Annotated in this window: 62 protein-coding genes and 1 tRNA gene (2 of these 63 cut by a window edge); 33 read left to right on the forward strand and 30 right to left on the reverse strand. The window is 71.5% G+C overall.

Annotated elements, in window-relative coordinates; translation table 11 throughout:
• The 4 genes from ACIBG4_RS22045 to ACIBG4_RS22060 all read left to right on the forward strand — a co-directional run.
• Positions 1–1976: the 3' portion of a hypothetical protein gene (locus ACIBG4_RS22045; protein WP_397203373.1), read on the forward strand. The gene continues 46 nt to the left of window position 1, outside the view; only the last 1976 of its 2022 coding nucleotides appear in the window; the start codon falls outside the window, past its left edge; the stop codon is at positions 1974–1976.
• A 70-nt stretch (positions 1977–2046) separates the two neighbouring features.
• Positions 2047–5169 carry an ATP-binding protein gene (locus ACIBG4_RS22050; RefSeq protein ID WP_397203374.1) on the forward strand — a complete coding sequence of 1041 codons (3123 nt, stop codon included), beginning with the start codon at positions 2047–2049 and terminating at the stop codon, positions 5167–5169.
• 114 nt (positions 5170–5283) lie between these two features.
• Positions 5284–6513 (forward strand): MurT ligase domain-containing protein, encoded by a 1230-nt coding sequence (locus ACIBG4_RS22055; protein WP_397203375.1) that lies wholly within the window; start codon positions 5284–5286, stop codon positions 6511–6513.
• Positions 6503–7222, forward strand: coding sequence for a type 1 glutamine amidotransferase (locus tag ACIBG4_RS22060; RefSeq protein WP_397203376.1), 720 nt, complete (start codon positions 6503–6505; stop codon positions 7220–7222). Before ACIBG4_RS22055 ends, ACIBG4_RS22060 begins: the two co-directional genes overlap by 11 nt.
• Before the next feature lie 41 nt (positions 7223–7263).
• Here ACIBG4_RS22060 and ACIBG4_RS22065 read toward each other — a convergent pair whose 3' ends face one another.
• Positions 7264–7626: a DsrE family protein gene (locus ACIBG4_RS22065; RefSeq protein ID WP_310706914.1), complete on the reverse strand. Its 363-nt coding sequence runs from the start codon at positions 7624–7626 to the stop codon at positions 7264–7266.
• 53 nt (positions 7627–7679) lie between these two features.
• Here ACIBG4_RS22065 and ACIBG4_RS22070 point away from each other — a divergent pair, with 53 nt between their 5' ends.
• The 4 genes from ACIBG4_RS22070 to ACIBG4_RS22085 all read left to right on the forward strand — a co-directional run bounded on the left by ACIBG4_RS22070 (position 7680) and on the right by ACIBG4_RS22085 (position 10146).
• Positions 7680–8168 carry an FABP family protein gene (locus ACIBG4_RS22070; protein WP_310706913.1) on the forward strand — a complete coding sequence of 163 codons (489 nt, stop codon included), beginning with the start codon at positions 7680–7682 and terminating at the stop codon, positions 8166–8168.
• Positions 8165–8464, forward strand: coding sequence for a DUF2470 domain-containing protein (locus tag ACIBG4_RS22075; protein WP_310706912.1), 300 nt, complete (start codon positions 8165–8167; stop codon positions 8462–8464). Before ACIBG4_RS22070 ends, ACIBG4_RS22075 begins: the two co-directional genes overlap by 4 nt.
• A gap of 300 nt (positions 8465–8764) precedes the next feature.
• A complete protein-coding gene (locus ACIBG4_RS22080) occupies positions 8765–9178 on the forward strand; it encodes a Fur family transcriptional regulator (RefSeq protein ID WP_355435184.1) in 414 nt (137 codons plus the stop codon).
• Between the two features lie 29 nt (positions 9179–9207).
• Positions 9208–10146 (forward strand): YgfZ/GcvT domain-containing protein, encoded by a 939-nt coding sequence (locus ACIBG4_RS22085; RefSeq protein WP_397203378.1) that lies wholly within the window; start codon positions 9208–9210, stop codon positions 10144–10146.
• Positions 10147–10489: 343 nt separating this feature from the next.
• Here ACIBG4_RS22085 and ACIBG4_RS22090 read toward each other — a convergent pair whose 3' ends face one another.
• The gene (locus ACIBG4_RS22090; protein ID WP_397203461.1) at positions 10490–11155 is read right to left on the reverse strand and encodes a DUF4097 family beta strand repeat-containing protein; all 666 of its coding nucleotides are present in this window, start codon (positions 11153–11155) and stop codon (positions 10490–10492) included.
• A 194-nt stretch (positions 11156–11349) separates the two neighbouring features.
• Positions 11350–11775 (reverse strand): D-aminoacyl-tRNA deacylase, encoded by a 426-nt coding sequence (gene dtd / locus ACIBG4_RS22095; protein ID WP_397203379.1) that lies wholly within the window; start codon positions 11773–11775, stop codon positions 11350–11352.
• A 61-nt stretch (positions 11776–11836) separates the two neighbouring features.
• Here dtd and ACIBG4_RS22100 point away from each other — a divergent pair, with 61 nt between their 5' ends.
• Positions 11837–12751 carry an asparaginase gene (locus tag ACIBG4_RS22100; protein ID WP_397203380.1) on the forward strand — a complete coding sequence of 305 codons (915 nt, stop codon included), beginning with the start codon at positions 11837–11839 and terminating at the stop codon, positions 12749–12751.
• 32 nt (positions 12752–12783) lie between these two features.
• On the opposite strand, the gene ACIBG4_RS22105 is transcribed toward ACIBG4_RS22100, so the two are convergent.
• A complete protein-coding gene (locus tag ACIBG4_RS22105) occupies positions 12784–13197 on the reverse strand; it encodes an ester cyclase (RefSeq protein WP_310706906.1) in 414 nt (137 codons plus the stop codon).
• A 44-nt stretch (positions 13198–13241) separates the two neighbouring features.
• On the opposite strand from ACIBG4_RS22105, the gene ACIBG4_RS22110 reads away from it, so the two are divergent.
• Positions 13242–13853 (forward strand): TetR/AcrR family transcriptional regulator C-terminal domain-containing protein, encoded by a 612-nt coding sequence (locus tag ACIBG4_RS22110; protein ID WP_397203381.1) that lies wholly within the window; start codon positions 13242–13244, stop codon positions 13851–13853.
• 22 nt (positions 13854–13875) lie between these two features.
• On the opposite strand, the gene ACIBG4_RS22115 is transcribed toward ACIBG4_RS22110, so the two are convergent.
• From ACIBG4_RS22115 to ACIBG4_RS22125, 3 genes are all read right to left on the reverse strand, one after another.
• On the reverse strand, positions 13876–14475 hold the full coding sequence (locus tag ACIBG4_RS22115; RefSeq protein WP_397203382.1) for an ankyrin repeat domain-containing protein: 600 nt from the start codon (positions 14473–14475) through the stop codon (positions 13876–13878).
• Between the two features lie 161 nt (positions 14476–14636).
• Complete coding sequence (locus tag ACIBG4_RS22120) at positions 14637–16289, reverse strand: DUF2207 domain-containing protein (protein ID WP_397203383.1); 1653 nt, start codon at positions 16287–16289, stop codon at positions 14637–14639.
• A 58-nt stretch (positions 16290–16347) separates the two neighbouring features.
• Positions 16348–17445: an FAD-dependent monooxygenase gene (locus tag ACIBG4_RS22125; protein ID WP_397203384.1), complete on the reverse strand. Its 1098-nt coding sequence runs from the start codon at positions 17443–17445 to the stop codon at positions 16348–16350.
• 117 nt (positions 17446–17562) lie between these two features.
• On the opposite strand from ACIBG4_RS22125, the gene ACIBG4_RS22130 reads away from it, so the two are divergent.
• On the forward strand, positions 17563–18498 hold the full coding sequence (locus ACIBG4_RS22130) for a TetR/AcrR family transcriptional regulator C-terminal domain-containing protein (RefSeq protein WP_397203386.1): 936 nt from the start codon (positions 17563–17565) through the stop codon (positions 18496–18498).
• A gap of 15 nt (positions 18499–18513) precedes the next feature.
• Here the strand turns inward: ACIBG4_RS22130 and ACIBG4_RS22135 are convergent, their stop codons facing one another.
• A complete protein-coding gene (locus ACIBG4_RS22135; RefSeq protein ID WP_397203387.1) occupies positions 18514–19275 on the reverse strand; it encodes an alanyl-tRNA editing protein in 762 nt (253 codons plus the stop codon).
• Between the two features lie 278 nt (positions 19276–19553).
• Between ACIBG4_RS22135 and ACIBG4_RS22140 the strand changes: the two genes are divergently transcribed.
• Entirely contained in the window at positions 19554–20099 is a 546-nt protein-coding gene (locus ACIBG4_RS22140; protein WP_397203462.1) for an SGNH/GDSL hydrolase family protein, read from the forward strand.
• Positions 20100–20124: 25 nt separating this feature from the next.
• Here the strand turns inward: ACIBG4_RS22140 and ACIBG4_RS22145 are convergent, their stop codons facing one another.
• The 7 genes from ACIBG4_RS22145 to ACIBG4_RS22175 form a co-directional block, all read right to left on the reverse strand.
• Positions 20125–20493, reverse strand: a complete 369-nt coding sequence (locus ACIBG4_RS22145) for a DUF2516 family protein (protein WP_310706898.1) — start codon at positions 20491–20493, stop codon at positions 20125–20127.
• A gap of 158 nt (positions 20494–20651) precedes the next feature.
• A complete protein-coding gene (locus ACIBG4_RS22150; RefSeq protein WP_310706897.1) occupies positions 20652–21071 on the reverse strand; it encodes a hypothetical protein in 420 nt (139 codons plus the stop codon).
• 3 nt (positions 21072–21074) lie between these two features.
• Positions 21075–21569: a helix-turn-helix transcriptional regulator gene (locus ACIBG4_RS22155; protein WP_310706896.1), complete on the reverse strand. Its 495-nt coding sequence runs from the start codon at positions 21567–21569 to the stop codon at positions 21075–21077.
• Between the two features lie 60 nt (positions 21570–21629).
• On the reverse strand, positions 21630–22535 hold the full coding sequence (locus ACIBG4_RS22160) for a M56 family metallopeptidase (RefSeq protein ID WP_355435223.1): 906 nt from the start codon (positions 22533–22535) through the stop codon (positions 21630–21632).
• Positions 22532–22888, reverse strand: coding sequence for a BlaI/MecI/CopY family transcriptional regulator (locus ACIBG4_RS22165; protein ID WP_310706894.1), 357 nt, complete (start codon positions 22886–22888; stop codon positions 22532–22534). Before ACIBG4_RS22165 ends, ACIBG4_RS22160 begins: the two co-directional genes overlap by 4 nt.
• Positions 22889–22998: 110 nt before the next feature.
• Positions 22999–23844: a class I SAM-dependent methyltransferase gene (locus ACIBG4_RS22170; RefSeq protein WP_397203388.1), complete on the reverse strand. Its 846-nt coding sequence runs from the start codon at positions 23842–23844 to the stop codon at positions 22999–23001.
• Positions 23837–24580, reverse strand: a complete 744-nt coding sequence (locus ACIBG4_RS22175; RefSeq protein ID WP_310706892.1) for an SDR family NAD(P)-dependent oxidoreductase — start codon at positions 24578–24580, stop codon at positions 23837–23839. The genes ACIBG4_RS22170 and ACIBG4_RS22175 overlap by 8 nt, the downstream gene beginning before the upstream one ends.
• Positions 24581–24683: 103 nt before the next feature.
• On the opposite strand from ACIBG4_RS22175, the gene mshA reads away from it, so the two are divergent.
• The 3 genes from mshA to ACIBG4_RS22190 are packed head-to-tail and all read left to right on the forward strand — an operon-like array spanning position 24684 to position 27242.
• A complete protein-coding gene (gene mshA, locus ACIBG4_RS22180) occupies positions 24684–25961 on the forward strand; it encodes a D-inositol-3-phosphate glycosyltransferase (protein ID WP_397203390.1) in 1278 nt (425 codons plus the stop codon).
• A 10-nt stretch (positions 25962–25971) separates the two neighbouring features.
• Positions 25972–26460 carry a YbjN domain-containing protein gene (locus tag ACIBG4_RS22185; RefSeq protein ID WP_397203391.1) on the forward strand — a complete coding sequence of 163 codons (489 nt, stop codon included), beginning with the start codon at positions 25972–25974 and terminating at the stop codon, positions 26458–26460.
• A 38-nt stretch (positions 26461–26498) separates the two neighbouring features.
• Positions 26499–27242, forward strand: coding sequence for a phosphoglyceromutase (locus ACIBG4_RS22190; protein ID WP_397203393.1), 744 nt, complete (start codon positions 26499–26501; stop codon positions 27240–27242).
• A gap of 97 nt (positions 27243–27339) precedes the next feature.
• On the opposite strand, the gene phoU is transcribed toward ACIBG4_RS22190, so the two are convergent.
• Complete coding sequence (gene phoU / locus ACIBG4_RS22195; protein ID WP_397203394.1) at positions 27340–27984, reverse strand: phosphate signaling complex protein PhoU; 645 nt, start codon at positions 27982–27984, stop codon at positions 27340–27342.
• A 132-nt stretch (positions 27985–28116) separates the two neighbouring features.
• Here phoU and ACIBG4_RS22200 point away from each other — a divergent pair, with 132 nt between their 5' ends.
• A complete protein-coding gene (locus tag ACIBG4_RS22200; RefSeq protein WP_310707513.1) occupies positions 28117–29286 on the forward strand; it encodes an ATP-binding protein in 1170 nt (389 codons plus the stop codon).
• Complete coding sequence (locus ACIBG4_RS22205; RefSeq protein ID WP_310706888.1) at positions 29283–29975, forward strand: response regulator transcription factor; 693 nt, start codon at positions 29283–29285, stop codon at positions 29973–29975. Before ACIBG4_RS22200 ends, ACIBG4_RS22205 begins: the two co-directional genes overlap by 4 nt.
• Positions 29976–30161: 186 nt before the next feature.
• On the opposite strand, the gene ACIBG4_RS22210 is transcribed toward ACIBG4_RS22205, so the two are convergent.
• Complete coding sequence (locus tag ACIBG4_RS22210) at positions 30162–30743, reverse strand: copper chaperone PCu(A)C (RefSeq protein WP_397203395.1); 582 nt, start codon at positions 30741–30743, stop codon at positions 30162–30164.
• Between the two features lie 239 nt (positions 30744–30982).
• On the opposite strand from ACIBG4_RS22210, the gene ACIBG4_RS22215 reads away from it, so the two are divergent.
• The 4 genes from ACIBG4_RS22215 (at position 30983) to ACIBG4_RS22230 (ending at position 32802) form a co-directional block, all read left to right on the forward strand.
• On the forward strand, positions 30983–31465 hold the full coding sequence (locus ACIBG4_RS22215; protein WP_043624891.1) for a CarD family transcriptional regulator: 483 nt from the start codon (positions 30983–30985) through the stop codon (positions 31463–31465).
• 17 nt (positions 31466–31482) lie between these two features.
• Positions 31483–31962: a 2-C-methyl-D-erythritol 2,4-cyclodiphosphate synthase gene (ispF, locus tag ACIBG4_RS22220; RefSeq protein ID WP_310706886.1), complete on the forward strand. Its 480-nt coding sequence runs from the start codon at positions 31483–31485 to the stop codon at positions 31960–31962.
• 174 nt (positions 31963–32136) lie between these two features.
• Positions 32137–32424 carry a GlsB/YeaQ/YmgE family stress response membrane protein gene (locus ACIBG4_RS22225; RefSeq protein ID WP_310706885.1) on the forward strand — a complete coding sequence of 96 codons (288 nt, stop codon included), beginning with the start codon at positions 32137–32139 and terminating at the stop codon, positions 32422–32424.
• A 99-nt stretch (positions 32425–32523) separates the two neighbouring features.
• Positions 32524–32802: a GlsB/YeaQ/YmgE family stress response membrane protein gene (locus tag ACIBG4_RS22230; RefSeq protein WP_310706884.1), complete on the forward strand. Its 279-nt coding sequence runs from the start codon at positions 32524–32526 to the stop codon at positions 32800–32802.
• 130 nt (positions 32803–32932) lie between these two features.
• Here the strand turns inward: ACIBG4_RS22230 and ACIBG4_RS22235 are convergent, their stop codons facing one another.
• A complete protein-coding gene (locus ACIBG4_RS22235; RefSeq protein ID WP_397203397.1) occupies positions 32933–34411 on the reverse strand; it encodes a DUF2637 domain-containing protein in 1479 nt (492 codons plus the stop codon).
• A gap of 53 nt (positions 34412–34464) precedes the next feature.
• Here ACIBG4_RS22235 and ACIBG4_RS22240 point away from each other — a divergent pair, with 53 nt between their 5' ends.
• Both ACIBG4_RS22240 and cysS read left to right on the forward strand, forming a co-directional pair.
• Positions 34465–34851, forward strand: a complete 387-nt coding sequence (locus tag ACIBG4_RS22240) for a PPOX class F420-dependent oxidoreductase (protein ID WP_310706882.1) — start codon at positions 34465–34467, stop codon at positions 34849–34851.
• Between the two features lie 43 nt (positions 34852–34894).
• Positions 34895–36286: a cysteine--tRNA ligase gene (gene cysS / locus ACIBG4_RS22245; RefSeq protein ID WP_397203398.1), complete on the forward strand. Its 1392-nt coding sequence runs from the start codon at positions 34895–34897 to the stop codon at positions 36284–36286.
• A 30-nt stretch (positions 36287–36316) separates the two neighbouring features.
• Here cysS and ACIBG4_RS22250 read toward each other — a convergent pair whose 3' ends face one another.
• Together ACIBG4_RS22250 and ACIBG4_RS22255 are read right to left on the reverse strand one after the other, a co-directional pair.
• Positions 36317–37225 carry a hypothetical protein gene (locus ACIBG4_RS22250; RefSeq protein ID WP_397203399.1) on the reverse strand — a complete coding sequence of 303 codons (909 nt, stop codon included), beginning with the start codon at positions 37223–37225 and terminating at the stop codon, positions 36317–36319.
• Positions 37226–37943: 718 nt separating this feature from the next.
• Positions 37944–38186, reverse strand: coding sequence for a hypothetical protein (locus tag ACIBG4_RS22255; RefSeq protein WP_397203400.1), 243 nt, complete (start codon positions 38184–38186; stop codon positions 37944–37946).
• Positions 38187–38513: 327 nt separating this feature from the next.
• Here ACIBG4_RS22255 and ACIBG4_RS22260 point away from each other — a divergent pair, with 327 nt between their 5' ends.
• The 5 genes from ACIBG4_RS22260 to ACIBG4_RS22280 all read left to right on the forward strand — a co-directional run bounded on the left by ACIBG4_RS22260 (position 38514) and on the right by ACIBG4_RS22280 (position 42240).
• Positions 38514–39650, forward strand: coding sequence for an LLM class flavin-dependent oxidoreductase (locus ACIBG4_RS22260; protein ID WP_397203401.1), 1137 nt, complete (start codon positions 38514–38516; stop codon positions 39648–39650).
• Positions 39647–40324 (forward strand): alpha/beta fold hydrolase, encoded by a 678-nt coding sequence (locus ACIBG4_RS22265; protein ID WP_397203402.1) that lies wholly within the window; start codon positions 39647–39649, stop codon positions 40322–40324. The genes ACIBG4_RS22260 and ACIBG4_RS22265 overlap by 4 nt, the downstream gene beginning before the upstream one ends.
• A gap of 16 nt (positions 40325–40340) precedes the next feature.
• Positions 40341–41024, forward strand: a complete 684-nt coding sequence (locus ACIBG4_RS22270; protein ID WP_397203403.1) for a winged helix-turn-helix transcriptional regulator — start codon at positions 40341–40343, stop codon at positions 41022–41024.
• Positions 41025–41181: 157 nt separating this feature from the next.
• On the forward strand, positions 41182–42147 hold the full coding sequence (rlmB, locus tag ACIBG4_RS22275; protein ID WP_310706875.1) for a 23S rRNA (guanosine(2251)-2'-O)-methyltransferase RlmB: 966 nt from the start codon (positions 41182–41184) through the stop codon (positions 42145–42147).
• Between the two features lie 20 nt (positions 42148–42167).
• Positions 42168–42240, forward strand: a tRNA-Thr gene (locus ACIBG4_RS22280).
• Between the two features lie 891 nt (positions 42241–43131).
• Here the strand turns inward: ACIBG4_RS22280 and ACIBG4_RS22285 are convergent.
• From ACIBG4_RS22285 to ACIBG4_RS22310, 6 genes are all read right to left on the reverse strand, one after another.
• Entirely contained in the window at positions 43132–43692 is a 561-nt protein-coding gene (locus tag ACIBG4_RS22285) for a GNAT family N-acetyltransferase (RefSeq protein ID WP_397203404.1), read from the reverse strand.
• A gap of 219 nt (positions 43693–43911) precedes the next feature.
• On the reverse strand, positions 43912–44505 hold the full coding sequence (locus ACIBG4_RS22290; protein WP_397203405.1) for a TetR/AcrR family transcriptional regulator: 594 nt from the start codon (positions 44503–44505) through the stop codon (positions 43912–43914).
• A gap of 58 nt (positions 44506–44563) precedes the next feature.
• Positions 44564–44923, reverse strand: coding sequence for a DoxX family protein (locus tag ACIBG4_RS22295; RefSeq protein ID WP_397203406.1), 360 nt, complete (start codon positions 44921–44923; stop codon positions 44564–44566).
• Positions 44924–45051: 128 nt separating this feature from the next.
• Positions 45052–46041 (reverse strand): NADPH:quinone reductase, encoded by a 990-nt coding sequence (locus ACIBG4_RS22300; RefSeq protein WP_397203407.1) that lies wholly within the window; start codon positions 46039–46041, stop codon positions 45052–45054.
• Complete coding sequence (locus ACIBG4_RS22305) at positions 46038–46508, reverse strand: pyridoxamine 5'-phosphate oxidase family protein (protein WP_397203408.1); 471 nt, start codon at positions 46506–46508, stop codon at positions 46038–46040. Before ACIBG4_RS22305 ends, ACIBG4_RS22300 begins: the two co-directional genes overlap by 4 nt.
• 193 nt (positions 46509–46701) lie before the next feature.
• Entirely contained in the window at positions 46702–47145 is a 444-nt protein-coding gene (locus ACIBG4_RS22310) for an SRPBCC family protein (RefSeq protein ID WP_397203409.1), read from the reverse strand.
• Positions 47146–47301: 156 nt separating this feature from the next.
• Between ACIBG4_RS22310 and ACIBG4_RS22315 the strand changes: the two genes are divergently transcribed.
• The 3 genes from ACIBG4_RS22315 (at position 47302) to ACIBG4_RS22325 (ending at position 50148) form a co-directional block, all read left to right on the forward strand.
• The gene (locus ACIBG4_RS22315; RefSeq protein WP_397203410.1) at positions 47302–48288 is read left to right on the forward strand and encodes a DUF1838 family protein; all 987 of its coding nucleotides are present in this window, start codon (positions 47302–47304) and stop codon (positions 48286–48288) included.
• Between the two features lie 10 nt (positions 48289–48298).
• Positions 48299–49159, forward strand: coding sequence for a hypothetical protein (locus ACIBG4_RS22320; RefSeq protein WP_397203411.1), 861 nt, complete (start codon positions 48299–48301; stop codon positions 49157–49159).
• 71 nt (positions 49160–49230) lie between these two features.
• Positions 49231–50148, forward strand: coding sequence for a DMT family transporter (locus tag ACIBG4_RS22325; RefSeq protein WP_397203412.1), 918 nt, complete (start codon positions 49231–49233; stop codon positions 50146–50148).
• Positions 50149–50184: 36 nt separating this feature from the next.
• Here ACIBG4_RS22325 and ACIBG4_RS22330 read toward each other — a convergent pair whose 3' ends face one another.
• Positions 50185–50940: a class I SAM-dependent methyltransferase gene (locus ACIBG4_RS22330; protein ID WP_397203413.1), complete on the reverse strand. Its 756-nt coding sequence runs from the start codon at positions 50938–50940 to the stop codon at positions 50185–50187.
• Positions 50941–51054: 114 nt separating this feature from the next.
• Between ACIBG4_RS22330 and ACIBG4_RS22335 the strand changes: the two genes are divergently transcribed.
• Positions 51055–51597: a CGNR zinc finger domain-containing protein gene (locus ACIBG4_RS22335; protein WP_397203414.1), complete on the forward strand. Its 543-nt coding sequence runs from the start codon at positions 51055–51057 to the stop codon at positions 51595–51597.
• A gap of 61 nt (positions 51598–51658) precedes the next feature.
• On the opposite strand, the gene ACIBG4_RS22340 is transcribed toward ACIBG4_RS22335, so the two are convergent.
• From ACIBG4_RS22340 to ACIBG4_RS22350, 3 genes are all read right to left on the reverse strand, one after another.
• Positions 51659–51796, reverse strand: a complete 138-nt coding sequence (locus ACIBG4_RS22340) for a hypothetical protein (protein ID WP_397203415.1) — start codon at positions 51794–51796, stop codon at positions 51659–51661.
• A 104-nt stretch (positions 51797–51900) separates the two neighbouring features.
• On the reverse strand, positions 51901–52260 hold the full coding sequence (locus ACIBG4_RS22345) for a ClpX C4-type zinc finger protein (protein WP_397203416.1): 360 nt from the start codon (positions 52258–52260) through the stop codon (positions 51901–51903).
• A gap of 9 nt (positions 52261–52269) precedes the next feature.
• On the reverse strand, positions 52270–52620 hold the full coding sequence (locus ACIBG4_RS22350; RefSeq protein ID WP_397203418.1) for a hypothetical protein: 351 nt from the start codon (positions 52618–52620) through the stop codon (positions 52270–52272).
• Positions 52621–52957: 337 nt separating this feature from the next.
• Here ACIBG4_RS22350 and ACIBG4_RS22355 point away from each other — a divergent pair, with 337 nt between their 5' ends.
• Positions 52958–52970, forward strand: the start of a protein-coding gene (locus ACIBG4_RS22355; protein WP_397203419.1) for a glycosyltransferase family 2 protein. The gene runs 1811 nt beyond the window's last position; the window shows 13 of its 1824 coding nt (coding positions 1–13); it begins with the start codon at positions 52958–52960; the stop codon falls past the right edge of the window.

Below are 52970 nucleotides of genomic sequence, written 5' to 3' on the forward strand. Positions count from 1 at the left end.
GCTGGCAGTACATCCTGCTGCACCCGGACCCCGGTCCGCCACCGAAACGCCCCTCGCCGGTCGAGGAGCCGCCGCCCGCGCGCCCCGACCCCGACGTGGCCCGCCGCAAGCGCATGCAGGAGGACATGCTCAACCGGCCGGTACGGGTCTTCCGGCTGTTCATGGTCGTGCTGACGCTGCTCATCCTCGCGCTGGCCGTGGCCGGCCTCCTCCAGTGGAAGTTCGCGTTGCTCGGCCTGGTCGCGGCCTGCGGCGTGGCGATCATCTGCAGCTACGCGCTCGTCCAGGGCGACCGCGCCGTCCGCTACCGGATCAGCGAGCAGCAGGCCCGCGATGACCGCCGGCGACAGGAACGTGACAAAGAGCTGTTCCGCGCCCAGGAGGAGCACGCCCAGCGCTACCGCGAGTGGCAGCGGCTCAAGGAGCGCCACGACCGCCAGCTGAGCTGGTACGCCGTCGCCGTGCCCGACGAGATCGACCGCATCGACGTCGCCGGTGGCACGCTGCCCGGCTGGTCGGCGCTGGTCACCCTGCTCGGCGCCACCCGCCTCTACAGCGGCGGCCACCTGACCGTGCTCGACCTGTCCGAGGGCGCCATCGCCAAGGACCTCGTCGAGCTGGCCCGCCGGGGCGGCGACGACCCCCTGGTCTGGGTGCTGCCCGTGGACCTGCCCCGCCTCGACCTGGGGGCCACCCTCAAGCCTGAGGCGTTCGCGGACGTGCTCGCCCACGTCGTCAGCGTCAGCGAGGAGCACCGCACCACCCGCGACCTCAGCTTCGACAACGCCATCCTGGAGCGCGTCCTGGAGGTCCTGGGCGAGAACGCCACGATCAGCCAGGTCACCGCCGCGCTGCGGGCCCTGGCCCAGGTCGGCGACCCGCGCGACGACCTCAGGTACGGGCTGATCACCGCGACCCAGCTCGAACGCATCGGCACGCTGTTCGGGCGCGGCGTCAGCGACCGCGTCGTCATCGAGCGGGCCTGGGCGCTGGAGTCACAGCTGCGCAAGCTGGAGACGCTGGGCACGGAGGCCGTGCGGCTGCCGCCCGCCCGGCTGCGGGTGGTCAGCATGGACCGGCAGGCCGGCGTTTTCGGCAACCGGGTGCTCGGCACGTACGTGGCGACCGCGCTCACCCACATCCTGCGGCAGTCGCCCGCCTCCGACCGTCCCTGGTACCACACGATCATCGTCGCGGGGGCCGACAAGCTCCGCGGCGACGTGCTCGACCGGCTCATGGACGCCTGCGAGACCTCCCGTACGGGGCTCGTGCTGACGTACCGGTCGCTGACCCCGCCCGTGCGGGAGCGGCTGGGGCGCGGCCACGCCGCGGTCGCGTTCATGCGTCTCGGCAACGCCGAGGACGCCCGGGTGGCGAGCGAGCACGTCGGCACCGAGCACCGGCTGGAGCTGGCCCAGCTCACCGAGACGATCAGCGAGTCGCTGCCCGGGGTGGACGGCGGCTACACCTCCACGATCGCCGAGGTCGAGGGCCGGCACGAGGAGCACGGCGACAGCGCCACCGACCTGGCCGAGGACATCACCGAGTCCACCGAGTGGGGCCGCACGACCGGCAAGATCGGCGAGAAGGAGCGGGTGCTCCAGCGCTCCCGCGAGTTCCTCGTCGAGCCGCACCAGCTCCAGCAACTCCCCACCACCTCCGTCATCGTCACCGACGCCACCGCGCAGGGCCGGCGGGTCCGCCTCGCCGACGCCAACCCGGCCATCCTGACCTTCCCCAAGACGACGCTCGGCGAGCTGGACGACGTACGCGACGCCGTGCTGGCCCTCGACGGCGAGCACGGGACCGAGGAGGGGCCTCAGGAGGCCGGGCAGGAAGGCCGGCAGGGGACGCCGCAGCGCGGCGCCGGGCGGCCGAGCGAGCACGCGGGGACGCCCGGACGCGACGGCTCCGAACCGCCGCCGAACCTCGGTCCGCCCCCGCCACGCCTCGACTGGCGCAAGGGCAGGCAATGAGATGGTCAATGTCAAGGCGACGGGCTGACGGTCGGCCGATTTTACTAAGAGCCGTCTGTGGGGGGATGCAATGCAGCCGAGTGTTTCGCTGAGCGGGCCGTGGTACCGGATCCAGTCCATCGCCGCACCCTCACGAAGCTCGTCGGCGGAGTGGGACTTCGTCACCGTGCTTCCCGCCGTGCTGTCCGCCGCCCAGCGGGACCGGCCGTTCGCCATCGGATGGCTCTCCCGCGGCTCCGGCGCGCCCCTGGAGCTCATCACGAACGCGGGCCCGCTGTCGCCGCCCCGGCAGCCGCGCCGCGCCACCGACGCCCCGGAGGCGCCGACAGGGCCGCAGCCGCTGCTGTTCCCCGGCGGGGCACGCGGGGTCCAGCTCGGCGAGGAGTACCTGGCCGACCTCGCCGACCTGGTGTGGACGCCGTGTCCGGGCCGGCAGGCGCCGCCGCTCGGCGGACGCCGGGAGTTCGACCCCGACGAGCTGAAGCGGCCAACGCTGTTCGAGTCGACGCTGATCACGCTCATGTCGCGGCCGTTCGCCTGGCTGGTCGTGGCGGAGCCGACCGGCCTGCTCGACGCCGAGGTGGCCCACCTGCGCACCCAGCTCAACGTGCTGCGCCAGTACGGCGACGCCTCCGAGCGCTCCCGCTTCGACGCCGAGCGGGCCGAGCGGCGCATGCAGGAGCTGGACGCGTTCCGCGAGGCCGGGCTGTGGAACGTCCGGGTGCTGGCCGGCGGCGCGACGGCCGAGGAGCTGCGGCAGATCGCGCCCGTCCTCGTCGGCTCCGTCGAGATGAGCCACCACCCCTACCGGCTGCGCAGCGCCCAGGGGGCCGTCCACACGCTGGCCGAGGCGCTGGCCATCACCATGCAGGACCCCGCCGACGGGGCCGCCGCGCCGTTCGCCGCCACGGCCGGGGCACTCGCCGCGCTGGCCGGGCTGCCCAGGCGCGAGGTGCCCGGCGTGCGGGTGCTCGACTCGGGCTTCTTCGACGTGACGTCCGAGGCCGACGGCGGGGAGCTGGAGCTGGGCGAGATCCTCGACGGGCAGGACCGGGGGGTCGGCTCGTTCCGGGTGCCGCTGGCCACGCTGAACCGGCACGCGTTCGTCACCGGCGCCACCGGCTCGGGCAAGTCGCAGACCGTCCGGCACCTGCTGGAGCAGCTCAGCGGGGCCCGCATCCCCTGGCTCGCGATCGAGCCCGCCAAGTCGGAGTACGCCGCCATGGCCGGCCGCGTCGAGCAGTTCGGGCCCGTCACCGTGATCAACCCGTCGGCGCCCGCCGGCGTGCCGTTCAGCATCAACCCCCTCGAACCCGAGCCCGGCTACCCCGTCCAGGCGCACATCGACATGGTCAGGGCGCTGTTCATGGCCGCCTTCGACGCCGAGGAGCCGTTCCCGCAGATCATGTCGCTGGCGTTGCAGCGCGTCTACGAGGCCACCGGCTGGGACGTCGTGACCGGCGGCGCCGTGCCCGGCTCCAAGGTGCCGCCCAGCGTGCCGACCCTGGAGCTGCTCCAGCAGCACGCGATGGACGTGATCAAGGAGATCGGCTACGGCCGCGAGGTCCAGGCCGACGTCGAGGGCTTCATCTCGCTGCGGCTGCGCTCGCTGCGCGTCGGCTCGGCCGGGCGCTTCTTCGAGGGCGGCCACCCGGCCGACATCGGCGGCCTGCTCCAGCGCAACGTGGTGCTCGCCATCGAGGACGTGGCCAACGACGAGGACAAGGCGTTCCTCATGGGCACGCTCATCATCCGCATCGTGGAGCACCTGCGGATGCGCGCCCGGCAGGAGAAGTCCACCGGGCTGCGGCACGTCATCGTCATCGAGGAGGCCCACCGGCTGCTGCGCGACCGCGGCGCCGGCCGGGCCGCCACGCATGCCGTGGAGCTGCTGGCCGGCATGCTGGCCGAGATCAGGGCGTACGGCGAGGGCATCGTCGTGGCCGAGCAGATCCCCACCAAGCTCGTCGCCGACGTGGTCAAGAACACCGCGCTCAAGGTCGTCCACCGGCTCCCGGCCGAGGACGACAGGCAGCTCGTCGGCGCCGCCATGAACCTCAGCGAGGAGCAGTCCCGCCAGGTCGTCTCGCTGCAGCCGGGCTCCGCGGCCGTGTTCGCCGACGGCATGGACCGGCCGCTGCGCGTGCGGGTGCCGCTCGGCGAGTCGCGCGAGCGGCTGATCGCGAGCCCGCCCCCGCCGATACGGGGACGCCGGTCGGCCGCCTGCGGCAGCCAGTGCCGTACCGGGCAGGCGTGCACGCTCGTCGAGCTGCGCGAGGCCGACGTGCTGGCCGACGCGCCCGACTGGGCGTGGCTGCGCGTGTGGTGCGACACGGTCGTGCTCGCGTTCGTGACGAACCGCCCGATGCCCGGCGTGCCGCGCGCGCTCGCCGCCGCCTGGTCGGAGCTGCCGGTACGGCGCGGCGAGTGCCTGCTCGCCACGCTGGTCGAGCGGTCGGTGCGGCGGCGCGCCTGGTCGCTGCGGAGCTGGCTCGACCCGGCCCTGCTCACGGAGAAGGCCGCGGAGCGCGCCACGCGGCTGCTCGCCGCGCTGGACCGGGGCGGCGAGCGTCCCGGCACGGCGTGGGTGATCCCGCAGGTGCGCTGGCTGCACGAGGTGGACCGCCTCTTCCCGTACGGCCGGCCCGCGCCGGACCTGCGCAGCCCGGCGCCGCCCATGGAGTACGCCCTGTTCGGCGACACGCCCGGCGGCACGTCCCGTGACACATTCCCCGGGACACCTGCCGGGACGCCTGCCGGGGCGCCCAACGGGACGCCTGCCGGCACGCCCAGGGACACGCCCGGCGGAGTCGCCGGGAACCCCGCCGCGAGCGCCTCGGCGGTGGCCACCGCGGTGGCCGGGGCGGTGGCCGCCGCCCCGGGCGCCGCCGCCCCGCACGGCGAGCTGCTGGGCCACCGCGCCAAGGCGCTGCGCCACCACCCGCTGTCCATGGCCATCGAGCACAACAGGGCCCTGGCCTGGCGGGTCATCCTCGGCGACGACGAGAACGAGGGTTTCCAGCGCGACATCATGAACGTCGCGATCGGCATGGAGCCCGCCGCCCGGCTGCGGCACGTGGGCCAGACCATGGGAGCCGGGTGGCTGGAAGGCGTGCTGTCCTGGCCGGGCCGCTTCGTGCTGCCGTTCGACCACGGAGGCGTGCCCGAGCTGCCCTTCGCCGGCACGCCCTAGCCGTGGCTCGCCGGACACGCCTCGCGCTCGCGGCTCTCCGGCTCCGGCCGCGCCGGGCCGCGTTTTCGCGTGCGTATCCAGAACAACGGCCGACGCGGACTAGGATTCTGTGCCATGACCCAGCTTCCACTGCGGGCCCAGCTCGCGAGCGCCCTGGGCCGCAGCGCCGCCACGCTGTCCAGGATGACCGGGCGCGGTGACGGCTCGGTGATCGGCGGCCGGGTGGGCCTCATGCTCGAGCCCGACCTTCTCCGCAAGCTGGCCCGCGACCGCAAGCTCGCCCTGGTCAGCGCCACCAACGGCAAGACGACCACCACCCGGCTGATCACCTCCGCGCTGCTGGAGATGGGCGAGGTCGCCACCAACGTGTACGGCGCCAACATGCCGGCCGGCCACGTCTCGGCGCTGTCGCAGCACAAGGACGCTCCCTACGGCGTGCTGGAGGTGGACGAGAAGTACCTCCCCGAGGTCCTCGACACCACGGGCGCCAGCGTGGTCTGCCTGATGAACCTCAGCCGCGACCAGATGGACCGCGCGGCCGAGATCTGGCTGCTGGCCCAGAAGTGGCGGCGGGCGCTGTCCGGCAAGCCCACCCACGTCATCGCCAACTGCGACGACCCCCTCGTCACCTGGGGCGCCTCCACGGCCGCCAAGGTCACCTGGGTCGCGGGCGGACAGCGGTGGAAGGAGGACTCGTGGTGCTGCCCCGAGTGCGGCGGCCCCCTGGACCGCAAGGACGCCGACTGGGCCTGCCGCGAGTGCACCTTCCACCGGCCGGAGCCGCAGTGGATCCTCGACGACGACGCGGTCATCGACCCGCGCGGGCAGCGGTGGCTGCTCGACATCCAGCTTCCCGGCCTGGCCAACCGCTCCAACGCGGTCATGGCGCTGGCGGTGGCCGAGGCGTTCGACCTGCCGGTCGAGCGGGCGCTGCCCCGGCTGCGCGAGGTCACCTCGGTCGCCGGCCGCTACACCACGGTCGAGCGTGAGGGCCGCCAGGCGCGGCTGTTGCTGGCCAAGAACCCGGCGGGCTGGCTGGAGGCGTTCGACGTCGCCGACCCGCAGCTGCCGATCATCCTGTCGGTCAACGCGCAGGGCCCCGACGGGCGTGACACGTCCTGGCTGTGGGACGTCGACTACCGCGTGCTGCGCGGCCGTCCGGTGTTCGTCACCGGTGAGCGCCGCCTCGACCTGGCGCTCCGGCTGGACGTGGCGGACGTGCCGTTCGCGGTGTGCGAGACGTTCTCCGAGGCGCTCGCCATGCAGCCGCCCGGCCGCGTCGACGTGATCGCCAACTACACCGCCTTCCAGCAGATCCGATCGGAGTTCGGCCGTGCCGTCTGACAGCGCCCTGCGCATCGTCTGGATCTACCCCGACCTGCTGAGCACGTACGGCGACCAGGGCAACGTGCTGGTCCTGGAGCAGCGCGCGCAGCGGCGCGGCATCGAGACCGAGACCGTGCACGTGCGCTCGGCCGACCCGGTGCCGGAGACGGGCGACATCTACCTCATCGGCGGCGGCGAGGACCGCCCGCAGATCCTCGCGGCCGCGCGCCTGCGCCGCGACGGCGGCCTGCACCGCGCCGTCAACCGGGGCGCCGCGCTGCTGGCGGTGTGCGCCGGCTACCAGATCATGGGCAGCACGTTCGGCGGCGAGGAGGGGCAGCCGGTCGACGGGCTCGGCATCCTCGACATCGCCAGCGTCCGCGGCCCGGCCCGCGCCGTGGGCGAGCTGGTGGCCGAGGTCGACGCCGGGCTCGGCCTGCCGACGCTGACGGGCTTCGAGAACCACATGGGCGTCACCCGGCTCGGCCCCGGCGTCAAGCCGCTGTCGCGCACGGTCAAGGGCGTCGGCAACGGCGACGGCTTCGAGGGCTGCTACGCGGGCCACGTCGTCGGCACCTACCTGCACGGCCCGGCACTGGCCCGCAACCCGGCGCTGGCCGACCTGCTGCTCTCCTGGCGGGTCGGCGGCCAGCTCGCCCCGCTCGACGACACCCGCTACGAACAGCTCCGCCAGGAGCGGCTCAACACGGTCCTCGCCGCCGGCTGACCCGCCCAGCGCGGGCCGCCGGAAGGAGTCCTGGAACCGGGCTAGTACACCAGCGCCTGGGCGCCCTCGGCGACGGCTTCCTCCACGAAGGTGGGCGCGCCCGCGATGCGGACACCCTCGATGAGGTCGTCGGCCGTGATGTCGCGCCGGGCCGCGCACTGCGTGCAGACCGTGACCCGCCCGCCCGCGAGGACGGCGTCCAGCAGGTCCGTCAACGGAGCCGCGTGGGGCAGGCCGAACTCCTTGGCCCGCCCCGGGAGTGCGAACCAGGAGGACTCGCCGGTCAGCCACAGGGAGACCGGAACTCCGCTCGCCAGCGCGGCGGCCGCGACCGTGAACGCCTGGTTGCAGCGCTCGGGCGCGTCGGCCCCGGCGGTCACCTTGATCACCAGTGATCGTGCCATGCCCGCCACACTAACGCCCGCGCCCGCACGCGCGGCCACTAGGGTTGGGGGACATGGAAGAACCTGAGATGCATCCCGATCTGGAGCCGATCGCCTTTCTCATCGGCAGGTGGGAAGGCGCGGGTGTCGGGGGCTATCCGACGATCGACAGCTTCAACTTCGGCCAGGAGATCGAGTTCGGCCACAACGGCAAGCCGTTCCTGTCGTACGTGAGCCGGACCTGGCTGCTCGACCAGGACGGCAACCGGGTCAGGCCGCTCGCCACCGAGTCCGGATACTGGCGCCCGCAACCGAACCGGCAGGTCGAGGTGGTGCTCGCCCACCCCACCGGAGTGGTGGAGATCTACGTCGGCGAGGTCGTCTTCCACAAGATCGAGCTGCAGACCGACGTGGTGGCGCGCACCGTGACGGCCAAGGAGTACACCGCGGGGCGGCGTCTGTACGGGCTGGTCAAGGGCAACCTGATGTGGGCCTACGACATGGCGGCGATGGGGCACCCGCTCACGTCGCACATGTCGGCCGAGCTGAAGAAGGTGGCATGAGCGGCGGTCCGTTCACCGCGGAGGCGGTCGAGGCGATCAAGCGCCACATGAACGACGACCACGGCGACGACGCGCTGCTCATCGTGCGCGCGCTCGGCGGCCGGCCGGAGGCGAGCCGCGCGGTGACGAGCGGTGTCGACGGCGAGGCGATCGAGTTCACGGTCGACGGCGGCGAGCGGGTGCGCGTGCCGTGGCGCGAGCCGCTGACCGAGCGGGCGCAGGTGCGCACGGCCGTGGTGGAGCTCTACCGGCGGGCGTGCGAGGAGCTGGGCGCGGAGCCGCGCGGCGAGCACTGAACCCAGCCGGGAGGGACATGAAAAAGGGCCCCCGGGCGTGCTCCGCTCCATATCGAGCGGGCTGGATGGACCATGGACGGGATGGGATTCCCGCCCTCCAGCCGCCGGGGGCCCCGGTGGTTGCCTCGTATTCGCCGAACGGCGCGAGACGGGGCGTCCGCGTCGTCAGCGGACAACCACCTCGCTAGCCCAACTATGAATCACCATTGTTTGGACCACCTCCTTTCCGCGTACTCACGAAGTTATGCGGTCCTCCTCGAGGAGGGCAAGCGATTAAAGCTCCGGCCGTAGACTCGGGGCATGACCGAGACGCAGTGGCACGAGGAGCTCCGCGCCAAGGGTTACCGGGTGACTCCTCAGCGGCAGCTGGTGCTGGAGGCGGTCAAGTCGCTGGAGCACGCCACTCCGGAGGAGATCTGCGCCAAGGTCCGGGAGACGGCGCGCGGCGTCAACATCTCCACCGTCTACCGCACGCTTGAGCTCCTGGAGGAGCTGGGCATGGTGACGCACACCCATCTCGGGCACGGCGCGCCGACCTACCACCTGGCGGCCGAGGCGGACCACGTCCACCTGGTGTGCCGGGGCTGCGGTGAGGTGATCGAGGTGCGGCCGGAGCTGGCGGAGGGGCTCGTGCGGGGGCTCGACGAGGAGCTGGGGTTCGCCGCGGACGTTCACCACCTGACGGTGTTCGGACGCTGCCGCCGCTGCCGCTGACGGTTCGGCCAGCGGATAATCTGGACGGCATGCGTAGCCCTCTGCTGGACCTTCACGGAGCCGTCGCCGCCGAGGCCCCGGACTCCGACGTCGCCGCCCACTACGGTGACCTGTTCGCCGAGCAGCGCGCGCTGGTGCGGGGCGAGGCCGTGGTCGACCGCAGCAACCGCGAGGTGGTGCGGATCTCCGGCGCCGACCGGCTGAAGTGGCTCAACGACCTGACCTCGCAGAAACTCGACACCCTGGTGCCCGGTCAGTGGACCCGGACGCTCGACCTCGACCTGCAGGGCCACATCCTGCACCACCTGACGCTGGTCGACGACGGCGAGAGCGTGCTGGCGCACGTCGAGCCGGGCACCGCCGACAGCCTGGTGGGCTACCTCGACCGGATGCGGTTCATGCTGCGGGTGGAGGTGTCACGGGCCGACGAGCTCGCGGTGCTGTCCACGGCCACCGAGGACTTCCTGGTGCCCCGCAGCGAGCTGCCGGAGCACCTGGGCCGGCCGCTGGCGGGGCTGTGGGCGTACGAGGCGCTGCGGATCGAGCGGTTCGAGCCGCGGCTGGGCTTCGAGACGGACCACAGGACGATCCCGCACGAGATCGGCCTCATCGGCACCGCCGTGCAGCTCGGCAAGGGCTGCTACCGCGGTCAGGAGACGGTGGCCCGGGTCCACAACCTCGGGCACCCGCCGCGGCGGCTGGTGTTCCTGCACCTGGACGGCAGCGTCGACACGCTGCCGCCGCACGGGGCGCCGGTGATCTTCGAGAGTCAGGAGGTGGGCACGGTCGGCTCGTCCGCGCGCCACCACGAGCTCGGGCCGATCGCGCTGGCGGTGGTCAAGCGCACGGTGCCGGTGGACGCGCCGCTGCTCGCGGGCGGCGTCGCCGCGTCACAGGAGGTCGTCGTCCCCCCGGACGCGGGCCGCAACGTGCAGATCGATCCGGCGCTCAGGCGTCGCGTTCGATAGACCCTCTTCTGTCACGGCACAGCTTTGTGTCCCGGCGCAGCTTTCTGTCGGGGCAGAGCTGTCTGTTACGGCACAGCCAAGGAAGGCGCCACCCGCCGCACGGGGCTGAGGGCCTCCAGGGGAACGGCCGCTGACCGGGTGACGGCGGGCCGCCGTCACGTGCGCATTCTGGGCCGTCGCAGCCGATCATGGCTTGGTCACGTCCACGTGCCTGCTTGAGGCGGCCGGTGCAGGGGTCAGCGGGTCGCGTCGGGCATGCGGACCGTCACCCAGGGACGCGGCTGCTCCAGCCACCCGCCGCCGCTCCTGCTCACCGACGTCTCCGGCCGGTGGAGGGTGCGGGTCACAGGCTGCGGGCGGTGATGTCGCCGTTGGAGGTGGTGGCGTGGATGTCGAGTTCGGCGGTGCCGTCGTTCTTGAGGGCGTTGCTGACGCGGCCGTAGGAGGTGCCTGCGTCCAGGGCGGCCGAGACGCCGGTGGCGGCGTTGATCGTGATGTCGCCGGACTGGGTGCGGAGCACGACCTTGCCGCCGGTGGCCTCGGCGATCCGGATGTCGCCTCTTGCGGTGCTGATCTCGGCGGGGCCGCCCAGGCGGCCGACCTCGACGTCGCCGTCGGTCGCGGTGAGGCGGAGGCTCGCGGCCTCGTCGATGTTGATCTGGTGGTAGGCGCCTTCGAAGGCGACGTCGCCGAGGCGGCCGACGGTCCGGAGCTCGGCGCTGGCCGTCTTCGCGTCGACCTGGGAGCCGGCGGGCAGTTTGATCGTCACCTCGATGGCTCCGGTGGGGCCGAGGTACTGGTTCTTCGCCGCGGCGGTCTCGATCCGCAGGACGCCGTCGGCGTACTCGACCGTGGTGTGCTCGGCCGCCTTCACGTCGCGGGCCTTGGAGGTGCTGGCGGGCAGGACCTCGACGGTGGTGTCGGCCCGGTCGGCGGCGATGAGCTGGACGCGTCCGGCGGGGATGTGGAGGACGGCGGTGATCGGGGCGGCGGTGTCGAACTTCTGCATCATGTGCTCCTTGTGCTGTGTGCTTTCGATGTCCACCATCGCCGACCGCTCTGATACCGGGCCGTCGCCGTCCTGACACGGCCGCTGACATACGGCGGGATGCAGCACCGGCCCGCGCCAGTGGTGCGGGCCGCAGTCACGTGCGCGTCCTGGGCCGTCACCGGGGTGACGACCGGGACCCGGGCCGTCAGGCGTCAGACGTCGACGATCAGCGTGATGGGGCCGTCGTTGACCAGGGAGACCTTCATGTCGGCACCGAAGCTGCCCGTCTCCACGTGGGCTCCGAGTGCCCTCAGCTCCTCCACCACGGCCTCCACCAGCGGCTCGGCCACGGGCCCCGGGGCGGCGGCCTGCCAGGTGGGTCGCCGGCCCTTGCGCGCGTCGCCGTACAGGGTGAACTGGCTGATGACCAGGAGCGGCGCTGACACGTCGGAGCAGGACTTCTCGCCGTGCAGGACGCGCAGCCCCCACAGCTTGGCGGCGAGCCTGCGGGCCTCGGCGGTCGTGTCGGTGTGCGTGACGCCGACCAGCACCATGAGGCCGGGCTCGTCGATGGCCCCGATCGTCCGACCGTCCACCGCCACGGAAGCCGACGTCACCCGCTGCACCACTGCTCGCATGGGATCCCATTCTGGCGTAGGACGGGCGCTTCGTAGACTCATGGCCGGAAAGGGGCGTGAAATGTCGCTGGTGGTGGAGGTTGTCCGGTCTGGGTTCGTGGAGTCGAGGCATCAGGCGCGGATGCTGACCGTCGGCCCGGACGGCGGCCCGGTGGAGGCACACGGCGCGGTGCACGTGCCGGCGTCGCCGCGCTCGTCGATGAAGCCCCTCCAGGTGCTCGGCATGCTGCGCGGCGGGCTCGACCTGGCGGGCGAGCTGCTGGCGCTGGCCTGCGCCTCGCACGCCGGCGAGCCGTTCCACGTGGAGGGGGTACGGAAGATCCTCGCCGGGGCGGGCCTGGACGAGTCGGCGCTGCGGTGCCCGGAGGATCATCCCGAGGACCGGACGGTGTCCGAGCGGGCCCGCGTCTTCATGAACTGCTCGGGCAAGCACGCCGCCATGCTGGCCACCTGCGTGGCGAACGGCTGGCCGCTCGACACGTACCTGGAGGTCACCCACCCGCTCCAGCGGGCGATCCGCGCCACGGTGGAGGAGCTGACGGGGGAGCGGACGGCGGCCTCCGGCGTGGACGGTTGCGGCGCGCCGCTGTACTTCGTGTCGATGCTGGGGATGACGCGGGCCTTCCGGGCGTTCCCGCTGGGGGAGGCGGGGTCGTACGAGCGGCGGATCTTCGAGGCCGTGACCGCGTACCCGGAGTGGACGTCGGGCACCAGCCGGGTGGAGGTCTCGCTCATGCGCGCCGTGCCGGGGCTGATGCTGAAGTCGGGGGCGGAGGGGTTCGAGGTCTTCGTGTTCGAGGACGGCCGGGCGGGGGCGGTCAAGGTGGAGGACGGGGCGCAGCGGGCCCGCACGCCGGTGACGGTGGCGGCGCTGCGCTCGCTGGGCCTGGACGCGCCGAGCCTGCCCTCCTCGACGCCCGTGCTGGGCGGCGGCCGGGTCGTCGGCGAGCTGCGCCTGGCCTCCTCGCCGGCCTGACGACTCGCAGCCGGTCCCGCGCCGGACGGCTCTCAGTCGGTCTCGGGCCAGTCCCAGGCGAGCTGGAGGAACAGGCCCAGGCGGTCGCTGACCGCGCGGATCTCGCTGATCCTCCCGTCGCGCACCGTGAAGATGAAGATCGCCTCGACGGCGAAGCTCTTGCCGGTGGGCTTCGGCATGCGCGGGTGGTGGCCGGTGTGCGTGCCCGTCATGAGCAGCCGCGCCACGACCCGGTCGCCCTCCTCGACGAGCTCCTCGACCGAGAGGTGGAAGGGGTCGAACGCGTCGAGCTGCATCTTGATGCCGTCGAACGCGGCGCCGGGGACGTCGGGCTCGCCGAAGATCATCTTGTTGTGGTCGACGACGTCGGCGGCCATGAAGGCGGGCAGGTCGTCCAGGCGCCGCCCGTTGACGGCGGTGATGAAGTCGCGGACCAGAGTTCTCACGGTGACCTCGCTCTCTTACGGTGTAAGGCTTTATCTTACGGTGTATGAAACGAGCGGGACTGTCAAGGGAGAAGATTCTGGACGCGGCCCTCGACCTGGTGGACCGGGAGGGCATCGCCGCGCTGTCCATGCGCAGACTGGGCAAGGAGCTGGGCGTCGAGGCGATGACCCTCTACTACTACCTGCCGAACAAGGACGCGGTCCTCGACGGCCTCGTGGACCGCACGCTGGCCGGTGTCGCCGTGCGGCCGGAGGGGCCGTGGCGGGAGTGGGGGCGGGCGTTCGCGCTCTCGCTGCGGGCGGCGCTGCTCGCCCATCCCGCCCTGCTGCCGCTCGTCGCCACCCGCCCCGTCTCGACGCCCGGCGGCCTGGACACCGTCGAACGGGTCGCGCGGGCCCTGGTCGCCGAGCGTTTCAGCCCCACCGACGCGCTCCACGTAATCACCACGCTGGCCACGTTCGTCATCGGGCAGGTGCTCGCGGAGGCCGGCCGGACGCCGGGACACGACGGGCCCGACCCCGAGCCGCGGTTCGACCCTGCGCGCCACCCCGTCGTCGGACAGGCGCTGGCGGCCGGGCTGGGCACCGCGCGGGACCACGAGGACCGCTTCACCTACGCCCTCGACGCGCTCCTGTCGGGGCTGGCCCCGCGATAGCGCACGGAGGGTTTCCGCCGGCTCACAGGCGGGGGTGCGTGGCGTCGCGCAGGACGGCGGCGATCTCCAGGTGTCCCTTGGCGACCGCGTGCTCGAACGCCGAGACCCCGTCCCGGTCGGTCCGGCGCGGGTCCGCCCCGGCCGCGAGCAGCAGCCGGACGATCTCCTGGTAGCCCTCCGAGCCGTCGCCCGCGATGACCGCCTTCAGCAGCGCCGTCCGGCCCAGGTCGTCGGTGTGGTCCACGTCGGCGCCCGTCTCCAGCACCGCGCGCACGTAGCCGGTGTGGCCGCGCTCGCAGGCCGTGATGAGCGCTGTGGCTCCGTTGCGGTCGGTGCTGTTCACCTCGGGCCCGGCGCGCAGCAGCACGCGCAGCATGGCCACACTGCCCGTCACCCCGCTGACCAGCCATGGGGTGTCGCCCTGGAGGTCGGCCGCGCCGGGGTCGGCCCGCGCGGACACGAGGAGCTGCGCCACCTCGACGTGGTCGGCGGCGGCCGCCAGCAGCAGCGGGGTGCGGCCCCGGGCGTCGCGGGCCTCCAGATCGGCGCCCTCGGTCACGGCCTCGCGCACGGCGACGGGGTCGCCACTGGCCGCGGCTGTCAGCAGTTCCTCGTCGCGCACGCCTGATCCTTTCACGCTGGCGTCCGCCGGCCGCGGCAGGCCCGCCCGGAGCCGTCGGCGCGCCGTCCGTTCCCGCCGTCCACCGGGTCGCCTACCCTCCGGTACGCCCTCCGCACCCCGCTGACCAGGCGAATCGGAGGGAGAAGGCCGGCGGCGACCGGTCAGAGGGTGCGGAACTGGCGGGTCGCCGAGATGGCGCCCGAGGTGGTGGTCGTGAACGTGCGCATCGAGCCCGCGAACTTCGACAGGTCCCACTCCGCCGGCCCGTGGTACCAGTACAGGTTGTCGGCCTCCCGCCCGTTGCCCGTGACCGAGGCGACGATCCGCGACCAGTGCTCCACCCCGTCGAAGATCACCGCGTACGGGAGGTAGCGGGAGAACAGCTCCACCCGGTGCTGCTCCGGCACCTCGCCCAGGTCGCCCGAGAACAGGTACTCCCGGAACGCCAGCGTGTGCGCCAGCGCCGCCGACCCGCGGGCCGTCTTGGCCGGCATGTACTGCCCGCCCACGGCCAGCGCCCCACCCGCGATGACCAGGGCCAGACCCAGCAGGCCGTACGTCGTGAGCCAGGCGAGCGCCACGGTGGCGAGCAGGCCCACGCCGATGAGCACCACGCCGGTCAGCGTCCACCGGGTGCGCTCGGTGTCGGGGCGGCGGGCGAACCAGCCCTGCCTGACCACGTCGGCGTACAGGGCGTCGCGCACCTCGCCGAGGTGGCTGGCGAACGAGCCGGACAGCTGTGACAGCAGGACCGCGTCGCGCCCGTCGAAGATCGCGTCGTAGAGCGCCCGCTCGTACGGCAGCAGCGCGGCGGGGTGCCCCGACGGCACCCTGACCAGCATCCAGTCGGGCGCGTCGTAGGTCTGCCGGGGCTGCTCGTCGATCCGCAGGAACCCGCGCACGGCCAGGTCCACGATGGTCGCCGTCACGTCCACCACGTCGGCCTGCTCGTCCACGAGCGTGCCGATCTGGCCGGGCCGCACCCCGTCGGGCGGCGAGAAGTGCCCGTTCTGCACCGGCACGGCCGCGCCCTGGTCGTGCTCCTTGCCGTGGGCCACCACCCTGGCGTCGCGCCCGCGCGTCCAGTACAGCAGCCCCAGGCCGCCGAGCAGCAGCACGAGGAGGGCGGCGAGCGCGCCGCCGGTGACGGTGTTCAGGGCGAACGCCGAGGTCAGCGAGAAGCGCCGGTCGAGGATCGGTGCCCCGGCGGCGGAGTCCTCGGGGTAGGCGACGACGACGGTGAGCGCCTGGCCGGGCGCCAGGTTCGCCTGCTCGAAGTCGGCCTCGGTGCCGGTGTGGTTCATGGACGCCGAGGTGCAGCCGACGGCCGAGGTGAGCTCGCCGGCGAAGCACGACAGGCTCTGCACCAGGCCGGGCCCGGCGACCTTGACCGTGGCCTTGGCGACGGGGGCGTTCCAGCCGTTCACCGCGAACCAGCGCAGCTCCCGCACGCCGCCGGCGGGCGTCACCGTGCCCTTGACGTCGTACTCCACCGTGGCGGGCGCGGTGACCGCCAGGACGTCGCCGGACAGCTTGCCGCCCTTGACGTTCGAGATCTGGTACAGCCGGTCGTCGGCGTCGTCGTGGCGGGTCCTGGTGAGGAACGTCCGCTGGAGCGCCCCGGTGACGCCGGAGATCTTCTCGGAGACGTGCAGGGTGCCGTCCTTGCGGAGGGTCATCGTGATCTGGTCGGTGATCCCCGCGCGGGCGGCCTGGGCCGGGGCCGGGGTGGTCGCGAGCAGCGCCGCCCCCAGGGCAGCTGATGCCAGAACGGCGGCGCTCGTGGCGGCCGGCGCACGCCTGAATCCCGTCATGGCCGGACATCGTAGCGGCAACCGGCGCGCCGCCTTCGCGGTGATCAGGGGGACCGGGTCAGCGGTCGAGGGAGATGGCCGTGGCCGCCCGCCGCACGCTCTCGTCGGAGGCGGGGCCGCCGGGGTTCTCCGTGGCCAGCTCCTGGTTGAGCCGGACGAACGGCCGCATCCGCTCCTCGTACCGGTCGAACGCCCCGTCCCGGTCCGCGCCCAGCTCCTCCGCCAGCACGTACGCCCCCACCATGGCCAGGCTGGTGCCCTGCCCCGAGAGCGGCGAGGCGCAGTAGCCCGCGTCGCCCAGCAGCGTCACCCGCCCCGTGGACCAGCGGTCCATGTGGATCTGGGCCATGGCGTCGAAGTAGAAGTCGTCCGCCTCCCACATGGCCTTCATCAGCCGCGGCGTCTCCCAGCGCAGCGCCGAGCAGTGCTCCTCGACCAGCCGCTTCTGCGCGTCGACGTCGCGGTGGTCGTACGCGATGGGCCCGGCGCCGAAGCCGGCGTTCACCCGGATCGTGGCGTTGCCGGGGGCGCTGTGGACGCCGTAGCCGGCGTCCCCCTCGCGGTGCCAGACCTGCCAGCGGTCGAGGTCGAGGAAGTTCGGCGCGCTGTAGATGGAGACGTACATGCCGAGGTGGGCGACGAACTGCGACTCGTCGCCGAACGCCAGCGCGCGCACGTTGGAGTGCAGCCCGTCGGCCCCGATGACATAGCTGAACCGCCGCCGCCCGCCGCTCTCGAACGTCACGTCCACACCGTCGCCGTCCTGCTCCAGCGCGGTGATCGAGTCGCCGTAGATCGTCTCGGCGTCGCGGGCGGCTCCGGTGACGACGGCGACGAGGTCGTCGCGCATGATCTCGATGTCGTCCCCGTCCAGCCGGCCGGCGCTGACGGTGCGCTCGGTGGTGCGCATGGTCTCGTTGCCGTCGCCGTCCACCATGGACATGCCGCGCATGTCGGTCTTCAGGGCGAGAGCCTGCTCCAGGATGCCCATCCGCTCCGCGACGGTGACGGCGGCGCCCCGGAGGTCAACGGCCTGGCCGCCCCGGCGCGGGGCGGGCGCGCGCTCCACGATCGTCACGTCGAAGCCGTGCCGCCCCAGCCAGTACGCGAGGACGGGGCCGCCGATGCCGGCGCCGGAGACGAGGACGGTGTTCATGTGATCCCCTTTAGCTGTATGGACGCTGTACGCCGCTGAATGTACGCCGTATTTTGACCACATGCAACCAGGTCCATGCGTTATACTGTACTAGTACAGCTATGACCAGGAGGTTCGATGCCCGCTCCGCCGTACCTGCGGATCGTCGAGGACGTGAAGGCCCGCGTGGCCCGCGGTGAGCTCAAGGAGGGCGACCGCGTACCCTCCACCCGTCAGCTCGCCCAGGACTGGGGCGTCGCGCTCGCCACGGCCGCCAAGGCGCTCACCGCGCTCGCCCAGGAAGGCGTGGTCAGGGCGGAGCCGCGCGTCGGCACGCTGGTGACCTCGTGGCGGCCGGGAGCCGCCCAGCGGGCCCCGATGCCGCCCGCCCGGCGGTCCGGTGGAGGGGAGCACGAGCTGACGCGCGAGCGCGTCGTCGGCGTGGCCGTCGAGATGGCCGACGCCGAGGGGCTGGCCGCCGTCTCCATGCGGGGCGTCGCCGGGCGGCTCGGCGTGTCCACCATGTCGCTCTACCGCCACGTGCGGAGCAAGGACGACCTCGTCGGGCTGATGACCGACGCCGTGATCGCGGAGTTCCCGCTGCCCGACGAGCCGCCGCCCGGCTGGCGGGCGCGGCTGGAGGTGTCCGCGCGCCTGCAGTGGACCGCCTGCCGCCGGCACCCGTGGCTGGCGTGGGTCACCTCGCTCACCCGGCCGCGGCCCTCCGCAGGGCTGCTCCGGCACACCGAGTGGGCGCTGGCCGCCCTCGACGGCCGCGGCCTCGACCCGGTCACGATGATGCAGGTGCACATCCTGCTCTACAGCTACGTCCAGGGCATCGCGGCCAACCTGGAGCTGGAGCAGCAGGCGCAGGCCACCACCGGCCTGACCGACGACGAGTGGATGGACCAGCACGCCGCCTACCCGGCGCTGACCGCGCTGGGCGGCTATCCCACGTTCACCCGGGTGGTCGAGGACATGGGCGGCGACTTCGAGCTGGACCTCGACCGGCTCTTCGAGTTCGGGCTGCGCCCGCTGCTCGACGGCCTGGCGCGGGTCGTCGAAGGGCGGTGAGGCGGCGGGCGGAGGTCAGTCGCAGATCTCGACGCGGACGCGGCGGAAGCCGCGGCCCTTGCTCTCGATCTTGGCCACCCGCAACCTGCCGATCTGCCTGGTGGAGGCCACGTGGGTGCCGCCGTCGGCCTGCGTGTCCAGCCCGACGATGTCCACGATCCGGACGTCGCTCACCGACTCCGGCACCAGGTTGGTCGCGGTGCGGATGATGTCGGGGATGGCGAACGCCTCCTGCCGGGGCAGGACCCGCACGTCGATGCGCCGGTCGGCCTGGATCTCGGCGTTGCACGCGGCCTCCACCGCGTCGCGGAACCCCGGCGGCACCTCCGGCATGTTGAAGTCCATGCGGGCCACGCCGACCGTGCCGCGCTCGGGCACGATCGCGGGCTCCATGTTGCCGCCCGTCACCAGCGAGCCGTAGTCGCGGAAGACCACCCCGCACAGCACGTGCAGCCCCGAATGGGTGCGCATGAGGGCCGAGCGGCGCTCGTCGGCCACGGCCGCCAGGACGGTCGTGCCCGCCGGCGGGATCGGGTCGCCCTCGGCGGGGACGAGCTGGAGGTCGTCGCCCTTGCGCACGCCGGCGATCCGCGTCTCCACGCCCTGCCAGAGCAGAACTCCGTGATCGGCGGGCTGGCCGCCCCCGCCCGGATAGAATGCCGACCGGTCCAAGACGATTCCGTCGGGCGTCGCTTCGAGGACGACCGCCTCGAAGTCGCGAAGGCTCTGGTCGGACAGTTCCAGCCTTCGCGTGCGTCCATGGAGGTCGATGGTCATGGCGGCAGCCTAGAGCTCCTGAGGTGGCGATGCGCGACCGGGTGCGTTCCCCCCTGACCGCATCGGCCGCGCTGCTCCTGGCGATATGTCCACTGATATCGGGATGCGCGAGTTCCGCGGAGTCGCAGGGCGCCACCAGCTCGCTCAGGGCGTCGTCAGGCGCCTCGTCCACGCGCCGCGCGGACGCTTCCGCCCCCGCGCCCCCGTCCCGCCGCGAGGACGCTTCCGCCCCCGCACCAGCGCCTCCGCCCCGCCGCGAGCCCGGTGCGGCGCCGGTGATGATGGTCGTGGGCGACAGCTTCACGGTCGGCTCCGGCCCGGTCCCGCAGTGGCGGGCCTACGCGTGCCAGGCCGCCCGCCTGCTCGGCTGGCAGCCGGTCGTCGCCGGCGCGGGCGGGACCGGCTTCCTCAACCGGGGGCGCGCCGGGCGCACGTTCCAGCAGTCGTACGAGGACGAGCTGTCCTGGCGCCCCGCCCCCGACGTGCTCGTCGTCTCCGGCGGTCACAACGACCAGCGCTGGACCACCGGGCAGCTCGGCCGGGCGGCCACCACGCTCGTGCGCGACGCCCGCGAGCACTGGCCCGCCACGAGGATCGTCGTCGTCGGCCCCATCTGGCTGGGGAAGGTCCCGCCCAAGGCCCTGCGGGTGCGCGACACCCTGGCCGGGGTCGCCCGGGAGGAGGGCGTGGAGTTCCTCGACCCGTTGCGGAGCCGGTGGGCCGGCGGCGACCCGTCGGGCGTGGTGCTGCCCGACGGCGTCCACCCGACGCGGGCCGGACACCTCATGCTGGCCCGCTGGCTGGCTCGCGCGCTGCGCAGCTAGCCGTGCCGAGGGGGACGGCCCGGGGTCACCAGGGTCCGTAGGGGCCGTTGTTGCCGCCGCGGCCCATGCCCTTGACGGCCGGCTTCACGTCCACGATGTAGACCACGGCGGCGATCACCGCGATGATCGAGAAGAAGCTGACCGCGCCGAGCCCGATGAACTGCAGCCCGCCGACGAGCAGGAACGCGTTGAGGAACGACCACGCGCCCGCCAGCGAGAACAGCGTCGCCAGCGCGAGGATGATCAGCCAGATGTTCTTCTTCAGCTTGCCCGCGGCGACGAACGCGGCCGGCGGCACCCGCAGCGCGTGCAGCAGCCCGTAGGCCGACATGCCGAGGATGGCGACGGCGAGCAGCAGGAAGAGGAAGTTCAGGCCGCCGTTGACGATGTCCATGTGTGCGCTCCGCCTCACGCTCGCGATGAATCGGGCCCCAGCCTAATAGCCGGGGCGGCCCGCCGAGCACCCGCGCGACGGCCATCGCCCCGGAACGGGGCGCCACGGCATGCGAGAGGCCCGCCCCCGTGACGGGGACGGGCCTCAGGCGGCAGGCGTCAGGACTTGGCCTTGGGGGTGGTGCGGGTCTTGCGGGCCGGGGTGACCGGGGTGGCGACGGGCGGCTCGGCGGCCTCCGACACCTCCTCCAGCTCCAGCGCGGCCTCGCCGCTCACCTTGCTGACGGCCTTGCGGCCACGGGAGGCGAAGTCCTCGTAGGCCACGGTGGCGCGCTGGGTGAGCTGGTCGGCGTAGCCGCGGGCCTTCTCCGGCAGCTCCTTGGCGAAGCCCTCCGCCTTGTCGGCGTAGGTGCGAGCCAGCTCGGGCAGGTCCTTGCCGAGCTCGGGCCGGCGCGCCTGCAGCTTCTGGAGCTGCTCGGGGAGCTCGCGCAGCTTCTCGACGGCGTAGTCGCCGACGCCCGCGACGGCGTAGAACGGCTTGGACTCGGTGAGCTTCTTGACCTCGGTGGCGAGCGTCATGGGTTAACCTTCCTTGGTTTCCTGGTTGACGGTGCCGTTGTCGGTGGATGCCGCGTAGGGCTCAAGAGCGGCGAGAAGCTCCTCCGGCAGCGGCTGCTCGTCGTCCGTGACGGAGCCGCTCCGGGGATGAGCTTTCTGGGAGGTCTGCTCATCTCCGGCGCGCTTCTCCTTGCGGAACGACTCATAGATATCAATCAGCACCTGGCGTTGCCGCTCGGTGAGATGCGTGTCGGCCCTGATGGCGGTGACGACGTCGCTCGGGGTCTCACGGTCCTCGATGAGGCCGGCCTGCACGTAGAGCGCCTGGGCGGAGATGTGCAGGCCCTTGGCGATCTGGTTGAGGATCTCCGCGCTCGGCTTGCGCAGGCCGCGCTCGATCTGGCTGAGGTAGGGGTTGGAGACCCCCGCCGCCGCGGCGAGCTGACGCATCGAGATCTTCGCCTGCGTCCTCTGCTCGCGGATGTACTCGCCGATCGAACCGACCTTCGGTAGTGCCATGCCTCTATTGTGCGTCACCCTGCTTGCAATTGCAAACGAAGTGGCTAACACCAGCAAGCACTAGAGCTGGTAGATCCACAGGAGCGGAGCGGACGTGACCAACGTCACGGACAGCGCGACGGCGCCGTAGCGGAGACTCGCCGGGAGCTCCGGCACCGGCTTGAGCAGCCGGTCGACCCGGGCCATGAGGTTCTGGGCGCCGACGCCCAGCATGCCGCTCGGCGTCGGCATCGCCCCGGCCGTACCGAACCTGAGCAGCGCGGTCGCGAGCCGGCGCGGCGAGCAGTAGCGCCGGGCGCGGTCGTCGGCGGCCATCTCGATGAGCAGCTCCACCTGGGCCTGCGCGTCGCAGACGACCTTCGACCAGGGCAGCGCCCTGCGCAGCGCACCGAACGGCAGCAGCACCAGGTCGTGCCGCTCGCGCACGTGGGCCGCCTCGTGGGCGAGCACCGCGGCCATCTCGTCCTTCGACAGCAGGCTCAGCGCGCCCTGGCTGACGACCACCTGCGAGCGCAGGCCCGGCACGCAGTAGGCGGCGGCGCTGGGGTGGTCGAGCACGCGGACGCCGGGCAGCACCGGGTCGTCGTGGGAGATCAGGGCCAGCAGCATGCGGTGCCGGCGGCGGGCCCGCAGCGCCTGCACACCCGCGGTGAGCAGCACCGCGACCAGCACGGCCAGCGCGGTGAGGCCGGCGATCATCGCCACCACGTGCAGCGGGTCCCACGCCTCGCGCGGGGACCGGCCGGCGGCGAAGGAGACCAGCCCGTGCAGCACGCCCTCGCCGTACGGCTGGACGGCGAAGGCCAGCATCGAGCCGGTGGTGGCCATGCCCCAGGACACGCCCAGGGCCTGCCAGAGGAGGATCGCCGTCCTGGGGGCCCGCGAGGTCCAGCGGGCCGTGGTGAAACGCCAGGAGCCGAGCGCGCACGCCGTGGCGAGCGCTGCCAGCACCGCTGCCGTGGTCACTCGTCCTCCAGCTCCGTGAGGGCTCTTCGCAGGATCTCCGCCTCCGGGCCGGACACGGCCTGGGCGAAGCGGGCGAGGGCGGCCGAGCGGTCGCCCGTCATGTCGAGCGCCTCCAGCATAAGCTCCGCGACGTACGCGTCGCGGGTCGCCGCCGGTTCGTAGCGCCAAGCCCTGCCGTCACGGGTGCGCTGAAGGAACCCCTTGCGGGTGAGACGGTCGAGAACGGTCATGACCGTGGTGGGGGCGAGGTCGCGGTCGGCGATGAGCCGGCCCACCTCGCGGGCGGTCAGCGCCCCGCTCTGCGCCCAGAGGATGTCCATGATGCTGCGTTCCAGCTCGCCGAGACCCTTCACACTCTCCAGCGTAGTACTACGACCTGTCGAGCACGCATCCGATGTCGTGAGACCTCCGGCACACCGGTCGACGATCTTCTCACCCGCCGGCAAGGATCATGCGGAGGCGGTCAGCGGGGGCCCGTCACGGGCGCGACGGCCTGCCACGGCAGCGTGACCTCGCCCAGCCGCCACCGCGCCGCCCCGCCCAGCGGCGCAGCGCGCGGGATGGGCCACGTCCGGCTCAGCATGCCCACCGCCGCCAGCCACCGCTGACGCAGCCCGTGCACTCCGTACGGCGCGCAGACCGCCCAGGCGTGGTCGAAGTCGCGCAGGAAGGCATGGATGCGCTCACCCGGGACGTTGCGGTGGATGAGCGTCTTGGGCAGCCGGTCGGCCAGGTCGGAGGGCCGTTCGAAGGCGTCGAACCGGGCCGACAGCGTCAGCGTGCGCGGGCCCTCGGCGCTCAGCCCGGCCCAGACCGCGCGGTGGCCGACCTCGGACGAGGTGCCCTCCACCAGGACGCCCCCGGGGGCGAGCCGGCCGCGCAGCAGGTCCCAGTAGTGCCACGCCTCCGCCTCGTCGTACTGGCGCAGCACGTTGAAGGCGCGCACCAGGATCGGCGGGCGCGCCACGGGCAGCTCGAACCCGCCGAGCGCGAAGCTCAGCCCCGGCCGCTCGTACGGCTTGGCCAGCGCGACCCGCGCCGGGTCGATCTCGATGCCCGTGACCTCGACGTCGGGCCGCACCCGGCGCAGCCGCGTGAACAGCTCCAGCGTCGTCACGTGGGACGCGCCGTAGCCCAGGTCCACGACCAGGGGCCGCTCGGCGGCGCGGAGCAGGCCGCCGTGCGCCGCGGCGATCCACCGGTCGGCCCGCCGCAGCCGGTTCTGCCCGGTCGTGCCCCGGGTGATCGAGCCGACCGGCCTGCCCGCCGAGCCGGCCGGCCTGCCCGCCGAGCCGGCCGGCCTAGCCACCGACGCGGTGGACCTTGTGCTGGGCGGCCTGCGCGCGGGGACGTATGACGATCCGGTCGATGTTGACGTGGGCGGGCCGGGTGACGCACCAGACGATCGCGTCGGCCACGTCGTCCGCGCCCAGCGGGTCGGGCACGCCCTGGTACACCCGGGAGGCGGCGGCCTCGTCACCACGGAACCGGGTCACCGCGAACCCCTCGGTCCGCACCATGCCGGGGGCGATCTCCACCACCCGTACCGGCTGCCCGACCAGCTCCAGCCGGAGCGTGCCGGCCATGGACGACTGGGCGTGCTTGGCCGCGACGTACCCGCCGCCGCCCTCGTACGGCGTCAGCCCGGCGGTCGAGGTGAGCAGCACGAGCACGCCGTCACCCGACTCGACCAGCTTGGGCAGCAGCGCCTGGGTCACGCGCAGCGTGCCGAGCACGTTCGTGTCGTACATGCTCTGCCAGTCGTCGAGCCGCGCCTCGGCGACGCTCTCCATGCCGAGGGCGCCGCCCGCGTTGTTGACGAGCACGTCGCAGCGCTCCAGCGAGGCGGCCAGCTCGTCCACCGACTCCTGAGAGGTCACGTCGAGTGTGACGGGCCTGATGGAGGGCACCTCTTCGGACAGCCGCTCCAGCCGCTCGCGCCGCCGGGCGCCCGCCACCACGTCGTAGCCCTCCGCGGCCAGCCGCCGCGCCGTCGCCTCGCCGATGCCGCTGCTCGCACCGGTCACCACAGCCGTTCTCCTCATGGGCCACATCCTGCCAGCCCCCTTCACGACTCCCTGCTGTGACCACATGTCGGGAATGCCGGAAAGACCCGGCTGGTTACTTGCCTTTTGGAGGTGATGTCGGGTGAGGCGACGGCCGGTCAACCGGGTCGCGACGATCAGCATGCACACGTCACCGCTGGAGCAGCCCGGCACGGGCGACGCCGGCGGCATGAACGTGTACATCGTCGAGTCCGCCAAGCGGCTCGCCCAGCTCGGCGTGGAGGTGGACATCTTCACCCGCGCCACCGCCGGTGACCTGCCACCCGTGGCCGAGCTCGCCCCCGGCGTCCTCGTCCGCCACCTCACCGCGGGCCCGTACGAGGAGCTCGACCGGGCCGACATGCCGGCCCAGCTCTGCGCGTTCCTGTCCGGCGTCCTGCGCACCGAGGCCATGTACGACCCGGGCCGCTACGACGTCATCCACTCCCACTACTGGCTGTCGGGCCAGGTCGGCTGGCTGGCCAAGGAGCGCTGGGGCGTGCCCCTCGTCCACACCATGCACACCATGGCCAAGGTCAAGAACCGCCTGCTGGCCCGCGGCGACAAGCCGGAGCCGCAGGCCCGCGTCGTCGGCGAGCAGCAGGTCGTGGACATCGCCGACCGCCTCGTCGCCAACACCGCGGACGAGGCCCACGAGCTCGTCGAGCTGTACGGCGCCCCCGAGGACCGGGTCGCCGTCGTGAACCCCGGCGTCAACCTCACCGTCTTCCAGCCGGCCTCCAATGGCGCCTCCCGCCACCGGCTCGGCCTGCCGCAGGACGCCCACGTCCTGCTGTTCGTCGGCCGCATCCAGCCGCTGAAGGCCCCCGACGTGCTGCTGCGCGCCGCCTCCCGCATGCTCATCGAGGACCCGTCGCTGCGCGAGCGCCTCGTCGTCGCCTGCGTGGGCGGCCCCTCCGGCAACGGGCTGGCCAGGCCCTCGATCCTCACCGAGCTGGCCGCGGAGCTGGGCATCGCCGACGTGGTGCGGCTCGTGCCGCCCGCGCCGCAGCATGAGCTGGCCGACTGGTACCGCGCCGCCGACGTCACCGTCGTGCCCTCCTACAGCGAGTCGTTCGGGCTGGTCGCGCTGGAGTCGCAGGCATGCGGCACGCCCGTCGCGGCGGCTGCCGTCGGCGGGCTGCGCACGGCCGTACGCGACGGGGTGTCCGGCGTCCTCGTGGACGGCCACGACTCGCACGAGTGGGCGCGCACCCTGCGCCGCTTCCTGACCTCGCCGCGCTGGCGCGAGGGCCTGTCGGCGGGCGCGCGCACGCACGCCGCCGCCTTCGGCTGGCAGGCCACCGGCTCCCGCCTCAGGGACGTCTACGCCGAAGCCGTCGGCCATCTCCACTCGGTGCCCCTGGCCGTCAACTCATAGGGTGTACGGCATGCGCGATGTCGTCGAAGCCGCGCTCAAGGCCGCGGACGTCTCCTATGACGAGCCCCGGCCCGGAGCCTTCCTGGTGAAGCTGCCCGGCCAGCACAAGCTGGCCACCATGACCTGGCTGATCGTCGGCGAGCAGGCGCTGCACGTCGAGGCGTTCTTCTGCCGCCAGCCCGACGAGAACCACGCCGAGTTCTACAAGTGGCTCCTCGGCCGCAACGGCGGCATGTACGGCGTGCACTTCTCCGTCGACCCCGTGGGCGACGTCTACCTCGTGGGCCGGGTGCCGCTCACGGCCGTCAGCGAGGAGGAGGTGGACCGCGTCCTCGGCTGCGTGCTGACCTACTCCGACGACTGGTTCGACCGGGCGCTGGAGCTGGGCTTCGCCTCGTCGATCCGGCGCGAGTGGGAGTGGCGGGCCAGGCGGGGGGAGTCGCTGGCCAACCTCCAGGCGTTCGCCCGATTCGCCGACCCGGACCAGGTGCGGACCTGACCCGGTGGGGTTCCGGCGGGGCCCCTAGGATTGGCGGCATGGCGACTTTGGTGCTGCTGCGGCACGGCGAGAGCGACTGGAACGCTAAGGGCCTGTTCACCGGCTGGGTGGACGTCAGCCTGTCGGCCAAGGGCGAGGACGAGGCCCGCCGGGGCGGCAGGCTGCTGGTGGAGGCCGGGCTGCGGCCCGACGTGGTCCACACCAGCCTGCTGACCAGGGCCATCCAGACGGCCCAGTTCGCGCTCGGCGAGGCCGACCTGCTCTGGCTGCCGGTGCGCCGCTCCTGGCGGCTCAACGAGCGCCACTACGGCGCCCTGCAGGGCAAGAACAAGGCGCAGACGCGCGAGGAGTTCGGCGAGGAGCAGTTCATGCTGTGGCGCCGCTCCTACGACGTGCCGCCGCCCCCGATCGCCGACGACGACGAGTACTCCCAGGCCGGCGACCCCCGCTACGCGCTGCTGCCGCCGGAGCTCATGCCCCGCACGGAGTGCCTGAAGGACGTCGTGGACCGGATGCTGCCGTACTGGTACGACGCGATCGTCCCCGACCTGGCGGCCGGCCGCACGGTGCTCGTGGCCGCGCACGGCAACTCCCTGCGCGCGCTGGTCAAGCACCTCGACGGCATCGGCGACGAGGAGATCGCCGGCCTCAACATCCCCACGGGCATCCCGCTGCGCTACGAGCTGGACGAGTCGTTCCGGCCGCTGCGCCGGGGCGGCGAGTACCTCGACCCCGACGCGGCCGCGGCGGCCATCACGGCCGTCGCCAACCAGGGCCGCTGAGACCGGCTCACCGCAGAGAACCAGGGCCGCTGAGACCGGCTCACCGCAGAAAAAAGGTGCCGGCCCGCTCGGCGGGCCGGCACTCCAGCGGATGGGCTCAGGCCGGACGCGAGCCCGTCACCAGGTAGACCACGGCCCCCGCGACGCGCACCGCGTGGTCGGCGTACCTCTCGTAGTAACGGCCGATGAGCGTGATGTCGATCGCCGGCTCCACGCCGTGCGCCCAGTCCTTGGCCAGGATCGTCCGGAACAACCTGCGGTGCAGCTTGTCCATGGCGTCGTCGTCCTGGTCCAGCTCCAGCGCCGCGTCGACGTCGCGGGAGGCGATGCAGCTCCCGGCCTTGGTGACCAGGTTCTCGGCGATCTGCCCCATCTCCACGATCGTGGAGCGCGCCTCGGCCGGGATGGCCGACTCGGGGTGGCGCAGCCGCGCCACCTTGGCCACGTGGACCGCCAGGTCGCCCATGCGCTCCAGGTCGGTGCCCATGCGCAGCGCGGTGATGACCATCCGGAGGTCCACCGCGACCGGTTGCTGGCGGGCCATCAGCTCGAAGATCGACGCCTCGACGTCCTCGAAGATGGCGTTCACCTCCTGGTCGCGGGAGATGACGCTCTCCGCGAGCTGGAGGTCGGAGTCCAGCAGGGCGGTCGTGGCCCGGGAGATGGCCGAGCGGACAAGCCTGGTCATCTCGACGAGCTTGTCAGTCAGGGAGTCAAGTTCCTCATGGTACGCGTCGCGCATGCCGTCACCGTATGTGCGCGTTGATGAACGAACCCCTACCGTCAGATGAACTTTCCGGGAAAGCGGTGTTCATGCCCAGGTGGAAGGTCTGTCGCCGGAAGTCGGCCGCCTACCATCGAAGGCATGAGTGAGATGGCCATGAGCTTCGCGGCCCTGGCGGGCTTCGTCGTAGGGGCCTTCGCGATCTTGTTCTATCGCAACCAGATCGAGGCGCCGCGTCGAGCCGCCGAGCCTGAGGCGCCCGACCCGGGCGCGCTGCCGCAGGGCGTGGCGTCGGTGCTGGCCGTCCTGCCCTCCTCGGCCGTCGTCCTCGACGCGCACGACCGGGTGCTGCGCGCCAGCTCCGCCGCGCGCGCGTTCGGGCTGGTCAAGGGCGACAGGCTGATGGCCGCCGAGCTGCTCGCCCTGGCCCGGCAGGTACGCAGGGACGGTGAGATCCGGGAGACCGAGATCGACGTGGCCGGCCACAAGTTCGGCCAGGAGACCACCAGCTTCGCGGTCCGTGTGGCGCCTCTCGGCTCCTACGGCCAGGTGCTGGTGCTCGCCGAGGACCAGACCGAGCGGCGCCGGGTCGAGGCCGTGCGCCGCGACTTCGTCGCCAACGTCAGCCACGAGCTCAAGACCCCCGTGGGGGCTCTGAGCCTGCTCGCCGAGACCGTCCAGGACGCCGCCGACGACCCGGTGGCGGTCACCCGGTTCGCCGGCCGCATGCAGCACGAGGCGGCCCGGCTCACCTACCTCGTCCAGGACCTCATCACGCTGAGCCGCATCCAGGGCGCCGAGCCCATCCCCACCCCCGGCCAGGTGGTCGTCGACGAGGCCGTGCACGACGCCATCGACCACTGCAACACCCGCGCCAGCGCCAAGGACATCACCCTCGTCACCGGCGGCGCCGAGGGGCTGCGCGCCTGGGGCGACGACGAGCTGCTCGTCACCGCCCTGCGCAACCTCATCGACAACGCCATCGCCTACAGCCCCGAGCACACCCGCGTGGTCGTCAGCGTCAGACCGGCCGGCGACTCGGTCGAGATCAGCGTCAGCGACCAGGGCATCGGCATCCCCGAGGAGTCGCTGGAGCGCATCTTCGAGCGCTTCTTCCGCGTCGACGCGGCCAGGTCGCGCGCGACCGGCGGCACCGGCCTCGGCCTGGCGATCGTCAAGCACGTCGCCGCCGCGCACGCCGGCGAGGTCTCGGTCTGGAGCAAGGAAGGCTCCGGCTCCACGTTCACGCTGCGGCTGCCCGCCTTCGGCGGCACGGCAGTGCCCGTACCAACCGCTAACCCCCTGGAGGCGGCCCGATGACCCGAGTACTGGTGGTGGAGGACGAGGAGTCCTTCTCCGACGCGCTGTCCTACATGCTGCGCAAGGAGGGGTTCGAGGTCTCCATCGCGGCGACCGGCCCCGAGGCGCTCGAGACGTTCGACCGCAACGGCGCCGACCTGGTGCTGCTGGACCTCATGCTGCCCGGCCTGCCCGGCACCGAGGTGTGCCGCTCGCTGCGGCAGCGCTCCAAGGTGCCGGTCATCATGCTGACGGCCAAGGACAGCGAGATCGACAAGGTCGTGGGCCTGGAGCTGGGCGCCGACGACTACGTCACCAAGCCGTTCTCCTCGCGGGAGCTCGTGGCGCGCATCCGCGCCGTCCTGCGTCGGCAGGGCGACCCCGTGGAGGAGCTGGAGACCGCGGTCCTCGCGGTCGGCCCGGTCCGCATGGACGTCGACCGGCACGTCGTCGCGGTGCGGGGCGAGCAGGTGCAGCTTCCGCTGAAGGAGTTCGAGCTGCTGGAGGTGCTGCTGCGCAACGCCGGCCGCGTGCTCACGCGCGGACAGCTCATCGACCGGGTCTGGGGCGCCGACTACGTGGGCGACACCAAGACCCTGGACGTGCACGTCAAGCGGCTGCGCGCGAAGATCGAGGCGGACCCGTCCAACCCGCGCTGCATCCTGACGGTGCGGGGGCTCGGCTACAAGTTCGACGCCACCGACTCCTGAGCGGCCACCGACTCCTGAGCGGGCGCGGGTGGCCTCGGGCCACGGCGACACGCCCGGCGGCGCGCCCACGGTCCGCGCCCGCAGTCCGCGCCCGTCATCGGGCGCATGGAAAACCCCGGCCCGCCTCGCGGCGCGGACCGGGGTCTCTCGTTGTGGAGCGTCGGCGCGGACCGGCGCCGCGGACGGTCAGTGGGCGGCTTCGCTCTCCGTGGCGGAGGGCGTCGGCGTGGGCGTGGGGGCCGCCGTGGCGCCGGGGGCCGGCGGGTAGTCCTTGAACTCGCGGCTGCGCGTGACCACAGGCACGTTCAGGGACACGAGGCCGGCGTTGGCGAAGGTGAGGTCCAGCTTGACGGTCTCGCCGCCCCTGAGGCTCTTGGAGAGGCCCTCCAGGATGAGCTGCGGCGTCGGCTTGCCGGTGTTGACGAGCTGGTTGCTGGGGAGCTGGATCGGCGTGGCCACCTTCACGTTGCCGAGCGACCCCGCGGAGACCGCCGTGAGGGTGTCGGGCGCGCCGGCGGTGTTGAGGATGTTGAGGTAGATCGGGGCGGAGCCGCGCCACGCGAGCTGGGCCCCCGAGTCGGGCCCGAGGACGAACGCCTGGGGGATCTGGATGCCACGCGAGCCGTACTTGCCCTGCTCGATGAGGACGCCTGCCTCGTTGGGTGCGTACGGTTTGGCGGTGTTGGCGCCGAATCCAGCCGAGCAGCCGGCAAGAACGGGAGCTGCCAGGAGCGCGGCGGTGGCGACAATCCAGCGACGGCTGGTCACGGGCGGGTTCTCCTTGTATCGCGCATGCATGATGGTGCAGCGCCTACCATATCGATCGATTCCATGGTCATTCCCGCGCCCCCGCAGGTCATTAGCCGTGCGGGCATATGCGATTCATACAGTTGACGGGTTGTCAACCCCTAATATGCGGCTTTGACCTGCAGTTATGGTGATTTCACTGTTCCGGGAGGCTGTGAACGCGTGGTACCCTGGAGTACAGCGGAAGGGGTACTTGTCACATGACTTTCCAGGTCGGCGACACTGTCGTCTACCCCCACCATGGGGCTGCTCGGATCGAGGCAATCACCAAGCGATCCATCAAGGGTGAGGAAAAGACCTACCTGGTGCTCAAGGTCGACAAGGGCGACCTTACCGTCCAGGTGCCAGCCGAAAACGCCGAACTCGTCGGCGTGCGTGATGTTGTAGGCCAGGAAGGCCTCGAGCGGGTTTTCGACGTCCTCCGGATGCCGCACACGGAGGAGCCGACCAACTGGTCCCGTCGCTACAAGGCCAATCTCGAGAAGCTCGCGTCGGGGGACGTGAACAAGGTCGCCGAGGTGGTCCGCGACCTGTGGCGGAGGGACCGCGAGCGCGGCCTGTCCGCCGGTGAGAAGCGCATGCTCGCCAAGGCGCGCCAGATCCTGGTGAGCGAGCTCGCGCTCGCCGAGAAGACCAACGAGGACAAGGCTGAGGCCCTGCTCGACGAGGTCCTCAACTCCTGAGCACGAGCATCCCCCGGGTGGGCGTCGGAGTCGACGTCCACCCGTTCGCATCCGGGCGCGAGCTGCACCTCGCCGGCCTGCACTGGCCGGGTCAGACGGGCCTCGCGGGCCACTCCGACGGCGACGCCGCCGCGCACGCGGCCTGCGACGCGCTGCTGTCCGCCGCCGGGCTCGGCGACCTGGGCGGCCTGTTCGGCACCGCCGACCCCCGTTGGGCGGGCGCCTCGGGCACCGTCCTGCTGGAGGAGACCGCCCGCCAGGTGCGCGCCGCCGGGTTCGAGATCGGCAACGTCGCGCTCCAGGTCATCGGCAACCGGCCCAAGCTCGCGCCACGCCGCGCCGAGGCCGAGAAGACGCTGTCGGCCGCCATCGGCGCGCCCGTGAGCGTCAGCGCCACCACCACCGACGGGCTCGGCCTCACCGGCCGGGGCGAGGGCGTCGCCGCCATCGCCACCGCGCTCGTCGTCAACCTGTCCACCTCTGAAGGCGTCTTCTGACGGGTCGCCGACCGAGCGGCGCCCCCGGCGGGCGCCGCCCCCACGCCCGCCGCGCCGACCGAGGCGACGGTCCGTCACTGGCGCGGTACGGACCGTCGCCTCTCGGCGGGGGTAGCGCGGGATTATGCCGGGTACGTCCCCTTATGGCATGTGAACGTCTCGGGGGGAGTACACATGATCGGCGCCATCGTCTCTGCCGTCGTCATCGGTGCCATCATCGGCGCGTTGGCGAGACTCATCGTTCCCGGCAAGCAGAACATGAGCATCGGGCTGACGCTCATCGTCGGCATCGTGGCCGCTCTGCTCGGCACGCTCATCGCCCAACTCGCCGGCTGGGCCGACACCAAAGGCATCGACTGGATCGAGCACATCCTTCAGTTGGTGCTCGCCATCGCCGGGGTGCTGCTGGTGTCGCGGATGAGCACCGGGAGAACACACGGACCGGGTTCTACTGGGGTCTGACCAGGGCCAACGTAATTTCTACGCATAATCGTGCGGGCCTGGGTACTGATCTCACCGTGAGAGAGTGAACGGCTCACCCTCATGGGGAGGTTTCGTATCATGACAATCCAGTCCATCCTTGGCGCGATCGTCATCGGCGCCGTCGTCGGCGCCGTCGGCCGTCTGCTGCTTCCGGGCAGGCAGGCCATCGGGTGGATCCTCACCGTCGTCGTCGGCATCGTGGCTGCCCTGCTGGGCACCCTCATCGCGCAGGTTCTGGGCGTTGAGACCACTCCGGGCATCGACTGGATCGAGCTCGTGATGCAGGTCGTCCTGGCGATCGTGGGTGTCGGTCTCGTGGCGGGACTGCGCCGCGGCAGCGGTTCGCGGAGCATCTAGGACCACGACCCCACGCCTCTGAGTGAGGCGCGGCACACGGTATATGCGGAAAGACCCGCTCGGTTCGCCGAGCGGGTCTCCGTGTTGCCATGGGGCCTCGCATTGCCCCTTGGGAGGGCCTGTGAGCCTTTCAGGGGCTCTGCGGGGCCTCTTTCGTGTCTGAGTCCTCCGGTGGGAGCGGCGTGCTGCGCATGCGGCCCGCAGGAGCGTCGTACGCCGCGGCGGGCTCCTCGTGGACGACGGGATGGGGGGCGGTGTCCACCATCGACTCGTCACGCTCCCCGGAGATCCCGCGCCGGGCGGTGGGGTCGTCGTGCGAGGCGTCCTGGCGATCCTGTGGGTCGTGGGCGTCGCCCGGATCGGCCTCTGGAGCGTCGCCTGCCGCGGTGTTCCGAGCGGCGGCCCGGGAGGCGTGCTGAGGTGCGGCCGTCTCGGGGGCGGCGGTGGAGCGGGAGCGGGCGGGGGCGGTGTCGTCGGAGAACACCTGGACGGGCTGGGTGTCGGCGTCCTTGCCCGCCGGGGTGCGGGGATGGACGAGCACGTCGGTGGGCCTCACCCGATCACCCCAGCGCACCGGACGCCGCGGAGCCTCCTCCCGAGGCGCGGCCTCCTGGGGCGCGGCCTGCACCAGAGGTGCGGCCTCCTCGGGCGCGGCCTCCTCCGCAGGTGCCTCCTCCTGCGGCGCGTCCCCCTCCTGGGAGACGGCGTGGTCCACGGCCTCCTCCCGGGGCGCGAGGTCCTGCGGAGGCACGGGCTCCGCACGAGACACCGCCTGTTCGCGGGTCGCCGTGTCCTCCCGGGGCGCGGCTTGGCTGCTGGGGACCGGGGACTCCCGGGGGGCGACCGCCTCACGCGGCGACTCCGCGGCCTCGTGCGGCGACTCCGCCGCCTCCTCCTCGGTGCGCTCGGAACGGCCGGCATCGCCGGGTCGGTCCGAGGCCGCCGGGTCGGGCGTCGGCCAGCTCGTGACGCGCTCCGAGATCGGCGGCGTCTCGGGCGCAGGGGTCGGGCCGACGACCGGCGTCGGCTCCAGCACCTGCTGCACCGGCTCGGTCAGCGGCGGCGTCTCGGAGAGGGGCGGCGGCGTGTCGGCCGCGCGGCCACGGGGGAAGGGGACGAGATCCGTGTCACCACCCTGCTCCCCGTCGTCGGCCCGGTCGCCGTCGCGTGCGGAGTCACGCGCGGAGCGGCGACCCTGGACGTGCTTGATCAGCAGCAGCCACAGCCACAGCGCCACCGCGAGCATCACCCACGGCGCCACGGCCACGCCGACGGCGGCCTGCCGTACGTCCGGCTCCAGCCGCAGCGCGGTCGAGACGTTGGTCGCGGCGGCGGCCACCAGCAGCACGACCAGGACGATCGCCGTCTGGATCCGCACGAGCAGCCGCGCCGAGCGCAGCAGCAGCAGGCTGATCAGCGCGACCGCGAGCACCGCGTCGAACGCCGCGGGATAGAGGTAGGCGAGGTCGGCCCGCGCCTCGCCGCGCAGGGCCAGCGAGCGCAGGTCGTCGAAGGAGAGCGCGCACGCGGCGCCGGTCAGCGCGGCGACCGCGACACCGGCCAGGGCGATGCCGAGGCGGCGGAGCGTAGAGGGGGGAGTCACGTCCATGGCGCTGTCGAGCCTACAGAAGAATGGCGTTCACGACTGATCGAGGAGAGACCATGGCCGAGCTTTCGGATGGCGTGCGCGAGTTGTTCGACGGACCGAACTACGCGACGGTGACCAGCCTCAACGCGGACGGATCACCGCAGAACACTGTGGTCTGGGTGCGTACGGACGGGAACGACGTGCTGTTCTCGACCGCCGCGGGACGTGTGAAGCCCCGCAACTTCGAGCGTGACCCGCGCACCAGCCTGCTCGTGATCGACCCCGCGAACCCCTTCAGGTACGCCGAGGTGCGCGGCCGGGTGACCCTGGAGGACGACCCTGAGGGCAAGCTGATCCAGGAGCTCTCGCACAAGTACTCCGGACAGCCGTGGGAGGACCAGCCGGGGGTTCGGCGCCTGATCGTCAGGGTCACTCCCGAACGCGTCATCCTGCGGGGGTGATTTATTCGGCATGTGAGCGTGGCTGAGGCGTTAGCCTTTCACCGTGAGCCTGCACTTGTACGACACCAGCACACGCGCCGTTCGAGAATTCGTTCCTCTGGAACCCGGCCGGGCGTCGATTTACCTGTGTGGCGCAACCGTGCAGGCTCCGCCGCATATCGGGCATATCCGCTCAGGTGTGAATTTCGACGTGCTGCGCCGCTGGCTGCTGCGCTCCGGGTACGAGGTGACGTTCTGCCGCAACGTCACCGACATCGACGACAAGATCATCAGGGTGTCGGCCGCGGAGGGCGTGCCCTGGTTCGTGGTGGCCGAGCGCAACCAGCGGGCGTTCACCTGGGCGTACGACACGCTCGGCTGCCTGCCCCCGACCGTCGAGCCGCGCGCGACCGGCCACGTGCCCGAGATGATCACGCTCATGGAGCGGCTGATCGAGCGCGGCCACGCCTACGCCTCCGGCGGCGACGTCTACTTCGACGTGGTCTCGTACGCCGACGAGTACGGCAAGCTCTCCAACCAGAAGCTGGAGAACATGCGGCCGGCCGCCGACACCGACGACGAGACGTCCAAGCACGACCCCCGCGACTTCGCCCTGTGGAAGGGCGCGAAGCCCGGCGAGCCCACGTGGCCGACGCCGTGGGGGCCCGGCCGTCCCGGCTGGCACCTGGAGTGCTCGGCGATGGCGACCAAGTACCTGGGGCCGACGTTCGACATCCACGGCGGCGGCCTCGACCTGACCTTCCCGCACCACGAGAACGAGATCGCCCAGTCCCAGGCGGCGGGCGACGGGTTCGCGCGCTACTGGATGCACAACGGCCTGGTCAAGATCGGCGCCGAGAAGATGAGCAAGTCGCTCGGCAACTCGCTGCTGATCCCGGAGATGGTGCAGAAGGTACGGCCGGTGGAGCTGCGCTACTACCTGGCGGCGCCGCACTACCGTTCCTCGATCGAGTACTCGGAGGAGGCGCTGCAGGAGGCGGCGGCCGCCTACCAGCGCATCGAGGGGTTCGTGACGCGGGCGGCCGAGGTCATCCACGACGTGGACGCCGACGCGCCGCTGCCGCAGGCGTTCGTGGACGCGCTCAACGACGACCTGGGCACGCCGCAGGCGCTCGCCGTCGTCCACGAGGTGGTGCGCGAGGGCAACGTGGCGCTGTCGCGCGGCGACAAGGAGGCCGTGGCCCGGCTGCTCGCCGAGACGCAGAACATGCTCGACGTCCTCGGCCTCGACCCGCGCTCGCCCCAGTGGCGCGAGGCCGGCTCCGACCTCAAGCCGGTGGTGGACGCGCTGGTGGCGGTGGCGCTGGAGCAGCGGACGGCGGCACGGGCGCGCAAGGACTACGCGGCGGCGGACGCCATCAGGGACGGACTGGCGGCGGCGGGCATCACGGTCGAGGACACCCCGCACGGCGCCCGCTGGGAACTGACCCGCTGACCGACCCCTTCGACGGCCAGGTCGTGCCGATCACCTGGCGATGGGCCCGAACACCCGTCGCTCCAGCCGTACGTACGCGCGCGCGGACAACACCCGCAGGAGCCGCCTGCCGATCCCGGCCTCCCGCAGGAGCCGGTGCCGTTCCTCCCGGGTCGCCAGTCTGGCGGCCCAGGGCAGCACCAAGGGGACGCGGTCGAAGGAGATGGTCCTGCACATCTGCCGCTCGGCCACCGCGAAGTCCTCCACGGAGACGTACCGTGAGATCAGGGGCAGCACGTCGTGGTCCAGATGGTCGATGTGCTGGTCGACCCGGTCCCTGACCGCCCGCAGCAGGGCGGCGAGCAGAGCCGCCCCCGACTCGGGATCGACGGTGAACTGGTCGGCCGCCGCCCGCAGCCCCGCCAGAATCGGCGTGAGCAGCTCACGGTTCTCCCGGTACGGCCGCATGTCGATGGCGGCTCCGGCGGACTCGGCGATGAGCGGCCACAGGAACTGCGCCGCGCAGTAGTGGTGCCGGTCCATCTCGTCGCACACCAGCGTGACGTAGTCCCGCACGGCCTCGGCCCGCCGCCGGGACATCAACGCCGGGTCCGGACGCCTCCCAGGGAGCCGGTACGACCTGCCTCCCGGGCCTTCCGACCCACCACCGGGCTCCGACGTACCCCAGGACGTCTCCCCTGCGTCGGCCACCGCTGTGGAGACGGGCGGCACGGCGGACGCGTCGACGGTGTCCGCCAGGCCGCCGATCAGCTCGGCAAGCCTGTGCAGGTCGTCGCGCAGGGACCGATGCATGAGCCGCACGACGGTGTAGTCCGCCTCATTCTCCTGCTTCGGCCCCTGCACGACCCCCACCTTGCAGCCCTTGGACACGCCGGCATGCACGCCGGCCGCCGACCGACGAGCGGGATCCACCCAGCCGCCCCGCGACCGCGCGTTCACGCGGGCATCGCAGGTGCAGCGCTGCTGTTCGACCGTGATCGGCAAGCCCTCATGCGTGCGGCGTGTGGCGTGTCCGGCGCCGTTCCTGTGCTTGTACATCATGGGTGTCCTTCCCGTTCGTCTCGTCTGCCGACTCCTCCTGCTCGGAGTGGGATGAGTGAAGATTTCGCAATATCTGGCGGGTTCCCCGCTGCTGGCGCGTGGTGATGCGCGTACGTGGGACCGACGCGATTCGATTCCGCGGCGTGAGGTGCGATTCTGCTTGCCGCGGAGCTGTGGCACTTTTCTGTCAGTGACGGCGGCCTTGACCGGAAGCCGAGCAGTTGTCAGCCCAGCAGTTGTCAGCTCTCCCGCTGACCCACAACCGCATACCCGCGGCGCCTGACGGTGCCGCGCACGTACTGCGCCATTCCCACCCATCTGTTCCGAGAAGCGAGCCCGCAGACATGACGTGAAGGGAGTGGCTCGGAAGGGGGAATCGGGCGGTCCTGATGACGCCCGACCTGACGTGGCTTCCTTCTCAAACGGTCCGTGACCTGCAGTTTGTTCCCACGACACCGACGCCGACACCTGACCCGCGCCGACCCGCGCCGACCCGCGCCGACCCGCGCCGACCCGCGCCGCGCCGCGCCGCAAGCGGGCACCGTCCCTACAGCCCGGGTAAGGGTCCCCACAGCCCAGGTAAGGACGGAAGCGCGCCCCAATGCCCGCGACCCCCTTACACGGCGATCCCATTGGCGCTCAGTGCCACGTCGATGTTCCCCCGCGTCGCGTTCGAGTACGGGCACACCAGGTGCGCCGTCCTGACGAGCTCGGCTGCCTTCGCCGGGTCCGTCACGGACGGCAGCGTGACCGCCAGCTCCACGCCGAGCCGGAAGGTGCCGTCGGCGTTCGGGATGAGCATCACCGACGAGTCCACCGCGACGTCGCCCGTCTCGACCCGCTCGCGCCGCCCGAGCATGCTCACGACGGTTGAGAAGTCAGCTGTTCGCGGTCGGGTACGCGGCCTGACTCGGGATTGGTCCCGTCGCCGTCCCCGCCCAGTCTCCTCGGGCTGGCGAAGCACCACGTCCAGCATCCCGTCGCTGGTCCTGCCGTGCCCGTTGGCGCGCCCGCCGGTGACGTTGGCCTTGGCGGTGTAGAGCGGCTCAACCATGTCAGTCCTCCGGTCCGAAGTCTTCTCTATACCTGATCGTGAACCGTACACTTCAAAATCAGGAAGTCAATCGTTTACGATCAAGTCGTCTCCGGTTCTGGAGCCGCCCCACATGAGAGCGAGGGGAAACGCATGGACGAAGCAGCACCCGAGAAGGACCCCGGTGCCGAGTTACGGATCGGCTACCTGCTGCCGACCCGTGACTGGGTCGTCATGGGCGATCGCGACCTCCCATCCCTGATCGGACAGGCGCGGCTCGCGGAGGATCGCGGGTTCGACTCCGTCTGGGCGGGTGACAGCCCGGTGACACGTCCACGTTCCGATCCGCTGCTGGTGCTGGCCGCCGCGGCGGCCCTCACCGAACGCGTCACGCTCGGCACGGCGGTCCTGCTGCCCGCCTTGCGGCATCCGGTCCTGCTGGCCCACCAGCTGGCCACGCTGGACCGCATGTCCGGGGGGCGACTGGTGGCGGGCATGGGCGCCGGTTTCCCGCACCCGAAGACGAAGGCCCAGTTCGAGGCGGTCGGCGTCGGGTTCAGAGGCCGGGTCGGCCGCATGGAGGAGTCGATCGCCGCGATGCGCCGCCTCTGGAGTGAGGAGGAGGTGTCGTTCCAGGGAACGCACTTCGCCTTCCACGACGTACGCCTCGCTCCGGAACCCGCACAACGCGGAGGTCCGCCGATCTGGCTCGCCGGAGGCGGTTCTGATGCGACCCTGCGCCGTGTGGCCAGGCTGGCGGACGGCTGGCTCCCGTACCCACCCGACCATCAGACGTACGCCGACGAATGGACCTCCATCCTGCGCAGCGCCGCGGCCCACGGCAGCGCGGAAGCCACCGGCAACCCTGGCGGTACCTGTCGAGCCGGCACAGCCGCCCGCGCCGACGGGACGAGCGGCGACCGCTCCCCGCGTCGCCGGACCGATGGCGGCATCAAGTCCTCCCGCACCACCGCTGACGAGGGCGCTCGGGGTCCGGGCCCGACGCCTGCCCTGTACGCCACGGTCTGCCTGGACGACGACCCCGAGCGGGCCCGCTCCCGCCTCCGTACCAGCATCGAGCGCTACTACAACGCCCCCTTGGAGGTCGTCGAGGGGATCCAGGCCATGTTCGCCGGAACGGCGGCGGACGCCGCCAGGTGGCTCCGGGGATACGCGGCCGCAGGGGCGCGGCACGTGGTGATCAGGCTGGCCGTGGACGACCACCGCGCGGCGCTGGAGGAGTTCGCCGCCCAGACCCTGCCCCTGCTACGAAACGGAGCACATTCATGACCACGTTCGTCCTCGTCCCCGGCGCCTGGCACGGCCCCTCGGCATGGGACCGTGTCGTCCCCCTGCTCGAAAGGGCCGGCGCCCGTACCGTGACGCCCGACCTCGCCGCCACCCCCGAGACCGGTCTGCGCGACCACGTGGAGACCGTCGTCGCCGCACTCGACGCCGTGGGAGAGCCGGTCGTGCTCGCCGGCCACAGCTACGCAGGCCTGGTCGTACGGCAGGCGGCCGACCGCAGGCCCGAACGCGTCGGGCACGTCGCCCTGATCGACGGCTGGGCCGGGCCGGACGGGGCGGGGATGTTCACCCTGGCGCCCGAGGTGTTCGTCAGCCGGATCAGGGCCGCCGCGGACGGGAACGGGCTGGTGCCCGCCCCCGCACCAGGGGCGTTCGGCATCGACGACCCCGACGACGCGGAGTGGCTGCGGCCCCGCCTGCGCCCCCACCCGCTCCGGACGTTCACCGACACCACCACCCTCACCGGAGCCGTGGACCGGATCCCCGGCACCGCCCTCTACTGCCGGCCCCGGACCATGCCCTTCGACGAGCTGGCCGAGAAGGTGGGCTACCGGACGGTCCCCGTGGACGGGCCGCACAACGTGATGCTGGCACTTCCGGAAGCCGTGGCCCGCTTCCTGCTCGACATCTCTGAGGTTCAGAATCGAGAAGCGTGAAGACTACAGTGGAGAAGTGGACCAGCGGACGTACAACCAGTACTGCGCGACGGCGCGAACCCTCGACCTCGTAGGGGAGCGATGGACCCTGCTGCTCGTGCGCGAGCTGCTGACCGGGCCCAAGCGGTTCGGCGACCTGCAGAGCAGCCTCCGCGGCCTCGGCACCGGACTGCTCGCGGCACGGCTGAAGCACCTCGAACGCGAGGGCCTGGTCCGCAAGGTCGTGCTGCCGCCGCCCGCCCGCACTCCCGCGTACGCCCTGACACGGGCGGGCACGGAGCTGGGCCCGGCGGTCATGGCGCTGGCGCGGTGGGGGATGAAGTGGGCCATGGGGGAGCGCCGGGAGGACGAGGCGTTCCGGGCCGGCTGGGCCGTGCTGGGACTGCGGGCCTGCTTCGACGCGGAGGCGGCGTCAGGCGTGCGGGCGGTGTACGAGTTCCGGATCGCCGACGAGGTGTTCTACGCGCGGGTGGACGACGGGACGATCGAGACTGTGCTGGGGGCGGCGCAGCAGCCGGACGCCGTGATCGAGATGGACGACGAGACGCTGGTGGAGCTGGCCGCGGGGGAGAGGACGCTCGCGGACGGGATCAAGGACAGGGACATACGGGTGTCGGGCGACATGAAGGCGCTGGGCCGGCTGCACTCGCTGTTCCACCTCCCACGACCGGAATCGCGGAAAGCGGTGCACCAGGCTTGACGCTGGTGACGTGAGCCGCCGCCTTGCCGGGGCGCCGGCGGGCCCGGCTGCGACAGGTTCGGGGACAGGGGCGCAGCGGCCACGCGACCAGATCGGTACCCGATTCCCAGCCCTCGGCGGGCATGAGTGGGTGGCGCCCGCCAGTACCCTTGGAGACATGGCAGCTGGTGGTAGGGCGTCGGGCAGGCCCGCGAAGAAGAAGGGCCCGTCCAAGGGCACCGGCGGGCAGGTCCGCCGGGGTCTTGAGGGCCGGGGCGCGACCCCGCCCGCCGAGATGCGCCACTGGTACAAGGACAAGGCGCGATCCGAGCGCGTCGCCCGCGAGGATCGGGGCGGTGGCGCCCGGCGTCCGGCGCAGGCGCGTCAGAGGCGTTCCGAGGACGCCCCCGAGTACATCGGCGGACGCAACCCCGTACTGGAGGCGCTGTCGGCCGGGGTGCCGGCCAACGCCCTGTACGTCGCGCAGCGCATCGACAACGACGACCGCGTCCGCGACTCCATCAAGATCGCGACCGAGCGTGGCATCGCCCTGCTGGAGTCCACCCGCGACAAGCTGGACCGTCTCACCGAGGGCGCCGTGCACCAGGGGATCGCGCTGCAGATCCCGGCCTACGACTACGCGCACCCGTCGGAGCTCGTCGACCTGGCCCACGACGCGGCCGAGCCGCCGCTGATCGTCGCCCTCGACAGTGTCACGGACCCCCGCAACCTCGGTGCCATCGCCCGCTCGGCCACCGCCTTCGGCGCACACGGGCTCCTCGTCCCCTCGCGCCGCTCGGCGGGCGTCACCGGCGGCGCCTGGAAGACCTCCGCGGGCACGCTCGCCAACCTCCGCGTCGCCCGCTCCGCCAACCTCACCGCCGCGCTCCGCGAGTACCGCGACGCCGGCCTGTTCGTGATCGGCCTGGACGGCGAGGGCCGCACCGACATCGGCGACGTCGACCTGCTGACGGAGCCCCTCGTGATCGTCGTCGGCTCGGAGGGCAAGGGTTTGTCCCGCCTGGTGCGCGAGCACTGCGACGTGGTGGCCCGCATCCCGATGCACGCGGCGGCGGAGTCTCTCAACGCGGGGGTGGCGGCCGGCGTGGCACTGTACGAAGTCGCTCGTCACAGGCGTCGCTAGGCCCTACACTGGTAGGCCGCGCCGACGTAGCTCAATCGGCAGAGCATCTGTCTTGTAAACAGAAGGTCAGGGGTTCGATTCCCCTCGTCGGCTCTGCAGCTCAAAGGCCCTTCCGGGTGATCCGGGAGGGCCTTTGTGATCTCTCTACAGCAGCGCCGTACAGCAACGGCCTCGCACCGCTCCAACGCGCTACTCCACGTGGAGCTCCGGCTCCGGCAAGCCGAATTGCCAGACACTTTCTAGCAGCACTGGTTGGGATCCTGCGATCAGGTAGGCATACCCAACCCGCGTTCGCATCGAAGGGATCAAGGCCGTGCCGGTTGCTCACTTCCGGACTCGCTGTCGGTGGCCGGGCGGTCACCATGGCAGAACGAATGCGTCGGCCCTTGCTACCGGTCGTCGCGTACCCCATTTAGGTGCGCTTACCCTGGCGAAGATCCTCCCGGGGCTGAGATAGGAGCAAGGTGGCGGATTCCATGGATCTTGCGAGTCTGGCGGACAAGCATCTGATCGGAGTGGTGGTCGCCCACTTCGTGCATGGAGTTAACGCCCCTGAGGTCATCGATGTGTGGCTTCGCTTGGAGTCGATGGTCATTGGTATCGGAGTCGCTTCCGATTGGTCGTTTGTAATCGACGGAGTGGGTGACTCGGAGGGTACGAGTGTCCGAGTCGAAAGCGTCCCACCTCAGACCGAGTGCTTCGCCGCGACGCAGGCCGAAGACGAGGGCCAGGAGGACGAGGACGCCCATTCGGTGATCGGCGACTGTACGGAGGAGCATCTTGCCTTCCTCCACGGTCAGCGTCCGGCCTTCCTCGACGGGCACGCGTGGAGGCATCGACAGCGCCGCGACGTTCCGCATGACCAAGCCCTCCCGCTCCGCCTAGCCCAGGGCCTTGCGCAGCACGGCCCGCATGTTTATGGGTAACCGCGGTTATCAGAACGTGCGGAAAGGGTGCCGAGTCAGTTGCTGGCGACTGTTCGAGTTACGGCCTGCCTGCTTGAGGTTGCCAGACCGCCGAAACAGTGCCAGTGCACAGATCGCGGACGTAGCAGTTGAGCTGGGTGCCGTCCGGATCCTGGATCTGCGTGACGTAGCGGAAACTGGACCGCTGCGCGACGGCGACAGACGCAGCGTTCTCCGGTTCCACCCTGATCACTGCCTGCGTCGCCCCTTGGGCGCCTGCATATTGGCAAGCCAGGTGGACCGCGCGGGTTGCGAGGCCACGTCCCCGCCATTTCGGGTAGAGCCCGTAGGCGATGCTCACCTGGCCTTCTGCCAAGTCCTCCGTTCCGAATCGCACGTCAATGGTGCCTACCAGGTCCGCCCGGGCGGCGACGTGGATCCCGAAGGCGCGCAATGGGCCGTTGCTGCTCCACTGCTGCATGCACCTTCGTATGTATGCCTCGGTTTCAGCTCGAGAGCTCGGCCCCCCGTTGAGCCACCGCACCAGCTGATCGTCCTCGCCAGCCAGGTGCGCATCCAGGTCATCCAGACACAGCGGGGAGAGCGTGGCAACGCCGTCCGACAGCCGCAGTTCGCTCATCTGCCAACTTGTAGTTGTCGAGAACCTCACAAGCAACCGGATATCGAAGCGTCGCCGTTCGGTCGTCTGTGCTGGGCGGCTCATCGCGTCGTGACCGTCGCTGCCATGGACCGACTTGATCGGCCCCTTGCCGCCGAACCTGATGACCCCAGCGTAGGCATGCGTGCCGGCGGTCAGGCGCAGGCAGCCCTTGGAGGTCGAGGCTGCCGCACGCCTGCGTCATGGAGGTGGCGTCGTGCCATTCCCTGCCTGGCCGGAGCCGTCCGGTACGAGTGGCAGGAGGATCTCATAGAGGTCGCGAAGCTGGTCAGCGTCGACTGGCGGAAAGACGACGGTTGCTCCGACCGCGAGCAGGTAGGGCAACAGGGCCGCCGTCCGCGCCTCCTCGTCACTGGCGACGGCTGATCGCCACACCCGCTGGAGTGCGGACAGTCTGGCCTCGTCAAGGCGGGTCTGCACGGCACGCACATCCGCGTCCCATGTCGCCCACGCCCGCAGGGCGATGTCGAGGTCCGGGCGGTAGAGTCCTGTGCCGCCAGGGCGGACGAGTTTCGTCAGTCCCGCGAGGATCGCACGGGCACCGGCCGACTCGCCGATATCGGCGATTGCGTTTTCGAGCGTTTCGACGGACAGTCGCTCGAAATGGGCCAGAAGCGCTTTCTTGTATCCCTCGGCGCCATCGAAGTGATGGTGGAACGACCCTTTCGACAGGTTGAGCCGAGCGGCGATCCGGTCGATGCGAATCCCTGCTGCGCCTTCTTCCGCGAGGACTTTCAGGCCTTCGTTCAGCCATCGGTCCCGTGCCGTGCTCATCCGGCAAACATACCATCGGGTATGGGGCGGCCGGCGCTCGCCGAGGCGCATGCGAGCTTCATGCGATGAAGCTGTGGACGCCGACCGCGACGCAGATCAGCAGCATGACGGTGGCGTTGAGGAAGAGGTTGCGGCCGAAGTCTCGTGCCGCGATGTGCATCGCGATGGCGACCATGAAGTAGAGGACGAGCGCGGCACAGGTCACGGCGCCGAGATACGGCAGCCAGATGCCCAGAATCAGTCCGGCCGCGGCGGCGAACTTCAGCGGTGGCATGATCCACCAGTGACGTCGCGGCCAGTTCACGTCTTCGAAGCACTGGGCGATGAACGGAACGGGTTTGATGCACATGACGGCGTCACCGGCCTGGATGATCGCTAGGGCGACGACCGGCCAAACCGGATCGGGGAATGCTGGCATCTCTCTCCTCGGGCGATGAATTCCCACGATGTACTGGTACCGTACCATACCGTATAGTACGGAAAGGTGATGGTGGGATTCATCGCTGTTCCTCTTCCACAACTCGGGTGCCGTGGAAACGGCCGGTTTCAGGGGAGGACGACGATGCGCCCGCGCGGGCGGTGAGGGTCGGCGCCCTCCTGGAGGAGGTGGGACCGGGCGGCCTCGGTGAGCGGCAGCCGTGTCCCGATCCGGGAGACCAGGGTGCCGCGGGCCAGGAGGTGGTTGATCGCCGTGGCCGCCGACGCGAGCTCGGTCACGGTGGCGTTGCTGATCGCGAAGCCGCGGAGGCTGGCATTGCGCGTGTAGAGCTGCCCGACGGGGAGCACGGGGGCGGCGCCGAGACCGGCCATGATGACCATTCGGCCGCCGATGGCGAGCAGGGGGACGGTCTGCTCCAGGTGGTGCCGGCCGGAGTTGTCCCAGAGCACGTCGACCCCGTCGGGAGCGAGTTTGGCGATCTCGGCGTACATGTCCGGGTCGTGGTGGTCGACGACCTCGTCGGCGCCGCACCGCCGGCACCAGTCGAAGTCGTCCCCGCGCGCGGTCGCGATGACCCGGGCCCCCGCGGCGGCGGCGAGCTGGACGGTGGCCGTGCCCACCCCGCCGCCGGCGCCGCCCACGACGATCGTCTCCCCGATCCGCAGGCCCGCCTCCTCGAACAGGCCGAGGTGCGCGGTGGCCGCGGTGTGCAGGGAGGCGACCGCGGTCTCCGGATCAACGCCGCCAGGCAGGCGGTAGAGCCGGTCGGCGGGTACGGCGGAGTACTCGGCGAAGGATCCCTGCCGGCCGTCGTGTCCCAGGCTGTTGCACCACACCAGGTCGCCGGGGGCGAACCCCGGCGCCGCCGTGACCACGCTGCCCACCAGGTCACGCCCGATGACGAACGGGTACGGCAGGCGGGTCCGGTAGGCGCCGGAGCGGACGAAGGTGTCGACGTGGTCGACGGCGAGGGCCAGCGCCTTCACCAGGACCTCCGACGGGCCGGGCTCGGGCACGGGGAGCCGGCCGATCCGGATCTCCTCCGCGGGACCGGGCCGCGTGATGTACGCCGCGGTCATGGTCCCCCGGTCGCTCATCGTTCCTCTTCCAGGTCGGCGAGGTACGTCCGCGCCCACGCCTGCCTGAGATCGTCCTCGGCGGCGCCGCCGAAGGTGTAGGCCGGAGACAGGATCGGCAGCGCGCTCTCCACGTGCACCAGGATCACGCGATGGGCGGGGTAGCCGGGACCGTTCAGGTTGAGCAGCCAGAGGTGCAGCCACTCGTACACGGGGTCGCCCGGGTCGCGGAACTCCGCGGTGCCCTTGAACCGGTAGCCCCGCCTGCGGAAGAAGTCGATCGAGTTGATCTCGATGCGTGGATCGTGTTCGAGGTTGGCGACCGTGGTCGGGGACGCGATGTCCATGAACGCGATGTGCTCGTCGTCGTACACGCGCATCGAGCCCTTGGGCGAGAGATTGGGCGAGCCGTCGGGGCACACGGTGGCCACGAAGGACAGCCGCGCGCTGTCCACGATCAGGCGCATGTCGTCGTCGATGGTCGTCATCGTCTCCCCTTCGGCAGGGCCGGGCTCCGGCCTTTTCCGGCCTTTCCGGTCCGGAGGGAGAAGGGCAACGGCGTCCAGGTGCGCGGCGCCGTGCCGTACGCGGTCTCACAGCGTTGCGGACGTGAGCCGGGCGACGCCCGATCTCGGCGTCACCCGCCTGCCGACCAGCGTACATGGGGCGTGAGCGGTGCCCTCAGGGGTGGTGGGACAACCGTTCCGTCAGGATCCGGGCGCGCGCGAGCTGGACCTTGCGCGCCTGCCCCGCGGCGAACCCCGCCAGGAGCCACGGAGCCGTCAGGTCGAGCCGGTCGCTCACCCGGGTGCCGGTGCCGTCCGGCTCAAGGTCGAAGCGGTAGGCCATGCGAATGCGTCCTGGGCTCCGCACCTCGCCGTGGACGGACAGGCCGTCGGTGTGGAGTGCCACCCTGATCGGGTTGTCGTACGTGAAGATCCGGAGGAAGCGGAAGCGCTCGACCGCTGTGTACCGGATCACGGCGGGCTCGGAGCGGTCCACATCGCTGACGGCGACCACGAGAGGGGACAGGCCGATGTAGCTCTCCGGAGTCGTGAGGTGCTCGAACACCTTCTCCGGGGCGACGCCCACGTGGAATGCGTGGGTCAGCACCCTGTTCGACACCCGGCCTCCCGTACTGCGTGTTCTGTCGCGGAATTCTCGCAGATTCCCTGTCGCCGGGAAGCTCAGAATGATCACGAACGGGTGTGATGCGGTGCGGCTCGTCGGCTGAAATGATCAGGCTGGTCTCTGTACCCCCTGAGCATCGCGGGAGCACTCTTGTTCAAGCGCCGTGGTTTGACCCTGTCCGCAGCCCTTGCCGCGCTGCTGGTGACCGTCGCCGTTCCCGGAGCGGCGGCCGACGACGTGACGGACGATCCCACCTATCCGGGGCCGGTCTACCGAACGGTCACGGACAAGAGCGGGATGCTGTCGTTGCAGACCAATGGGCGGCCGGACGGGCGGGACATGGTGTTCCGGATCTCGGGATCCGTTTACGCCAACATCGAGGGCAACGCCTACGACCCGCAGCTGCGTCATGGCCAGAAACTGTTCAACATCGAGGGCTACAACATCCGGCGGCTGTACCGGGTGCCCGGCACCACGCAGCTCTACCAGCTCTCGCGCGAGATCGTCTTCTACACCGACCCCGCCGACCCCACGAAGATCGTGCGGGAGTGGAAGAACCCGATCGACCTCAAGACCTACCCGGTCGTCCCCATCAACAACGACGCCGTGAACTTCGGGCCATTCAACGTCACCCCGTCCTACGCCGGCCCGCCGCTGCGGCAGATGTACGACGAGACCGAGTGGACGAGCGACATCCCGGTCCGCACGGACCTCAAGACCACCCTGGGCGAGCCGTTCGGCCTGGTGAACGGCGTCTACGCGGCTCAGGAGATGTTCGACTTCTACGTCGACGACCGCGAGGTCGCGGCCCGCACGGTCGCCGGCTCGGTCCCCAAGGGCGCGATGAAGACCAAGATCAGCTGGTCGAGGACGAGCCCGTGGGCGCCGTTCATGTGCCTGCCCGAGACCGACGTCCGCGGGCAGCTCACCTACCACGCCCGCAGCTGGTCGCTGGGCTCCTACCTCGACATCGAGCCGTGGCTGCGCGCGGAGATCGACGCCGCCTACCCGCTCTACACGACCGCCCCCGCCGCCCCCGGCCCGAGCGAGAACTCCTGGACCTCCTTCTACAACAAGCAGCTCGGCAAGGGCGCCACCACGTGGACCGGGTGGTGCGCCGCCAACGGAAAGGCGTAACGACGCTCGCATGGCTGAGGACCTTGTGCGGGGGGCCGTCATCGGGTTGCCGCTGGGACTTGGGCTGGGATACCCGGTGTCGCGCCTGTTCGACGAGGACCTTGACGGCTACGTGGCCATGCCGGGCGTGATTCTGGCCGTAGCGCTGATCTTCCCCGCTGGATGGCTGCTCGCGAGAGTGGCGCGGATCGCGAGCCCGCTGCGCACCGCGCTGCTCGCACCCGTGCTGTTGTGGGTGCTCAGCCGGGCGGTGGCACTGGCTGTGCCCCCCGCGAGCCCGAGGATGGTTCTCCTCGGAATCGCCGGGCTCGCCGTTGTGAGCTACGCGGGCGCCGCACGACTGACGGGGACCACGTCACCGGCGCCACGCGTGATCGCCGCTGGAATGGTGTGCGCATGCGTGATCACGACCCCGATGGTCCAGGAGTGGCGGGCGGAGACCCGGCAGCGGCAGCAGCGGACCGCGTACATCGAGCACCTCCGCGAGTCCGTGCCCCTGGCGGTGCCCGCTGTGGTCCCCGGCCGCAGGCTGGTCAGGGCGCTGACCCTCGCCGACCAGGTCCTGGAGCTCTCCTACGCCAAGGGTCGTGGGAACGACGCCGACGTGTCCGTCCGCATCACCGACGACGAGGATCCGCGCCACGCCTGCGAGGTGTGGAGCAGCAACGACGCCGAACCCGGCTGCCGAAGGCTCGCGGCGGACCGTTGGCTCTGGCGGCACGGGACGGAGGGCAGGATGGTGCTGTTCGCCAAGGTCGGGCATCGGCTGGTCGAGGTCGACTCGGGGAGTCTGACGGTCGACGAGGCCCTCACCGTGGGGAGCGAGTTGCGCACCGTCAGCGCGGAGTACTTGGCCGACGTGGGTGACTGAGTGGTTCGCCGTGCTCAGTTCAAGGGACATTTCGGTCAGTAGCGAAGGATTCCGGCCCTAACGTGGGGCCCATGAGAACCTCCTCCGAATCCCCGTGGGCGGCGGTCGCGGCGGCCGGTGTCACCGTCGTGCTGTGGGCCTCCGCCTTCGTGTCCATCCGCAGCGCCGGCACCGCGTACTCCCCGGGCGCGCTGGCCCTCGGGCGGCTGCTCGCCGGGGTTCTGGTGCTGGGGGTCATCTGTCTGGTGCGGCGGGTGGGATGGCCGGCGCGGGCCGCGTGGCCGGGCATCCTCTGCTCGGGCGTGCTGTGGTTCGGCGCGTACATGGTGGCCCTGAACTGGGGTGAGCGGGAGGTCGACGCGGGCACGGCGGCCATGTTGATCAACGTCGGGCCGATCCTCATGGCGCTGCTGGGCGGGTGGCTGCTGGGCGAGGGGCTGCCGCGGCGGCTGCTGGCCGGGATGGGGGTGTCGTTCGCGGGGGCGGTCGTCGTGGGGGTCTCGGTGTCCGGGTCCGGGCACGCCTCCGTGCTCGGGGTGGTGCTGTGCCTGCTGGCCGCCGTGTCGTACGCCGGGGGCGTCGTGGCGCAGAAGCCGGCGCTGAAGCACGCCGGCGCGTTGCAGGTCACCTTCTACGGGTGTCTCGTGGGCGCCGTCGCCTGCCTTCCCTTCGCGGGCGTACTCGTGAGCGAGGCGGCCCGGGCTCCGCTGTCCGCGACGCTCAACATGGTGTACCTGGGTGTGTTCCCGACCGCGCTGGCGTTCACCACCTGGGCGTTCGCCCTGGCGCGGACGACGGCCGGGAAGATGGGGGCGACCACCTACGTGGTGCCGATGCTGGTCGTGCTGATGTCCTGGGTGGCGCTGGGGGAGGTGCCCGGGATCATCACCCTGGCCGGCGGGGCGCTCTGCCTGGCGGGAGTCGCCGTCTCCCGCCGTACGGGCTCCGCACCGGCCGCGACTCCCGCGGCCGGGGCCGGCTCCCGGTGAGGTCGCGTCCGACGGTACGGGCGTACAGCAGGTGCGTCAGCCGCGGACCGCGCACAGGAGGCGGTTGTTGCCGCGCTGCCACAGCGTGCCGACCTCCGCGAACCCCGCCTCCCGCAGCGCCGTGACGTGCTGCGACAGCAGGTGCGACTCCGAGCCGTGATGGTCGGCGCCGGCCGTGGTGCGGGCGGCGTCCAGCTCGGCGAAGTCCGGGTCCGCGGTGATCGCGTCCCACCAGGTCCGCCAGTCCTCGGGCTCCTTGCCGGCGAAGACCCGCTCGGTCTCCCGGTCGTGCACGGCCCGCTCCAGCCGGGACAGGGCGGGAGTGGCGTCGTCGGAGTCGAAGTGGTCGCCGTTGAGCAGGAGCCCACCGGGCCGCAGCACGGAGGCCAGCTCGGCGTACACGCGGCGCAGGTCCGGCTCGGAGATCCAGTGCAGCGCGGTGGTGCTCACGGCCACGTCGACCGGCCGGTCGAGGGCGAGCGAGGCGGTCCAGCCGGGGGTGCGCAGGTCGAGGGAGACGAACGGGAGCTCCGGGTACGCGGCCCGGCCGAGCCCGATGAGCAGTGGGTCGGCGTCGACGGGGATGACCGTGGCCTTGGGGAGCCGGTCGACCAGGCGGGCGGACAGCGAGCCGGGGCCGCAGCCGAGGTCGAGCACGAGGGGGTCGGGGCGGCCGGCGGCCTCGACGGCGTCGATCAGCACCTTGAACCGCTCCTCGCGGTCGGGCAGGTAGCCCTCCTGCTGCCGGTCCCAGCGCGCGATCCACTCCCGTGCGGCATCGTGGGTGAGCACAATCGTCTCCCTGTCACTGTCGAGTACGTAACTGTCGAGTAGGCTTTCGGCAGTCACAAGTTAGAGCATGAAGGCGTAACTGGTCAATTGAATTTCAACAGTCACACCGATGCCGTGGTCCATGTCGCGGTCGCGCTGGTGAACGGGCTGACGCCCGGCGAGAGCCGCGGGCGTGCCGTCACGCCCCCGGGCGACCTCGCCGTCACCGCCACCGAGACCCTCCGCTCCGCGTACCCGGGCCATCGCGAGGTGGCCGCGGAGGAGGCGCGGGAGCTGGTGGAGATCGCGGGGCGGCTGCGCGTGGTGTTCGAGGCGGTCGCGCGTGACGACATGGACACGGCGGCTCTCCAGGTCAACGCCGTGCTCCACGACACCCGCGCCCGGCCCATGCTCGAACGGCACGACGGCGAGCCCTGGCACCTGCACTTCCACGGCCCCGGCGGCACCATGGCCGGCGACTGGGGGGCGAGCTGCGCCACCGCGCTGGCGGTCGTCCTGGGCGGGGAGTTCGCCGACCGCCTCGGCGTCTGCACGGCGCCGCACTGCGACCGGGTGTACGTGGACGTCTCGCGCAACGGCACCCGCCGGTTCTGCTCGACGGCGTGCCAGAACCGGGTGAAGACGGCCGCGTTCCGCGCTCGCGGCAGGGTGGGGTGAGAGGCTCGGCGACGGGCCCCAACTCCAGCTCCCCGGGTGCGGCCGGGGAGCTGGAGCCCGTTCATTCAGCGACGGTCCGCTCCGCCTCCACGCGGAGGGCGGCCAGTCGCTCTGCCTCGTCGTGCAACGCCGCGATCAGGAGCAGCTCCAGGCGGAGCTCCGCGAGGTCCGGCGCCGCGAGGCCGTCAAGGACGCTCATGGCGGGCCTCCTCTGAGAGGAGGACGCCCCACCGGTCACACCGGTTTACCGCTGCGCGGATATCGGTCCCAGCGAAATCCGGCCCCGGGTGGACCCGGAAGGCGTCACTCCCGGAACCGCTCCCACGCGGACTGCCGGGTCATGCCCAGCGAGGCCCCGATGCGCTCCCAGCTCACGTCGCGCGTGCGCAGGTGCCGTACCCAGTCATGCAGGTTGTCGTCGACCTGGACCTGCACCGCGGCGATCTTGGGGAGATGGTCGAGGATCTGCTCCTCGGTCATGGTCTCCCACATGGGCAGGCGCGGCTCGGTGGAGGCGGCGAGCCGCTCCTGCTCCAGGATCTCGGAGCAGAGGCCGACGCACTCGTCGCAGATGTGGACGCCGGGGCCCGCGATGAGCTTCGCGACGTCCGCGCTCTGCTTGTGGCAGAACGAACAGCGGAGGTTCTCTTTCCAGTCAGGCATGCCCTGACGTTAATCCGTCAGGCGATTCCTGACAACCTCCATCCGGGTCCGGATGATCTCCTGACGTTCCTCGCTGATCCTGCGGCAGATCGTCACGTACGCGTTGACGACCTTGCAGTAGGCCTGGCGCGCCTCGTCGAGCTGGGCGGCGAGCGCGGCGATCCGATCGAGGTCGCCCCGCAGCTCGGCCTCCGTAAGAAGCGCGCGCGTCTCCTCCATGATCTCTTCGGCCCGCAGCCGTGTCCTGCGGAGCACTGCCGAGCACTCGGAGAGCTCCCTCAGGCGCGCCGAGGAGACGATCAGCTCCGCGGCGCGCACCGCCGAGCCGGTTTCCCCGTGTCTGCGGAGATCAGATGCCACTCCCGCCACCTCCCCGGTCGAGATTGCCTAAGCGTAGACGCGTGAAAGGGTGCGGCGGATCACCGCGGAAGGCCCTGGGGTACGGCACTCCTACCGGTGGGAAAGTTCTCTACCCACGGTGGAGAAACCCCTTCCTGAAAGTAATTCGGTGCTGACAAATAGTGACCGATTAGCACTATTGCCGGGGCTTTTCTGGAATAGGGGAAGAATTGTCGGAGTCGGGAGGGGACGGGAAAAAAGCGTGCGGCGAAGTCGGCCGATCGCCCCACGCGCCCACCGGCCTTCGTCACATACTGAAACGAGGTGGAGGCGGACTGTAGCGGCGAGGGGCGCGGCTGTGGCTATCACGA

This window comes from Nonomuraea sp. NPDC050383 (assembly GCF_044459125.1).
GTDB lineage: Bacteria > Actinomycetota > Actinomycetes > Streptosporangiales > Streptosporangiaceae > Nonomuraea.

Excerpts from the sequence above, each read along its gene's own strand:
- ACIBG4_RS22325 (WP_397203412.1), top strand. The coding sequence starts at position 49,231 with ATGAGAACCTCCTCCGAATCCCCGTGGGCGGCGGTCGCGGCGGCCGGT.
- ACIBG4_RS22150 (WP_310706897.1), bottom strand. The coding sequence starts at position 21,071 with ATGACGCTCGCCACCGAGGTCAAGAAGCTCACCGAGTCCAAGCCGTTC.
- ACIBG4_RS22070 (WP_310706913.1), top strand. The coding sequence starts at position 7,680 with ATGGAAGAACCTGAGATGCATCCCGATCTGGAGCCGATCGCCTTTCTC.
- ACIBG4_RS22235 (WP_397203397.1), bottom strand. The coding sequence starts at position 34,411 with ATGGACGTGACTCCCCCCTCTACGCTCCGCCGCCTCGGCATCGCCCTG.
- ACIBG4_RS22200 (WP_310707513.1), top strand. The coding sequence starts at position 28,117 with ATGGCCATGAGCTTCGCGGCCCTGGCGGGCTTCGTCGTAGGGGCCTTC.
- ACIBG4_RS22120 (WP_397203383.1), bottom strand. The coding sequence starts at position 16,289 with ATGACGGGATTCAGGCGTGCGCCGGCCGCCACGAGCGCCGCCGTTCTG.
- ACIBG4_RS22155 (WP_310706896.1), bottom strand. The coding sequence starts at position 21,569 with ATGGCACTACCGAAGGTCGGTTCGATCGGCGAGTACATCCGCGAGCAG.
- ACIBG4_RS22125 (WP_397203384.1), bottom strand. The coding sequence starts at position 17,445 with ATGAACACCGTCCTCGTCTCCGGCGCCGGCATCGGCGGCCCCGTCCTC.
- ACIBG4_RS22240 (WP_310706882.1), top strand. The coding sequence starts at position 34,465 with ATGGCCGAGCTTTCGGATGGCGTGCGCGAGTTGTTCGACGGACCGAAC.
- rlmB (WP_310706875.1), top strand. The coding sequence starts at position 41,182 with ATGGCAGCTGGTGGTAGGGCGTCGGGCAGGCCCGCGAAGAAGAAGGGC.
- ACIBG4_RS22265 (WP_397203402.1), top strand. The coding sequence starts at position 39,647 with ATGACCACGTTCGTCCTCGTCCCCGGCGCCTGGCACGGCCCCTCGGCA.
- ACIBG4_RS22185 (WP_397203391.1), top strand. The coding sequence starts at position 25,972 with ATGCGCGATGTCGTCGAAGCCGCGCTCAAGGCCGCGGACGTCTCCTAT.
- ACIBG4_RS22090 (WP_397203461.1), bottom strand. The coding sequence starts at position 11,155 with ATGCAGAAGTTCGACACCGCCGCCCCGATCACCGCCGTCCTCCACATC.
- ACIBG4_RS22145 (WP_310706898.1), bottom strand. The coding sequence starts at position 20,493 with ATGGACATCGTCAACGGCGGCCTGAACTTCCTCTTCCTGCTGCTCGCC.
- ACIBG4_RS22100 (WP_397203380.1), top strand. The coding sequence starts at position 11,837 with ATGTCGCTGGTGGTGGAGGTTGTCCGGTCTGGGTTCGTGGAGTCGAGG.
- ACIBG4_RS22345 (WP_397203416.1), bottom strand. The coding sequence starts at position 52,260 with ATGCCTGACTGGAAAGAGAACCTCCGCTGTTCGTTCTGCCACAAGCAG.
- ACIBG4_RS22295 (WP_397203406.1), bottom strand. The coding sequence starts at position 44,923 with ATGCCAGCATTCCCCGATCCGGTTTGGCCGGTCGTCGCCCTAGCGATC.
- dtd (WP_397203379.1), bottom strand. The coding sequence starts at position 11,775 with ATGCGAGCAGTGGTGCAGCGGGTGACGTCGGCTTCCGTGGCGGTGGAC.
- ACIBG4_RS22075 (WP_310706912.1), top strand. The coding sequence starts at position 8,165 with ATGAGCGGCGGTCCGTTCACCGCGGAGGCGGTCGAGGCGATCAAGCGC.
- ACIBG4_RS22110 (WP_397203381.1), top strand. The coding sequence starts at position 13,242 with ATGAAACGAGCGGGACTGTCAAGGGAGAAGATTCTGGACGCGGCCCTC.
- ACIBG4_RS22255 (WP_397203400.1), bottom strand. The coding sequence starts at position 38,186 with ATGCTCGGGCGGCGCGAGCGGGTCGAGACGGGCGACGTCGCGGTGGAC.
- ACIBG4_RS22320 (WP_397203411.1), top strand. The coding sequence starts at position 48,299 with ATGGCTGAGGACCTTGTGCGGGGGGCCGTCATCGGGTTGCCGCTGGGA.
- ACIBG4_RS22135 (WP_397203387.1), bottom strand. The coding sequence starts at position 19,275 with ATGACCATCGACCTCCATGGACGCACGCGAAGGCTGGAACTGTCCGAC.
- ACIBG4_RS22175 (WP_310706892.1), bottom strand. The coding sequence starts at position 24,580 with ATGAGGAGAACGGCTGTGGTGACCGGTGCGAGCAGCGGCATCGGCGAG.
- ACIBG4_RS22290 (WP_397203405.1), bottom strand. The coding sequence starts at position 44,505 with ATGAGCACGGCACGGGACCGATGGCTGAACGAAGGCCTGAAAGTCCTC.
- ACIBG4_RS22050 (WP_397203374.1), top strand. The coding sequence starts at position 2,047 with ATGCAGCCGAGTGTTTCGCTGAGCGGGCCGTGGTACCGGATCCAGTCC.
- ACIBG4_RS22190 (WP_397203393.1), top strand. The coding sequence starts at position 26,499 with ATGGCGACTTTGGTGCTGCTGCGGCACGGCGAGAGCGACTGGAACGCT.
- ACIBG4_RS22285 (WP_397203404.1), bottom strand. The coding sequence starts at position 43,692 with ATGAGCGAACTGCGGCTGTCGGACGGCGTTGCCACGCTCTCCCCGCTG.
- ACIBG4_RS22230 (WP_310706884.1), top strand. The coding sequence starts at position 32,524 with ATGACAATCCAGTCCATCCTTGGCGCGATCGTCATCGGCGCCGTCGTC.
- ACIBG4_RS22085 (WP_397203378.1), top strand. The coding sequence starts at position 9,208 with ATGCGTAGCCCTCTGCTGGACCTTCACGGAGCCGTCGCCGCCGAGGCC.
- ACIBG4_RS22340 (WP_397203415.1), bottom strand. The coding sequence starts at position 51,796 with ATGAGCGTCCTTGACGGCCTCGCGGCGCCGGACCTCGCGGAGCTCCGC.
- ACIBG4_RS22065 (WP_310706914.1), bottom strand. The coding sequence starts at position 7,626 with ATGGCACGATCACTGGTGATCAAGGTGACCGCCGGGGCCGACGCGCCC.
- ACIBG4_RS22205 (WP_310706888.1), top strand. The coding sequence starts at position 29,283 with ATGACCCGAGTACTGGTGGTGGAGGACGAGGAGTCCTTCTCCGACGCG.
- ACIBG4_RS22055 (WP_397203375.1), top strand. The coding sequence starts at position 5,284 with ATGACCCAGCTTCCACTGCGGGCCCAGCTCGCGAGCGCCCTGGGCCGC.
- ACIBG4_RS22140 (WP_397203462.1), top strand. The coding sequence starts at position 19,554 with ATGATGGTCGTGGGCGACAGCTTCACGGTCGGCTCCGGCCCGGTCCCG.
- ACIBG4_RS22080 (WP_355435184.1), top strand. The coding sequence starts at position 8,765 with ATGACCGAGACGCAGTGGCACGAGGAGCTCCGCGCCAAGGGTTACCGG.
- ACIBG4_RS22130 (WP_397203386.1), top strand. The coding sequence starts at position 17,563 with ATGCCCGCTCCGCCGTACCTGCGGATCGTCGAGGACGTGAAGGCCCGC.
- ACIBG4_RS22215 (WP_043624891.1), top strand. The coding sequence starts at position 30,983 with ATGACTTTCCAGGTCGGCGACACTGTCGTCTACCCCCACCATGGGGCT.
- ACIBG4_RS22260 (WP_397203401.1), top strand. The coding sequence starts at position 38,514 with ATGGACGAAGCAGCACCCGAGAAGGACCCCGGTGCCGAGTTACGGATC.
- phoU (WP_397203394.1), bottom strand. The coding sequence starts at position 27,984 with ATGCGCGACGCGTACCATGAGGAACTTGACTCCCTGACTGACAAGCTC.
- ACIBG4_RS22225 (WP_310706885.1), top strand. The coding sequence starts at position 32,137 with ATGATCGGCGCCATCGTCTCTGCCGTCGTCATCGGTGCCATCATCGGC.
- ACIBG4_RS22305 (WP_397203408.1), bottom strand. The coding sequence starts at position 46,508 with ATGACGACCATCGACGACGACATGCGCCTGATCGTGGACAGCGCGCGG.
- ACIBG4_RS22300 (WP_397203407.1), bottom strand. The coding sequence starts at position 46,041 with ATGAGCGACCGGGGGACCATGACCGCGGCGTACATCACGCGGCCCGGT.